The 57671-nt window shown below is 44.8% G+C and carries 52 protein-coding genes, 1 tRNA gene and 1 riboswitch (2 of these 54 cut by a window edge); of the genes, 24 read left to right on the top strand and 29 right to left on the bottom strand.

From position 1 onward, the window contains the following. The 4 genes from AC3RV5_RS01595 to nhaC form a co-directional block, all read left to right on the top strand. Positions 1 to 276, top strand: the end of a protein-coding gene (locus AC3RV5_RS01595) for a pyridoxal phosphate-dependent aminotransferase (protein ID WP_489730257.1). The gene continues 942 nt to the left of window position 1, outside the view; the window shows 276 of its 1218 coding nt (coding positions 943-1218); its start codon lies beyond the left edge, outside the window; the stop codon is at positions 274 to 276. A 13-nt stretch (positions 277 to 289) separates the two neighbouring features. Then, on the top strand, positions 290 to 1795 hold the full coding sequence (locus AC3RV5_RS01600) for an aldehyde dehydrogenase (protein ID WP_489730258.1): 1506 nt from the start codon (positions 290 to 292) through the stop codon (positions 1793 to 1795). Positions 1796 to 1867: 72 nt separating this feature from the next. Beyond that, the gene (locus AC3RV5_RS01605) at positions 1868 to 3208 is read left to right on the top strand and encodes an MmgE/PrpD family protein (protein WP_489730259.1); all 1341 of its coding nucleotides are present in this window, start codon (positions 1868 to 1870) and stop codon (positions 3206 to 3208) included. A 197-nt stretch (positions 3209 to 3405) separates the two neighbouring features. After that, entirely contained in the window at positions 3406 to 4842 is a 1437-nt protein-coding gene (gene nhaC / locus AC3RV5_RS01610; protein ID WP_489730260.1) for a Na+/H+ antiporter NhaC, read from the top strand. Positions 4843 to 5230: 388 nt separating this feature from the next. On the opposite strand, the gene AC3RV5_RS01615 is transcribed toward nhaC, so the two are convergent. The 7 genes from AC3RV5_RS01615 to AC3RV5_RS01645 all read right to left on the bottom strand — a co-directional run bounded on the left by AC3RV5_RS01615 (position 5231) and on the right by AC3RV5_RS01645 (position 13229). Further along, on the bottom strand, positions 5231 to 6127 hold the full coding sequence (locus tag AC3RV5_RS01615; RefSeq protein ID WP_489730261.1) for a LysR substrate-binding domain-containing protein: 897 nt from the start codon (positions 6125 to 6127) through the stop codon (positions 5231 to 5233). Between the two features lie 83 nt (positions 6128 to 6210). Then, positions 6211 to 7437, bottom strand: coding sequence for a 3-oxoadipyl-CoA thiolase (pcaF, locus tag AC3RV5_RS01620; protein WP_489730262.1), 1227 nt, complete (start codon positions 7435 to 7437; stop codon positions 6211 to 6213). Continuing rightward, the gene (locus AC3RV5_RS01625; RefSeq protein WP_489730263.1) at positions 7437 to 9011 is read right to left on the bottom strand and encodes a 3-hydroxyacyl-CoA dehydrogenase; all 1575 of its coding nucleotides are present in this window, start codon (positions 9009 to 9011) and stop codon (positions 7437 to 7439) included. The genes pcaF and AC3RV5_RS01625 overlap by 1 nt, the downstream gene beginning before the upstream one ends. A 12-nt stretch (positions 9012 to 9023) precedes the next feature. Beyond that, on the bottom strand, positions 9024 to 9803 hold the full coding sequence (gene paaF / locus AC3RV5_RS01630) for a 2,3-dehydroadipyl-CoA hydratase PaaF (RefSeq protein WP_489730264.1): 780 nt from the start codon (positions 9801 to 9803) through the stop codon (positions 9024 to 9026). Positions 9804 to 9816: 13 nt separating this feature from the next. Next, positions 9817 to 11463 (bottom strand): electron transfer flavoprotein-ubiquinone oxidoreductase, encoded by a 1647-nt coding sequence (locus AC3RV5_RS01635; RefSeq protein WP_489732066.1) that lies wholly within the window; start codon positions 11461 to 11463, stop codon positions 9817 to 9819. Between the two features lie 87 nt (positions 11464 to 11550). Beyond that, positions 11551 to 12480, bottom strand: coding sequence for an electron transfer flavoprotein subunit alpha/FixB family protein (locus AC3RV5_RS01640; RefSeq protein ID WP_489730265.1), 930 nt, complete (start codon positions 12478 to 12480; stop codon positions 11551 to 11553). Next, entirely contained in the window at positions 12480 to 13229 is a 750-nt protein-coding gene (locus AC3RV5_RS01645; RefSeq protein WP_489730266.1) for an electron transfer flavoprotein subunit beta/FixA family protein, read from the bottom strand. The genes AC3RV5_RS01640 and AC3RV5_RS01645 overlap by 1 nt, the downstream gene beginning before the upstream one ends. 476 nt (positions 13230 to 13705) lie before the next feature. Here AC3RV5_RS01645 and AC3RV5_RS01650 point away from each other — a divergent pair, with 476 nt between their 5' ends. Beyond that, on the top strand, positions 13706 to 16267 hold the full coding sequence (locus tag AC3RV5_RS01650) for a TonB-dependent receptor plug domain-containing protein (RefSeq protein ID WP_489732067.1): 2562 nt from the start codon (positions 13706 to 13708) through the stop codon (positions 16265 to 16267). Positions 16268 to 16746: 479 nt separating this feature from the next. Here AC3RV5_RS01650 and AC3RV5_RS01655 read toward each other — a convergent pair. The 6 genes from AC3RV5_RS01655 to AC3RV5_RS01680 form a co-directional block, all read right to left on the bottom strand. After that, positions 16747 to 18242 (bottom strand): IS3 family transposase gene (locus AC3RV5_RS01655; RefSeq protein WP_489732068.1). Its coding sequence is split into 2 segments (ribosomal slippage): positions 16747 to 17822 and positions 17822 to 18242, totalling 1497 coding nucleotides; the frame shifts between segments, so codons are not numbered across the junction. Positions 18243 to 18434: 192 nt separating this feature from the next. Next, complete coding sequence (locus AC3RV5_RS01660) at positions 18435 to 19742, bottom strand: type II toxin-antitoxin system HipA family toxin (RefSeq protein ID WP_489730267.1); 1308 nt, start codon at positions 19740 to 19742, stop codon at positions 18435 to 18437. Then, a complete protein-coding gene (locus tag AC3RV5_RS01665; RefSeq protein ID WP_489730268.1) occupies positions 19743 to 20033 on the bottom strand; it encodes a helix-turn-helix domain-containing protein in 291 nt (96 codons plus the stop codon). Positions 20034 to 20294: 261 nt separating this feature from the next. Continuing rightward, complete coding sequence (locus AC3RV5_RS01670; RefSeq protein ID WP_489730269.1) at positions 20295 to 20630, bottom strand: hypothetical protein; 336 nt, start codon at positions 20628 to 20630, stop codon at positions 20295 to 20297. Positions 20631 to 21115: 485 nt separating this feature from the next. Beyond that, positions 21116 to 22351, bottom strand: a complete 1236-nt coding sequence (locus AC3RV5_RS01675) for a HipA domain-containing protein (RefSeq protein WP_489730270.1) — start codon at positions 22349 to 22351, stop codon at positions 21116 to 21118. Between the two features lie 55 nt (positions 22352 to 22406). Beyond that, positions 22407 to 22676: a helix-turn-helix domain-containing protein gene (locus AC3RV5_RS01680; RefSeq protein WP_489730271.1), complete on the bottom strand. Its 270-nt coding sequence runs from the start codon at positions 22674 to 22676 to the stop codon at positions 22407 to 22409. A 721-nt stretch (positions 22677 to 23397) separates the two neighbouring features. On the opposite strand from AC3RV5_RS01680, the gene AC3RV5_RS01685 reads away from it, so the two are divergent. The 4 genes from AC3RV5_RS01685 to AC3RV5_RS01700 all read left to right on the top strand — a co-directional run bounded on the left by AC3RV5_RS01685 (position 23398) and on the right by AC3RV5_RS01700 (position 25968). After that, positions 23398 to 23598: a hypothetical protein gene (locus AC3RV5_RS01685; protein ID WP_489730272.1), complete on the top strand. Its 201-nt coding sequence runs from the start codon at positions 23398 to 23400 to the stop codon at positions 23596 to 23598. A gap of 119 nt (positions 23599 to 23717) precedes the next feature. Continuing rightward, the gene (locus tag AC3RV5_RS01690) at positions 23718 to 24551 is read left to right on the top strand and encodes a TIGR04255 family protein (RefSeq protein WP_489730273.1); all 834 of its coding nucleotides are present in this window, start codon (positions 23718 to 23720) and stop codon (positions 24549 to 24551) included. Beyond that, positions 24551 to 25132 carry a hypothetical protein gene (locus tag AC3RV5_RS01695; protein WP_489730274.1) on the top strand — a complete coding sequence of 194 codons (582 nt, stop codon included), beginning with the start codon at positions 24551 to 24553 and terminating at the stop codon, positions 25130 to 25132. The genes AC3RV5_RS01690 and AC3RV5_RS01695 overlap by 1 nt, the downstream gene beginning before the upstream one ends. An 8-nt stretch (positions 25133 to 25140) precedes the next feature. Then, the gene (locus tag AC3RV5_RS01700) at positions 25141 to 25968 is read left to right on the top strand and encodes a hypothetical protein (protein WP_489730275.1); all 828 of its coding nucleotides are present in this window, start codon (positions 25141 to 25143) and stop codon (positions 25966 to 25968) included. Positions 25969 to 26132: 164 nt separating this feature from the next. Here the strand turns inward: AC3RV5_RS01700 and AC3RV5_RS01705 are convergent. The 3 genes from AC3RV5_RS01705 to AC3RV5_RS01715 all read right to left on the bottom strand — a co-directional run bounded on the left by AC3RV5_RS01705 (position 26133) and on the right by AC3RV5_RS01715 (position 28986). After that, positions 26133 to 26209: transfer RNA gene (locus AC3RV5_RS01705), tRNA-Arg, on the bottom strand. 244 nt (positions 26210 to 26453) lie between these two features. Further along, the gene (locus AC3RV5_RS01710) at positions 26454 to 27668 is read right to left on the bottom strand and encodes an AGE family epimerase/isomerase (protein WP_489730276.1); all 1215 of its coding nucleotides are present in this window, start codon (positions 27666 to 27668) and stop codon (positions 26454 to 26456) included. Between the two features lie 19 nt (positions 27669 to 27687). Further along, positions 27688 to 28986, bottom strand: coding sequence for an MGH1-like glycoside hydrolase domain-containing protein (locus tag AC3RV5_RS01715; protein WP_489730277.1), 1299 nt, complete (start codon positions 28984 to 28986; stop codon positions 27688 to 27690). Positions 28987 to 29174: 188 nt separating this feature from the next. Here AC3RV5_RS01715 and AC3RV5_RS01720 point away from each other — a divergent pair, with 188 nt between their 5' ends. From AC3RV5_RS01720 to AC3RV5_RS01735, 4 genes are all read left to right on the top strand, one after another. Continuing rightward, entirely contained in the window at positions 29175 to 31622 is a 2448-nt protein-coding gene (locus AC3RV5_RS01720; protein WP_489730278.1) for a TonB-dependent receptor domain-containing protein, read from the top strand. A 149-nt stretch (positions 31623 to 31771) separates the two neighbouring features. Further along, positions 31772 to 33352: a sodium:solute symporter family protein gene (locus AC3RV5_RS01725; protein ID WP_489730279.1), complete on the top strand. Its 1581-nt coding sequence runs from the start codon at positions 31772 to 31774 to the stop codon at positions 33350 to 33352. 9 nt (positions 33353 to 33361) lie between these two features. Then, on the top strand, positions 33362 to 34600 hold the full coding sequence (locus tag AC3RV5_RS01730; protein WP_489730280.1) for a glycerate kinase type-2 family protein: 1239 nt from the start codon (positions 33362 to 33364) through the stop codon (positions 34598 to 34600). Positions 34601 to 34676: 76 nt separating this feature from the next. Beyond that, positions 34677 to 35834: an ROK family transcriptional regulator gene (locus AC3RV5_RS01735; RefSeq protein WP_489732069.1), complete on the top strand. Its 1158-nt coding sequence runs from the start codon at positions 34677 to 34679 to the stop codon at positions 35832 to 35834. 61 nt (positions 35835 to 35895) lie between these two features. On the opposite strand, the gene AC3RV5_RS01740 is transcribed toward AC3RV5_RS01735, so the two are convergent. From AC3RV5_RS01740 to cyaY, 7 genes are all read right to left on the bottom strand, one after another. Beyond that, complete coding sequence (locus tag AC3RV5_RS01740) at positions 35896 to 37077, bottom strand: heme biosynthesis HemY N-terminal domain-containing protein (RefSeq protein WP_489730281.1); 1182 nt, start codon at positions 37075 to 37077, stop codon at positions 35896 to 35898. After that, on the bottom strand, positions 37074 to 38312 hold the full coding sequence (locus AC3RV5_RS01745) for a uroporphyrinogen-III C-methyltransferase (protein WP_489730282.1): 1239 nt from the start codon (positions 38310 to 38312) through the stop codon (positions 37074 to 37076). The genes AC3RV5_RS01740 and AC3RV5_RS01745 overlap by 4 nt, the downstream gene beginning before the upstream one ends. After that, positions 38313 to 39029, bottom strand: coding sequence for a uroporphyrinogen-III synthase (locus AC3RV5_RS01750; RefSeq protein ID WP_489730283.1), 717 nt, complete (start codon positions 39027 to 39029; stop codon positions 38313 to 38315). It lies immediately after the preceding gene. Positions 39030 to 39032: 3 nt separating this feature from the next. Continuing rightward, positions 39033 to 39962: a hydroxymethylbilane synthase gene (gene hemC, locus AC3RV5_RS01755; RefSeq protein WP_489730284.1), complete on the bottom strand. Its 930-nt coding sequence runs from the start codon at positions 39960 to 39962 to the stop codon at positions 39033 to 39035. Positions 39963 to 40091: 129 nt separating this feature from the next. After that, positions 40092 to 40571 carry a GNAT family N-acetyltransferase gene (locus tag AC3RV5_RS01760; RefSeq protein ID WP_489730285.1) on the bottom strand — a complete coding sequence of 160 codons (480 nt, stop codon included), beginning with the start codon at positions 40569 to 40571 and terminating at the stop codon, positions 40092 to 40094. 42 nt (positions 40572 to 40613) lie between these two features. Then, a complete protein-coding gene (locus AC3RV5_RS01765) occupies positions 40614 to 41288 on the bottom strand; it encodes an alpha/beta hydrolase (protein WP_489730286.1) in 675 nt (224 codons plus the stop codon). A 15-nt stretch (positions 41289 to 41303) separates the two neighbouring features. Beyond that, the gene (gene cyaY / locus AC3RV5_RS01770) at positions 41304 to 41630 is read right to left on the bottom strand and encodes an iron donor protein CyaY (protein WP_489730287.1); all 327 of its coding nucleotides are present in this window, start codon (positions 41628 to 41630) and stop codon (positions 41304 to 41306) included. Positions 41631 to 41750: 120 nt separating this feature from the next. Between cyaY and gmk the strand changes: the two genes are divergently transcribed. Further along, complete coding sequence (gene gmk, locus AC3RV5_RS01775; protein ID WP_489730288.1) at positions 41751 to 42395, top strand: guanylate kinase; 645 nt, start codon at positions 41751 to 41753, stop codon at positions 42393 to 42395. Between the two features lie 32 nt (positions 42396 to 42427). Here gmk and thiH read toward each other — a convergent pair whose 3' ends face one another. From thiH to thiC, 6 genes are read right to left on the bottom strand one after another with little or no spacing between them, the layout of a single operon-like run. Next, positions 42428 to 43537: a 2-iminoacetate synthase ThiH gene (thiH, locus tag AC3RV5_RS01780; protein WP_489730289.1), complete on the bottom strand. Its 1110-nt coding sequence runs from the start codon at positions 43535 to 43537 to the stop codon at positions 42428 to 42430. Beyond that, a complete protein-coding gene (locus tag AC3RV5_RS01785; protein ID WP_489730290.1) occupies positions 43527 to 44315 on the bottom strand; it encodes a thiazole synthase in 789 nt (262 codons plus the stop codon). Before AC3RV5_RS01785 ends, thiH begins: the two co-directional genes overlap by 11 nt. Before the next feature lie 3 nt (positions 44316 to 44318). Next, positions 44319 to 44537 carry a sulfur carrier protein ThiS gene (gene thiS, locus AC3RV5_RS01790; protein ID WP_489730291.1) on the bottom strand — a complete coding sequence of 73 codons (219 nt, stop codon included), beginning with the start codon at positions 44535 to 44537 and terminating at the stop codon, positions 44319 to 44321. Further along, on the bottom strand, positions 44531 to 45382 hold the full coding sequence (locus tag AC3RV5_RS01795) for a HesA/MoeB/ThiF family protein (RefSeq protein ID WP_489730292.1): 852 nt from the start codon (positions 45380 to 45382) through the stop codon (positions 44531 to 44533). The genes thiS and AC3RV5_RS01795 overlap by 7 nt, the downstream gene beginning before the upstream one ends. Then, complete coding sequence (locus tag AC3RV5_RS01800) at positions 45379 to 46974, bottom strand: bifunctional hydroxymethylpyrimidine kinase/phosphomethylpyrimidine kinase (protein WP_489730293.1); 1596 nt, start codon at positions 46972 to 46974, stop codon at positions 45379 to 45381. Before AC3RV5_RS01800 ends, AC3RV5_RS01795 begins: the two co-directional genes overlap by 4 nt. Positions 46975 to 46976: 2 nt before the next feature. After that, positions 46977 to 48932, bottom strand: coding sequence for a phosphomethylpyrimidine synthase ThiC (gene thiC, locus AC3RV5_RS01805; protein ID WP_489730294.1), 1956 nt, complete (start codon positions 48930 to 48932; stop codon positions 46977 to 46979). A gap of 164 nt (positions 48933 to 49096) precedes the next feature. Then, positions 49097 to 49195, bottom strand: a riboswitch (TPP riboswitch). 141 nt (positions 49196 to 49336) lie between these two features. Between thiC and rpoZ the strand changes: the two genes are divergently transcribed. The 10 genes from rpoZ to AC3RV5_RS01855 form a co-directional block, all read left to right on the top strand. Beyond that, entirely contained in the window at positions 49337 to 49609 is a 273-nt protein-coding gene (gene rpoZ / locus AC3RV5_RS01810) for a DNA-directed RNA polymerase subunit omega (protein ID WP_489730295.1), read from the top strand. A 107-nt stretch (positions 49610 to 49716) separates the two neighbouring features. After that, positions 49717 to 51846 (top strand): bifunctional GTP diphosphokinase/guanosine-3',5'-bis pyrophosphate 3'-pyrophosphohydrolase, encoded by a 2130-nt coding sequence (gene spoT, locus AC3RV5_RS01815; protein WP_489730296.1) that lies wholly within the window; start codon positions 49717 to 49719, stop codon positions 51844 to 51846. Positions 51847 to 51861: 15 nt separating this feature from the next. Next, the gene (locus AC3RV5_RS01820; RefSeq protein ID WP_489730297.1) at positions 51862 to 52248 is read left to right on the top strand and encodes a RidA family protein; all 387 of its coding nucleotides are present in this window, start codon (positions 51862 to 51864) and stop codon (positions 52246 to 52248) included. Positions 52249 to 52309: 61 nt separating this feature from the next. Continuing rightward, positions 52310 to 53023 carry a tRNA (guanosine(18)-2'-O)-methyltransferase TrmH gene (gene trmH / locus AC3RV5_RS01825; RefSeq protein WP_489732070.1) on the top strand — a complete coding sequence of 238 codons (714 nt, stop codon included), beginning with the start codon at positions 52310 to 52312 and terminating at the stop codon, positions 53021 to 53023. Between the two features lie 118 nt (positions 53024 to 53141). Next, on the top strand, positions 53142 to 53441 hold the full coding sequence (locus tag AC3RV5_RS01830) for a hypothetical protein (RefSeq protein WP_489730298.1): 300 nt from the start codon (positions 53142 to 53144) through the stop codon (positions 53439 to 53441). Positions 53442 to 53591: 150 nt separating this feature from the next. Next, positions 53592 to 55667, top strand: coding sequence for an ATP-dependent DNA helicase RecG (gene recG / locus AC3RV5_RS01835; protein WP_489732071.1), 2076 nt, complete (start codon positions 53592 to 53594; stop codon positions 55665 to 55667). After that, positions 55654 to 56448 (top strand): class I SAM-dependent methyltransferase, encoded by a 795-nt coding sequence (locus tag AC3RV5_RS01840; protein WP_489730299.1) that lies wholly within the window; start codon positions 55654 to 55656, stop codon positions 56446 to 56448. The genes recG and AC3RV5_RS01840 overlap by 14 nt, the downstream gene beginning before the upstream one ends. A 30-nt stretch (positions 56449 to 56478) precedes the next feature. Continuing rightward, positions 56479 to 56952, top strand: a complete 474-nt coding sequence (locus tag AC3RV5_RS01845; RefSeq protein ID WP_489730300.1) for a peroxiredoxin — start codon at positions 56479 to 56481, stop codon at positions 56950 to 56952. A gap of 150 nt (positions 56953 to 57102) precedes the next feature. Then, complete coding sequence (locus AC3RV5_RS01850; RefSeq protein ID WP_489730301.1) at positions 57103 to 57447, top strand: hypothetical protein; 345 nt, start codon at positions 57103 to 57105, stop codon at positions 57445 to 57447. A gap of 131 nt (positions 57448 to 57578) precedes the next feature. Next, positions 57579 to 57671, top strand: partial view of an alpha/beta hydrolase family protein gene (locus AC3RV5_RS01855; RefSeq protein WP_489730302.1) — the 5' portion only. The gene runs 1209 nt beyond the window's last position; 93 of the gene's 1302 nt are visible here — the first part of the coding sequence; the start codon lies at positions 57579 to 57581; its stop codon lies off the right edge, out of view.

Here is a 57671-nt window from a genome sequence, read left to right on the forward strand (position 1 = left end):
GGGGGTATCGATGGCATTGATTGCAACTCTCCTGAAGGTGCATTTTATTTATACCCTTGTTTTAGCAAACTCATCGGAAGAACTACTCCTCAAGGTAAAGTGATTCAAAACAGTGTTGATTTTGTTTCCTATTTGTTAGAAGAAGCATCCGTTGCCGTAGTACCAGGCAGTGCATTTGAATATGATGAACACTTTCGCTTGTCCTATGCCACATCGGTTTCAGCGCTGGAAAAAGCCTGTGAACGCATTGAACTTGCCATAGCCGCATTAGATTAAGGAATGAGGACAAATGAAAAATTTATTAAAAAAAAGTCATGAATTTTGGCAAAAACAAGCTGAAAATATCCGTATTGAAACCGGTTTATATATTGATGGTGAATATCGCGATGGCGTCGATGGCCATAGTCTCGAAACCGTAAATCCAGTAAATGGGCAAATAATTGCTGAACTTGCTATTGCCACTAAAGCTGACGTAGATGAAGCCGTAGCCTCTGCAAAGCGAGCTTTTGATTCGGGTGTTTGGTCGGAAATTTCACCACGGCAGCGCATGAATGTTCTATTTCGGTTTGCTGAGTTGGTTGAAGAGAATGCAGCACAATTGGCTGTGCTCGAAAGTTTAGATATGGGGAAACCGGTGAGTCGTGTGTTGACCGCAGACTTACCAGAGGTGATCAGTACGATTCGTTACTTTGCAGAATGCATTGATAAAACTGAAGGAGCGGTTACCAATACCGAACAAGGGGCATTCCACTATATTCTAAGAGAGCCACTAGGCGTTGTTGGAGCAATAACACCTTGGAATTTTCCCATGATGTTAGCTATGTGGAAAGCCATACCAGCCTTAGCTGCGGGTAATACAGTGGTATTAAAACCTGCTGAACAGTCGCCCTTAAGTTGTTTGCGTTTGGGGGAATTATTTACCGAGGCCGGCGCGCCGGCGGGGGTGTTTAATATTATCAATGGTCCGGGAGAAATAACAGGCAAAGCATTAGCGCTCCATATGGACGTGTCAAAAATTTGCTTTACTGGTTCTACCGATGTAGGTCGTTTGATGATGGTCTATGCGGGGCAATCTAATCTAAAAAAAGTCGCTCTAGAGTGTGGTGGTAAAAGTCCACAAATTATTTTGGCCGATGTTCCTGATTTAGATGTGGCGGTAGATGCCGCTATTGCGGGCATTTACGCAAACTCAGGGCAAGTATGCAGTGCTGGTTCTCGACTGTTAGTGGAACGTTCTATTCATAAAGAATTTATCAAACGTTTTACCGAAAAAGCTAATCAAGCGTTTGTTCCTGGCGATCCATTAGATCCCTTAACAACAATGGGACCATTGGTGAGTCATGGTCACTGTAAAAATGTTATGGCCTATGTAGATAAAGGCATAAAAGAAGGAGCAACTTTGTTATTTGGTGGAGAAAAACCCGTTGGTTTTGATGATGGTGCTTACCTTAACCCAACGCTATTTGATGATGTCACAGCGGAGATGACGATCGCCAAAGATGAGATTTTTGGTCCAGTTGCTGTAGTTATACCGGTTGATGACGTTGACGAAGCCATTCGTATTGCCAATGACAGCATATACGGTTTAGGCGCGTCAGTATGGTCAAGCAATTTAAGTAAAGTTCATAAAACCGTCAAAAAAATTGAAGCAGGAACAGTTTGGGTGAATTGTTATGGCGATGGTGACGCAACACAACCTTTCGGTGGTTACAAACAATCAGGACATGGACGTGACCGAGGTATGGACTGCCTATTATCGTATACACAAACCAAATCGGTATGGATCAAGTTATAACGATTATACGTACCAGCTACACAGCGCGAAGGCTGCTGATATAGCGAGATAAAACTAATTTTAGGGGTTTCCATGAGTATTTCGGTTTCTGAGTTTGTTGAAAATTTACGTTATGAAGACATACCTAACGATGTCATGCGTGTTATGCGTCGTAGTTTATTAGATACCATTGGTGTTGCAGCAATTGGTAGTACAACCGACCTTTCACGTATTGTAACAAAATTTGCTAAATTACAGATGCCAGCAGGTGTAGACAGTGCTGCATCGCGATTATTCTTTTCTGGCTTATCACTTAGCCCAATGGGTGCAGCAATGGCTGGCGCGTTTACGATAGATTCCATTGATGCGCATGATGGTTATTCAAAGGTCAAAGGCCATGCGGGATCGGGGATTCTGCCAGCCGTAGTGGCAGTGATAGATGATTTATTGCGCCAAGGGGAAAGCGTAACCGACAAAGACTTATTGGTAGCACTTACTATAGGGTATGAAGTGGGTTATCGCTCGGGATTATGTATGCATGCAACTGTGCAAGATTATCATACTTCGGGGGCATGGACTGCCGTTGGTGCAGCAGCAGCAGCGGCGCATTTGTTGAAGCTCAATCAAACACAAATAAGCCACGCGATTGGTATTGCTGAATATCATGGACCGCGCAGTCAAATGATGCGATGTATTGATCATCCAACTATGTTGCGTGATGGTGTAGGTTGGGGGTCTCCTTCTGGGGTGTCAGCTGCTTATATGGCAAAAGAAGGGTTTACCGGCGCTCCAGCAATAACGGCTGAAGGTGAAGATGCGCAACCTTACTGGCATGATTTAACACAACGCTGGGAAGTGAATAATACCCATTATAAAGCCTACCCTGTTTGTCGTTGGGCACATCCTGCTATTGATGCGGTACAAGATTTAATGCGCGATAACAATATTTCAAGTGATGATATTGAACGTGCGCAAATTAAAACATTCCACTATGCAACGCGTTTAGCGGGTCACGAACCGAAAAGTTTAGACGAATTAACTTATGCGCTTGCTTACCCGTTTGCGATTATGGCGGTACATGGCGAAATAGGCCCTAAGCAGTTAAAAGAAAGTATTTTACATGATCGGGAAGTGCAACGAATTAGTTTAGCAACCGAAATTGTTGATGATGAACATTATACAAAAATCAGTATTGATAAACGGTGGGCGGATGTTGCGTTGTTTTTGAAAGATGGCAGAGTATTGCAATCAGATGCGCGCACACCTCGTGGTGATCCTGATAATCCACTGTCAGATCAAGAGATTAGTGCAAAATATCATCTGTTAGCTGATGATATTATTGGTAAAACTCGGGCTAATGCTATTGAAACGTTGATCGAACAAGAAGATTTTGATCTAAAGAAATTGTTAGCTTTGATTACTGAGGCAGTTTAAGTCTTGATAGCTTTTTTGTTACTTTTTTAAGTTATCTTATTAATATGTCTTCATCATTTCTGTGTAACAGAGACATTGGGTGTGTCTATTTTTTGAACTCCAGTTGAAGAAAATTTGATCTTAGGTTTGGTATAAAAGAGTTGCTGTTTTTGTCTTTTAGCTCTTTTATCCACTTAATTTTCTTGAGGAATTATTAAATGTCAGTTCACCCCAGAAACCCTTCGCTATGGGTCTCATCATTTCCTGTGCTTGTGCTAATGTCACTGATGTTTTTGAATTTTTATTTAGGTGATAAGGCGGTTCCAACCCTATATGTTTTAGTGGTCAGTGCTATTGTCGCTGGTGCTATTTCGTTACTCTATTTAAAAATATCTTACAGCCATTTGGAGTCGGGTATTCGCAAAGCCATTGATTCTGCGATGCCGGCAATACTAATTATTTTCGTCGTTGGCTCGCTAATCGCCGCTTGGATCATGTCTGGCATCGTCCCAATGTTTATTTATTATGGCCTGCAAATTATTCATCCGAGTTATTTCTTATTTGTTTGTTGTTTATTATGTTGTGTAGTTTCAGTTGCTATAGGCTCTAGTTGGTCAACCGCAGGTACCGTTGGTTTAGCTTTGATGGGCATAGGCGAAACGTTAGGCATTCCATCTGGAATGACGGCGGGCGCGGTCATCTCAGGTGCTTATTTTGGTGACAAGATGTCGCCAATGTCAGATACGACAAATTTGGCTCCCGCCATGGTAGGGGCTGATGTGATGACGCATATTAAACACATGACTTTCACTTCAGGTCCTGCAATTTTTATTTCATTATGTATTTATTTAGTCCTTGGTTTTGGCTATTCAGACAGCGCGATAGAAAGCGCTGAACTCGAAGGGGTTAAGTCGATTATTCTGGAAAATTTTAATGTTTCCCCGTTGTTATTGATTGTTCCTGGAATGGTCTTGTTTTTGGTGGTTAAAGGTGTTCCATCAATGCCATCGTTAATCGTTGGCTTGTTGTTGGCAGTAGTTGCAATCCCGCTGTTTCAATGGCAGTTACTCACTGCCTATCTTGATGGAGAGGTGACATTAACTGGCACATATTCACTTATTTTATCAGTGTTGTCGAATGGATTTACCATTGAAACTGGCAATGCGACTATAGATCGTTTGTTTTCACGTGGCGGTATGATCAGCATGACACAAGTGAATCTTTTAGCGATAGTTGCGCTGGTGTTTGGTGGCATTATGGAAGCAAGTGGTATGTTGGCTCGACTAACTGAAGTGATTTTAAAGGCTGTCAGTAGTATTGGCAGTTTAGTCACTGCAACCATTGCGACCTGCATATTTACCAATATCACTTCTGCTAATCAAACGATGGCTATTGTCGTGCCCGCCCGGATGTTTATTGATTCATTTAAGAAATTTGGCTTACAGTCAAAAAACTTGTCTCGTTGTATTGAAGATGGTGGCACGGTAACTGCGCCTTTAGTTCCTTGGAATACTAATGCAGTTTATATGTCAGGGGTTTTAGGTGTGAGCACTGGGGAGTATTTCATCTTTGCTTTCTTTTGCTTATTAAGTCCTATATGTTCAATAGTATTAGGTTATACAGGATTTACAATGACTAAAATTAATGTGGATTAAACAATAATTTAAATGTCTGAATGACAGTTGATAAAGTAATTATTTTGGGAAATACTATAAACTAAATTTATAAATGTAAGTGTTACAAAATAGAAAGGGTAGGTTGAAATTTTTTGTAATTTAAAGTAGATATGAGTTAGCTGGGTTCAGAATACTCTAAATTAAATTTTAGCGTGTAAAATACGTCAGTTCAGTATATTGATCGGTTTAATAATAGTTGCAGACTTAAAATCAAACGACGTTTATGACGAAATTGTTCAAAAATAGATGCAATAATTTTTACAATATCATAACTTTTTAGGCGAGGATAATTCTCTTTTTTTATTGCTACTCTACTTTTATCAAATATAAATGTTATCAAATCAACTGATTTCCTTGTACGTAGCAGTTACTCAAAACCACAAAGCTCACATTCTTCTATTAGCCAATCTCGTAAATATACGACATTATCAAAATTGGCATGATGCTCAGGATAAACAAGATAATAACCTTTATCTGTATTAACTCGATTAGTATAGGGTTCAACGAGTCGACCTAATTCAAGATATCCCAAAATATATGGCATTCGCCCTATGGCTACCCCCAGACCAGCAGCTGCAGCTTCAAGAGCTAGACCTCTACTATCCAAATCTAGCCAGTGAGCATTTATTTGTGGATCATTTCCAGTAGATTCTAGCCACCTTTTCCATTCATCAGGCGCTAAACTGCAATGAATTAAGGTGTGTTCTGAAAGTTGATGAATATTTTTCAGAGTAGGCAGGTTTTCGGCAACTTCAGGGCTACAAACAAGACATAATTTGTCTTCAATTAAGAAATCACTACGCAAACCTAACCAGTTACCGTCACCATATCTGATAGCAGCGTCAATATCGCCATTACTAAATTCAACTGATTCGGTTGCACTAAGCAATTTAATATCGAGATCAGGATGGCGACTCTTAAATTTAGGCAGAAGTGTTAAAAACCAACATGAGGCAAGTGAATGTAAAAGGTGAAGCGTAAGTGATGTGCGTTTACTTCGTTGTGCAACAGCATGGGTCGCACATTCAAGAGTATCAAAAAGGTCTTTGATACTTTCAAGGTAGATTGCACCTGTGCTGGTTAAAATTGGCCGACCTTTCTCTCGATGAAATAATTGAACACCTAAATATTCTTCAAGAGATCTCACTTGATGACTAACAGCTGACGCTGACAGGCAAACGTCTTCAGCAGCTAATTTAAAATTGTTGTGTCGTGCAGCTGCTTCAAAGGAACGCAGTGCGGCAAACGGTGGTAATCTACGCATATAAAATGATCTCAATGTTGTATTTATAATAAGTTAGATCGTTCTGATAAAGCAGCATGAACTAACTTTTATGGCTTGGACCTTCATTCGTCATTTTGTTGTGACAACCTTTCTATAATCAATGCGATGCCTTGTCCCACGCCAATACACATACTGCATAAAGCAAAACGTTTGTTTGTTCGCTGTAACTGATGCATCGCAGTGGTAATTAAACGCGCACCACTTGCCCCTAATGGATGCCCCAACGCGATAGCGCCACCGTTAGGATTAACTTTTGCTGAATCATCAGGTAGACCTAAGTCACGCATCACCGCTAAACTTTGTGAAGCAAACGCCTCATTGATTTCAATAACGTCCATTTGTTCTAATGTTAAGTTTGTTTGCTTAAGCAATTTTTTTATTGCCAAAGCAGGGCCAAATCCCATGATCCTAGGGGCAAGTCCTACAGTCGCCATACCAACAATGCGCGCTTTCGGAGTGAGGCCATGTTTTTCAGCCGCAGCTTTTGAGGCAATAAGTAACGCACAAGCGCCGTCGTTAACACCAGATGCGTTTCCCGCGGTGACTGAGCCGTTATCTCTAAATGGTGTTTTTAATTTTGCCAAATCAGCTAATGTAGTAGTTGCACGCGGGTGTTCATCTTTAGCAATGATAAGAGGATCTCCCTTTCGTTGTGGGATAGATACAGGTACTATTTCGACATCAAACAAGCCGTTATCCATGGCTAATTTGGTTTTTTGTTGACTATTAAATGCAAAAATATCTTGATCTTGACGTGTAATATTAAAATCTTCAGCCACGTTTTCTGCCGTTTCGGGCATCGAGTCAACTCCGAATTTAATTCTCATTTTCTTATTAATAAAACGCCAACCTATGGTGGTGTCGTAAAGCCCATTGGGGGTTCTGCTATAGGCAGATTCTGCTTTACCCATCACAAAAGGGGCACGAGACATAGATTCACAGCCTCCAGCGATAATCAGTTCCGCTTCACCCGCTTTAATTGCTCGTGACGCGATACCAACAGCATCCATTCCTGAACCGCATAAACGGTTGATGGTACTACCAGAAACATTGACGGGAAGACCGGCTAATAGGCTCGACATACGCGCAACATTTCGATTGTCTTCGCCTGCTTGATTGGCGTTGCCAAAAACCACATCATCGACTTGACTCCAATCTACTTGGGGGTTGCGATCCATCAACGCTTTTATAGGGATCGCACCTAAATCGTCTGCACGCACCGTTGATAATCCACCAGCGTAGCGGCCAAAAGGGGTGCGAATTGCATCGCAAATATAAGCATCAGCCATTAGTTTTTTCCTTGAATAGTTGACGTTTGAAATAGAGTCTCTAGTTTTTGTTCAGCGACTTTACGCCGCAGCAGAGGTGAAGGTCTGTAGCGATCTTCACCATAAGTGGCAGCTAAGTTTTTCAAAACATCAAGTGTATTGTTCAAACCAATTCTATTGGCCCAATCAAGCGGACCACAGGGGTAATTCACACCCGCTATCATTGCAATATCAACTGCTGATTCACTGCATACTTGTTGATTGACTGTATCAAAACCTTCATTTGCTAACATGCAAATGGTACGCATTAGAACGATGCCCGGAATGTCTGCAATAACGATGGTGTTTTTTTCTATTTTGTGGAATAAAGCCTTAGCGGTATCAATAGCCTGCTCAGAAGTGCTACTTGCAGGCGCTATTACAATATTTGATGTTTGTGTGTAATCAAGTGCTAGATCAAATTGGATTAAGTTTTCACACTCTAGTTGCTGTGCACGTTCAGCAGTAAACTGCCCATTGGTTAACATCAACGTGGTATCGTTAACGATGAGTTTTCCTTGTTGGCATTGCGCTGAGTTTTCAATATGGTTTATTTTGATACCTGCTGACTCGATTAACACGAGTAAATCATTGGCAATGCCTAAATCACCTTCTAACGTTACGGTGTTGATCGCATATTCTTGTCCCGTATCTGAATCGTGTGTTGATGAGTTTTTTTCTTGTTTTTCAGTGGAGTAGTCATAAAATCCACGGCCACTTTTGCGACCTAAGTGGCCTGCATTAACCAACTCTTTTTGTAGTACCGAAGGCAAAAATCTTGGGTCGTGATAAAATGCATTATAAATGGAGCAGGTAACCGCATAGTTCACGTCATGACCAATCAAGTCCATCAACTCAAATGGTCCCATGCGAAATTTCCCACTATCTTTCATTATTGCGTCTATCGTCTCAAAGGATGTTGCGCCTTCTTGCAATATTCGCAAACTCTCTGCATAAAACGAACGTGCGACTCTGTTGACAATAAATCCGGGTGTTGACTTTGCATGTACCGCTAGTTTTCCCCATTGTTGCACTAACGCAAAAACATCATTTGCAATATCAATATCCGTGTCTATTCCCCTGATCACTTCCACAAGTTTCATAATGGGTGCGGGATTAAAAAAATGCATACCAATTAGGTTTTTTGGGCGTTGTAGTGCCGCGCCAATAGCAGTGATGGAAATGGAAGAGGTATTGCTCGCTAAAATGGTATCTTGATGGCAAATATTTTCTAATTGGCGAAAAAGTTTTTGCTTTATTTCCAGTTTTTCAATAATGGCTTCAATCACTATATTGGCTGGCGTAAGATCTGTAATAATGGAAACTGGTTTGATACGACTTATAATGCCATCAGCTTCTTCTTGGCTAATTTTTTGTCTTTTTACCAATTTATTTAAGCTAATTTCCGTGGCTTCTATGCCGTTTTGTGCCGCACCCTTAACGGTATCAAATAAGAGCACTTGATGATTTGCTTTAGCGGCTACCTGAGCAATTCCTGCTCCCATTGTGCCTGCACCAATGACCGCGACTATTGAGTCTTTGTTTAAGCGTACCATGGATACTCCTCTTTATTTTCCGGTAAATTTAGGTTGACGCTTTTCGATAAAGGCAGCGATGCCTTCTTGTCGATCTTCTGTTGCCGCTAATAAATTAAATGCTTTTCTCTCTAGGTTTAGTCCAGTTTCTAGTGAGGTCTCATAAGCTTTAAGGATGCATTCTTTTGCTAAACGTAAGGCAATTGGAGGTTTGCTGGCAATTATTTTTGCAAGTTTTAAAGCACGCTCATAGCTTATTTCAGGTAATGTCACCTCACTGACCAAGCCAAAGTCTTTCGCTTGTTCGGCGTGAATAAATTCACCTGAAAGAACCATTTGCATTGCCATCGATTTACCTACTGTTTTTAATAATCGCTGGGTGCCACCTGCGCCAGGGATAATGCCGAGATTGATTTCTGGCTGTCCTATTTTTGCGTTATTACCTGCAATTACGATGTCGCAATGCATTAACAGTTCACAGCCAGCCCCAAGCGCCATACCGTTTACAGCAGCAATTAGGGGTTTTTGAAAAAGAGCAACACGGTGCCAAAGATTTGGACGTGGGTCATCCATGATGCCAATAACGTCAAGTGCGGCCATTTCTTTTATGTCAGCCCCAGCGGCAAAGACTTTTTCACCACCAGTGATAACAACGGCTTTAATACTCTTATTTTTCTGTGCTTTTTCTAAAACGGTTACAATTTCTTGTAATGTATTATTTCGTAAAGCGTTATGTGCCTTAGGACGATTCAAAGTAATAGTGATGATATTTGAATTAACTTCAGAAACCAAAATGTCTGTGTTTACTTGCATACTATTTTACTCATTACATATTTGGGTAATTAGGACCGCCACCACCTTCGGGTGGTGTCCAGTCAATGTTTTGGGTTGGATCTTTGATGTCGCAAGTTTTGCAATGCAGACAATTTTGCGCATTGATTTGTAATATCATTTCTCCTTGCTGATCCTTAATAATTTCGTAAACACCAGCAGGGCAATACCTGAGAGCAGGCTCTTTATAAACAGGAAAATTTAAAGTAAAAGGAATTTTAGTGTTTTTCAGGGACAGGTGACACGGCTGATCTTCTTCATGGCTGGTATTTGACAAATAAACTGAAGACGATTTATCAAAACTTAATACGCCGTCGGGTTTGGGGTAATTGATTTTCAAACAAGCGCTAGCTGGCTTCAATAAGCTATGGTCCGCTTCAGTGTCATGCAGAGTAAGGGGTATTTTTACAATATTCTGATCAATATAATTAAAAGCACCACCTAACACCATGCCGAACTTATGTAAGGCAGGACCAAAATTCCGGCTGCTATACAATTCTTCATATGCCCATGATTTCTGAAAGTTATCTGCAAAACTGGTTAAATCTAAGTGACATAATTCCGGGTCATCTTGAGCTGAAAAAATAGCATCAAATAAAGTTTCGGCCGCAATCATTCCTGATTTCATCGCTGTGTGTGTGCCTTTTATTTTGGCGAAATTTAATGTACCAGCGTCACAGCCTATCAATAATGCACCAGGCACACTCATTTTAGGGAGTGAGTTAAAACCGCCTTTGGTTATTGCCCTAGCGCCATAGGATATTCGAGTCCCTTCGGATAAGTACTGTGAGATTGTGGGGTGATGTTTTAAACGTTGAAACTCGTCATATGGACTTAAGTGAGGGTTATCATAATTGAGGTCGGTTATAAGGCCAACCACCACCTGATTATCTTCCGCATGATATAGAAAAAAACCACCATTAGTTTTTGATTCACTTAAAGGCCATCCTGTGCCATGTAAGACCAAGCCAAGTTGATGTTTTTCCGGGCTAATATTCCATATTTCTTTTATACCTAACCCATAATGTTGTGGATCTTTGTTTGCCCTAAGATCAAATTTTTTAATCAGTTCTTTACCCAGATGGCCGTGGCATCCTTCACTGAAAACCGTATATTTTGACAATAGGTCCATACCAGGCGTAAAACCTATTTTTGCTTCGCTTTGGGCATTTATTCCCATGTCGCCAGTCCCAATACCAGTGACTTGGCCGTCGTCTCCATACAGTACATGGGAAGCAGGAAAGCCAGGGAATATCTCAACACCAAGTTGTTCAGCTTGTTCCGCAAGCCAACGACAAAGGTTGCCCAAGCTTGCAATGTAATTGCCATGATTTAACATCGGCTTTGGAATGAGGAAGTTAGCCAATTCGTGTGACTTTTGCTGACTGCTCAGTAGCACAACTTTTTCATCGCTAACTTCAACATTTAGTGGTGCGCCTTTTTCCTGCCAGTCAGGAAATAGTTCATTAAGTGCTCGTGGTTCGACAATAGCACCTGATAAAATGTGGGCGCCAACTTCTGAGCCTTTTTCTACAACGCATACAGTTAATACTTGTTGTTGCTCGTTTGCTAGTTGCATCAGCCGGCAAGCGGTTGATAAACCGGCAGGGCCAGCACCAACAATAACAACATCAAATTCCATAGATTCACGCATTTATAGATATCTCTAGGTTAAGTTGAAGGAAGCAATTTTTACTCAACGGTGGGGATTATTGTATTGGCTCTATTTTTATAATTTTTCGGTTAACTCTGGTAATACATCAAATAAATCTGCGACCAGGCCATAATCGGCGACTTGGAAAATAGGTGCATCTTCATCGTTATTGATAGCAACAATTACCTTAGAGTCTTTCATTCCTGCTAAATGTTGTATAGCACCTGATATGCCAACCGCAATATACAGGTCAGGTGCGACAATTTTCCCGGTTTGTCCTATTTGCATATCGTTTGCAACAAAACCAGAGTCAACCGCTGCTCGAGATGCACCTACAGCACCGCCGAGTTTGTCCGCTAGTTTCTCCAATAATGCAAAGTTCTCTCCATTAGCCATGCCGCGTCCTCCAGAGACAATGACACTAGCACTGGTTAGTTCCGGTCGATCGCTATGTCCTAACTCGTCAGCCACAAAGAAACATTCTGTGTTTTCAAATATATTATTTATCGTGACTATTGATGCATTTCCGCCTGTTGTATTTGCGGGATCGAATGCTGTCGCGCGGATCGTCATTACTTTTTTACTATCCAGAGACTTAACCGTTGCAATAGCGTTTCCGGCGTATATTGCACGAGAAAACGTTTCATCGTCTTTGATTTTTATGACTTCAGATAGTTGTGCAACGCCAAGTAATGCCGCAATACGTGGCATCAGATTTTTACCCACTGCTGTTGCGGTACTTATGATATGGCTGTAATTTTTTGCAAGTTCTGCGGCAACTTGGCTGATGTTTTCTGCAAGCTGGTGCTGATAAACCTGATTATCGGCCACGATCACTCTATCTACTCCTGCTATATTCGCGACTTGGTCTGCAATATGCTGACAATTTAAACCAGCGAGAAAAACGTGGATTTCTTGATTTAGTTTTTCAGCTGCACTAACCGAGTGCAGCGTCGCCAAGTTGAGTGTTTTGTTATCATGTTCTGCAATAATGAGCGTTGTCATCAGATCACCTTCGCTTCAATTTTTAATTTTGTTATTAATTCATCTACTGAAGCAACTTTAACTCCCTGGGGTCTTTCGTTGGGGGTTTCCACCGAAAGCAGCTGAGTATGAATTGTTAGCTCCACACCCAATGATTCTGGCGTAACAATTCTCAATGGCTTACGCTTGGCTTTCATTATGTTTGGTAGCGAGGCATAACGCGGTTCATTCAAACGAAGATCGGTGGTTACAACTGCGGGAGTGGTGAGTTTTAGTGTTTGTAGACCACCATCAACTTCGCGAGTAACTATAATCATGCCTTCTTCGACTTTTAGTTGTGAAGCAAAGGTCGCCTGCGGCATATTGTTTAATGCGGCTAACATCTGGCCCGTTTGGTTATTGTCTGAATCTATCGATTGCTTACCAAGAATAATGAGGTCAACCTGTTCTTCCTTTACTATTTTGCTCAATAATTTGGCAATATTTAAGGGTTCAAGTATTCGATTTGTTTCGATTAAAATCCCTCGGTCGGCTCCTAATGCTAGCGCCGTGCGAATTTGTTCTTGGCTCGTCTTGTCACCAATGCTAACGACAATCACTTCCGTCGCAACGGCACGTTCTTTTAACCTAATAGCTTCTTCAACAGCGATTTCACAAAACGGATTCAGTGCCATTTTGGTATTGGTTAAATCAACATTTGACTTGTCAGACTTTACTTTTATTTTGATATTTGCATCTATTGTTCGCTTTACCGCGACCAGAATTTTCATAATATTTCACATGCCGTTTTTATTGCTGAAATGAAGTAAACGCCCCCTAAATTGCACAATCATGCTGCGTGAAATATTAGTATTCGGCAAACGAAACAAATTCAGCGGAGTGTGAAATAATTTGGAATTGATAGTGATGCTGTAAAATGGACAGTAGAGAGCGGAGGGTATTTTTCATTGTAAAGCAGGGGGGGGAAAATAATTCATTGGTCCACAAAATTAATTCGTTTGTAGTGATCTTTTCCAACGGACTAAAGTGGTTGTGAAAGTTGAATTTATGGGTACGGATAAAACAAACATGATATTTGGTTTTGTCAACTAAATGTGAAAGCTACTTTTGTTGTGAACGGATTGATTACATTGATTCTAATGCCATAAGGAATTTCACAAAAAATAGTGAAATAAGTTTCAGGCACAACGTTAGATATAATTACAAAAATAAAACTCTAAATTATAATGGGAAATTGAATATGTCTATGAAATCACACCCCTGCACATTAGCTTTTTCAATAGCTTTTGCTCTAGGTACAACACATTCATACGCTGCTGCAGAAAATGTGGATGACGCAAAAGTTATAGAAAAAATTGCTGTGGTAGGTTCCAGAGGAGCGCCGCGCTCAATTGGGGATTCTCCAGTTCCCGTAGACATAATTGGTGGCGATGAATTAGGAAAAACGGGTTCAAGTGATATGCTTGACCAACTGGTTAGCGCTGTGCCCTCTTTTAGTGTGCGTTCACAACCTATTAGTGATGGAGCAACATTTATTCGACCAGTCAATTTACGAGGATTACCCTCTGACAATACCTTAATATTAGTAAATGGTAAACGTCGTCACCGCGCTGCAGTAATTTCTTTTACTGGTGGTGGTATCAATGACGGCTCTCAAGGCCCTGATATATCCGTGATCCCCAGCATTGCGATCAAACAAGTTGAAGTGCTTCGAGATGGTGCAGCGGCTCAGTATGGTTCAGATGCAATTGCTGGGGTGATGAATTTTGTTCTTAAAGATAGCTCTGATGGTGGTTCGCTTGATGTTAAATATGGTGAATACTACGAAGGTGACGGAGGAACAACCACCATTTCAGGAAATATGGGTATGCCGTTTACCGCTGATGGTTTTGCCAATTTAAGCTTTCAAGTAAAAAATTCAGACGCTACAAGCAGAAGTGTACAATCCCAAGATGGTTTGGATGCTATAGCAACAGGAAACACCGATGTACGCACACCAGCAACGATTATTTGGGGTAACCCTGATATCAATGACGACATCACTGTGTTTGCTAATGTTGGCCTTGATGTGGGTAATGATAAAGAATTCTACATGTTTGGTAACTATTCTGAACGTCAAGTTGAAGGTGGTTATTATTATCGCAGCCCAATAAATAAAGATGGTGTATTTACCAATGGCAATGGCGGTTTATTAGTAGGCGATTTAACGCCAGATCAAAGTGCAAATTGCCCAGCAGTGCCATTACCAGCAAGCGGTAATGTGCTCGATACTGCCGCTTATCAACAAGTTGCTGCCAATCCAAACTGTTTTACGTTCCATGAAATGTTTCCTGGTGGGTATACACCTACTTTTGGAGGAGATATAACCGATACGGCTATGACTTTTGGTACTAAGGGTTCAATCAATAGTGGTTTCCTTGATGATGCATATTATGACATCAGTGCATCTGTTGGCCGCAGTCAAGCTAACTTTACCCTGTCAAATGCGATTAATCCTTCATTAGGGCCAGATACGCCTTTGTCATTTGATGTTGGATCGTATATTCAGCTAGAAAAAATGCTGAATGCTGATATCGTAAAATCAATTGAAATTGGTTTAGATGAGCAAATGAACTTTGCCGCAGGTATTGAGTGGCGAGAAGATAGTTTTGAAGTGATTTCGGGACAAAAAGAATCTTGGGAGTCAGGTTCGTTGGCAAGCCAAGGCTTTGGTATAAGCACATCACCAAGTGGATTTGCGGGCTTTTCTCCTGAAAGTCAAGGTGAAAACAAGCGCCGTAGTGTTGCTTTTTTTGTCGATACAGAAATCTATTTATCTGAAGACTTTATGATTGGTGCCGCTATTCGCTATGAAGATTATTCAACGTTTGGTGATACCACTAACTTCAAACTAACCGGACAGTATTCTCTTAGTGATGAATTTTCAATTCGTGGTTCTTTAGGTACTGGCTTTAGAGCGCCAACGGTAGGCCAGGCTAATGTGGTAAATACCACAACTACGACTGGCTCTGATGGTAATTTAAGTGCAGCAGGATTATTTCCAGCATCAGCACCAATATCTCAGTTTTATGGCGCCCAAGAACTTATGCCAGAAGACTCGAAAAGCTACGCATTTGGTATGGTTTATGAGAATGCTAACTTCTTTTTAACGGCTGATTATTATCATATTGAAGTGACCGATAGGATCACGCAATCGAGTTCATTCATTGTTGAACCAGGTGACTATAATGCACTGGAAGAGATTGGCGTAAACAAACCTGAGCAATTTGGTCAAGTAAAATACTTCAGTAATGACTTTGATACCACTACTCAAGGTATTGACTTAGTTGCTCACTACAGTATGTCGTTATTGGACGGCGATACTCGATTTAATTTAGCCTATAACTGGAATGATACTAATGTCGACAAGTTCAATCCTGATACCACTAACGAGTTAAAGATAAGACGTCTTGAAGATGAAATGCCTCATAATCGCGGCACTTTTACAATCAATCAAACGTGGGACGACTTAAACATGTTTGTTAGAACAAACATGTTTGGTTCATTCTATGCCGTTCATGCTGATGGTTGGGGAGGGAGACGTGAGGCAGATTCTTCATTCACAATAGACGCTCAAGTTAGTTATTTCGTAACTGAAGATTTAATGTTAAGTGTTGGTGCTAACAACTTGTTAGATAATGAACCCGAAAAAGTTGATGGAAACTTTGAAGATTATTGGTCGAAGAATTATGGAGGCAAATATTTTGAGAATAGCCCGTTCGATTTTAATGGCGGATTCTACTATATGAAAGCAACTTATAATTTCTAGCTTTCGATGAATATTCATTATTTGATAAATAGAGTGGTGTGAATTCAGGGGGGCAAACATGAGCTGACTAATGTAAAAAGTTATATTTTACATTACATATTGGGCGCTACTTTTTCGTAAACAGTACAGAACTTCCTTGCTCTGTACTGTTTTTTATTTACTCTATTTAAACTTTAAATCAGCATATATGTTTTCCTGATTACCCATGAAGGTCAGTCACTTTTCGTCCATGGCTCTAGAAGCCCTGAATTTGCCGACGTGGACTTGCGTGAATTATTGAGTGCCTGGTGCATGGCTTTTGAAAATCGCTGAAAGCCTGTAATGTTAAGGCTTTCACATCAATGCCTTTGATCATAGGTAATCAGGTATGTTTTTAACCCACATTCCGCACATTGCCACATAGGCAGGTGGCCTAAACGTTTGTACTTAATAGATCACAAGATGTCGCCATTTTTCAAGGTAGTTGTCGCATTTTGTAATTAAGCAACGCATTTACTTTCAGGATTTAGCGATACTTCATTAATATAATCCCAATTGCGAATATTATTACGCCATCTGGATGGGTTTGCCTGTTGCGCTTTTAAATATATTTTCCTCCTTTTTGCTAATAATTCGTTGTCTAGTCCATTATGACGTTGCTCCGGTGTGACATATTTGATGCCACTGTGTTTATGCACGTTGTTGTACCAATAAGTGAAGTTGCTCACCCATTCACGCGCCTCTGCAATATTCTTAAAGCCATCTTTAGGCCATGAATGATGATACTTCGTGGTTCTAAACAATGATTCAGAATAAGGATTGTCGTTGCTAACTCGTGGTCTTGAGTAAGAGCTGGCAACGCCTAAATCTCTCATCTTTGCTTGCATTGTGAAGCTGCGCATAGGTGCACCATTGTCAGAGTGCAATGTGGTGCCTCGTTTAACACATTTCTCACTCCATACCGCACGCTGAAGAACCGTTGCGGCAAGCTCGCCTAGTTCTTGTTCATAGACTTCGGCACCGACTATTTTACGGCTGAATATATCGACTATCATGTATAAATAGTAATGCTGTCCACGCGTCTGGGTGGCTAAATAGCTAATGTCCCAAGTCCATACTTCATTAGGTTTGGTGGCGATTTGTGCAGTAGGTTTATTGTTTTTCTGACGCAATTTAGCGGTAGTTCGTTCAGTACTTTGTCCAGCTTCTTTCAGTACGCGGTAAAAGGTTGATTCAGAGCCAATGTAACGTCCGTTGTCAGCTAAGGTAGGCACGATGTAACCTGGTGGGTAACTGGCAAACTCACTTAAATTACAAGTCTCCACAATCAGCGCTCGTTCTTTTATAGATAGCTTGTTCGCCGGTGTTGGCCGAATTGCATTGGGTCTCGCATCCTCAAACAATTGACGTTTTTTTTCGTGATACCAACGCTGTATAGTGCGAACTGATATACCGAGGGTGTGGCACGCAATGGCTTTACGAGCACCGCTTAATACTGCCGAATTAATGAGTTTTATAATTTTATGCCGCTCTAGGAGAGGAGTTAGTCGTCCTCGCTGTTGTCCCAAAGGGCATTGTACTTTTCCCGCAATACCAACAATGCAGCGGTTTCAGCCAACGCTTTATCTTTTCTGTTTAACTCTTTTTCTAACAACTTAATTTTCTTCTTGTCGGCGCGCCGAACACTATCTAGTTTATACTGACTCTCTTGAGTCGAGCTATGGACACCAATTGATAGTGCTTTCCATGATTTTACATGCTCAACATACATACCATGCTCACGGCAATAACTGGCTAACTCATGCTCTGACATGACAGCAGTTGCAATAACAGCTGCAAACTTCTGCTCGGCGGAAAAGTTATTACTTTCGAGTTTATCATTTTCAAACTGATGTCCATTATCAACCAACTCCTGTCTCCACTTTTGTACCGTTGTCACTCCTACATCGAGTTCACCAGCGATTTGCCTAAGTGAATATAAATAAGGTGGCAGCAACCACGTTTGTCCTTGTTGTTTGGTTTCTAAGTCTACAGAAGGTAGCGGCATTTGTTATCTCCATTAATAAAAATCTAAGGCGACAACTATCCTGACATAGCGGGATGTATCGGTAAGAGATCACAAAACCAATCGTCAATCGATCAAAGACAAACCGTTTAGGTCGTTGCATACTGTTTCTACACTATTAAATTACGTCGATGGTCGAAGTCTTTTAAGTGCCTTTATAACACCATCGGCGATAGCCTCTCCTACGCGGGTATCAAATAGTTCGTTTTTATCCGCAAAGGCTCGGTCAAGTGCATGCGTTGCCTGTGCATTTACTTGGCTTATAATCTGGTCCATAAACTGCTGGTCAAATCTTAAGTGCTGGGCGTTGGTACGCCAATGGCGAAGCATGATGTTATCCCAGTGGTAATGACTGTTCCTGCTGAGAACTTTCATCGCCATCTTGATTTTTTGGGCCTGTATATTGCCTTGACCAAAGTAGGGGTATGCGCTTATTACGTCATACAACGGCGTCATCTGAAATCCGTCGGCGGTCAAAAATATACTGAAATTTTTTGCGTGGCCATCAATCGCCGCCAGTAACCAAAATATCAGCTGGGCTTTCATAAAGGTATAGCGATTCTCGGTGGGGTGAGTGCTAGTAGCGAGTAAGTTCATGATGGATTGCGCACTTGGGCCGCCCTTGTCTTCATATTTCGCGCCGCTGAAAACACCTAGCGCCTGACACATATCCTCTTGGGGCAATCTAACAATATTATCCGGCACAATTTTGCGGTCAAATCGCTCAACCACCAATACTTTTTGCGAGCCAAATTGCATGATATTTGCCTGTGCAATTTCCATATCCAGATGGTGCAAAAAGCGCATGCAAAACCACTCATTATCAACACTGCTTGATAGGTCTATATTCATTTGTTCGTGATGTAATATGGGCGGCTTGAATATATGTGTTGTCGCGGTTTGGCCTTGAGGTTTGTACCACTGTTCGTCCCATAATGTGAAAGCGGTTTTTTCCTGCGCCCCTGCAAGGCTGATACGAAAGTCCTCGTCCTGTTTCATGCCAAGAGTATGGGTAAAACGGGTATCTTTGATGGTCTGTTCGATGTCAGTCTCACTGACTTCCTCCAGCGACAATGGGGCAATATCACCAGCAGGCGGTTCGGTACCAAGCGATATAGCCCCTACGCAGTCTTTACCAATGGTGCTAAGCAAATCAAACGGCTTGTTGCTGTGGGCGCCAAGATGTTCAACTATAAATTCACGTATCTTGGGGTTGTCAGGTAATAAGTTATCAAAATATGACTCGACCTTTGCACCTTTGATAGGAGCGCTTTGCATGGGTAAACTCAGTGATAAGGCGCGGCTACCTTCAAGTGCCATCCAGTCTGGCGAATATGTAAAGGAGAGTTGGTTGCTTTTACGTGTCAGCGTGCCGACCTCGATGCCGTTCATTGAGCAATACAGCACTTTGCTATGTGATTTACGGCCCACTTAAAAATTCACCTTATTGCCTGATTTAGCACTCCATACTTCTTGTGTCTTCGAGTGGACTTTGGCATCTGATTGTTTGCCAGATAAGTCATTCACCGAAAGCTTTAGATGAAGGGCGGCGCAAATTTTCAGTATCAACCCAAAATTAGCTTTTTTGGGGTCGCGCTCAATATCAGAAAGGTCTGGTTGGTGAATACCCACAAGTGAAGCTAAATAAGCCTGATTCCAGCCCCGCGCCTTTCGCGTACTGCGGATAAGACCGCCTAAATCTGATGGAATATTAATATTCATATCGTCCCCTAGTGGGTTCGTTCAGTCTATCGATAACAATAAAAATATAGTCAATACGGTATAAACTGGAAATATAGCTTATTTACCATAAAGAGTAAATATAGCAAATAGACTATAAGTGCAAGATATAGTCTATAAAGTATAAATTAAGGATATAGCAGATATCCTATAAAGTGTCCGGTTGGAGTTGGCCAGAACATTTACGAGAAATTTAATATTAGTTTTGGGAACGAGTTTTTCCCTTTTTCCCTCCGTCCCCTTTTACCTATTTTTTGACTGAAGGGCTTTAGTTATTTCTGGGACTTGAATGATTCCTTCGTTTTGACCCATAAGCTCAAGCAACTCAAAATCTATTTTTTGTTTTAATGGGCGCAACTCATTGTTAATACGTATTTTATGACCCTTCGTAGGATCTCCTTTTTTTTCCATATTTGCGATAATATCCCTGTAATAATCAATCCTTTGTTGAATGAGGTTTGATGAATGAATTAGGGCACTCATTCTTCCATTTTTAATTGTTTCATTTCGCTGAAGCTTTAATGCCCTTAAGGCAATTATTGCCGCAGCTATACCTACAATAACTTCTAAAAAATCCATTTTATACTCCCTGTCATGGATAAAAGGTTAACGGTTTATTATGGATACGGGTTTAGTAACTACACAGCACTCACACTAGTTTTCAGTAATTTTACGTATAAACAATTAGTTAGATAGTAAGGTTGAAATAACTGTAATATAATCATAAGCCTAATCTGTAATGACCGTTGCCCCCGTTTCTAGCATTAGAACAAATATAATTATATCCCTTACAAGAAAGCCATTACTTTCAAGTAGTTGCCTTATAACTTGTCACAAGAATAATAACTTTAGTATTTTTTGGTCACAGACATTCATATTTTAGAATTATGAACAGGCAATGAGTTTATTGATAATGTGCGATCAGGCCCAGTACAAAAGCCGCTGTTATTTAGGATTAAAGACTTACGGTAGTGAACAATACTCTATATTGGTAGCTCAGGTTTCAGATAATAATATATAGGACCATTGGTAACTTTGCTGACCAAAAATGGAGCGCAAATATTTCATTTAGTAATTTGCTCAATCATCTCTTTGATACACTTATGTTCAATTTCTCCAAGCATTCTCAGGTCTCCAGGCTTTGATACATGACCTTCACCGTAGTCCATCGTTTCAACTTTGCTACGTAGTGATTTCATTGCCTTAAGTATCTTACTGATCATTGTTTTCACGCGCCTAGAGGCTGCCGAAGCGTTAACTCCAATCTCCGAAGCGAATGCTAGGATGTGCTCCATACGTACTTCTCTTACCCTTGTGGCATTTCCCATTGGTTGTGACAGTTCGTCATCTAGGACACCTTTCGCATTTACGTATATCAATGTACTAAGCAGATCATAGTGTGGTGACAATTCATAGCCCGATTGAGTGCAAAGAAAACTAAGATTCTTCAAATGAGCATCGGTATTACCAACCAGCAGATTAAATAGCGCCCAATCAAATATTCGCAGTCTTGTCAGCGCTTTTTTACCTGTCATTTCGATTAGGCTAACCAAGCTTTGCGTATGGCTTGCTTTATATTTGGCTGTTGGATAAAGACCAAGCATCTGACAACCATCAAGAGCATGTATTCTTGTCTGAGTTGGGTTACTGCCGGTTCGGTCGAATCGCTGAATAATATAGACCGGGTCGGGAATGTGGAGCATATGTATTTGTGGTACTTCAAGGCCAACTCTTTTGGCCAGCTGCATAATGACATATTCGTTGCAAACTGTTGCCCAGTATTGCTCAGGGTGTTGATGTAATGGCTTTAAAATATGCGTCGAAATAGCACTACCTTCAGGCTCATATAAACGCCCATTTTGATAAATGACGGCGACTTTATGCTGTGCACCGGCCAAAGACATTTTCTTTTTACTACTGGAGGCAAGAGGTACCATTGGCATGTTTGCAATGCGTTGACTTAACTGGGTATTTGACAGCTCTACAATATTCCCCGTTGTCGGGTGGACGCCTGGCTCAAGTATGGTCAGGGCGCCGGCTGATTCTCCACCATATTCATTGAGCAAGTTGAAAGCATCGTGCTGTTTGCGTGGCATCGATGTATAAAGTGCTGTTCTGGCGTCCTCCTCAGGTAAAAGGTTATCGAAAAACCACTGCACATGCCGATAGGTAGAGCTGTCGACATGTTCTCCACTTTGCAGTGGAATGTGGGGAGAAATTGAAAATGCGTTTGGACTTGCTAGCCATTCTTGAGTGTAAATGAATGACCAAATGCCACTTTGCTCATGCAGCTCTCCCAAATGTTCACCCTCGTACCAAATGCACAAGTGTCTGTTCGGTATTGCTATTAATGGTTTATTCAAAATTCACTCGATTTAGCAATTTTGCTGCGTGCTTTGCATCTATATCAAGTGGTAACTCAAGCACTACTTTTATCCCTAATTCGTTCAGGGCATTAAGAGCGGTTTGTAATGCTACAGTGCCCTTGCCTGACTCAAGTGCTTTAACAGGGTTTACACTCACCCCTAAAATACTGGCCATATCGCGCTGGTCAATACCTTGCGCTTGTCGCACGCTTTTCACTACGGTGCCAAACCCAGTGGCATTCTCGATTTGTACTTTCAAAGTTCAACCCTATAGTACTTATACATTCTATACAATAATCCAGATCGGTAAACTTAGCAATATAGTATTTATAAGTGCTATCTGCTGTTTTAGATATACACTTATACTCCTATAGCACGTATAAGTACCATACAACATCAATTACTTAAAATAGACTGACAATGAGGGTTTAACATCACTAAGATTCGTTTTATAGGTGATATTCAAGATGTTGATTAAAGAGCTTGGTTATTTGGGCTTTATTGAGTCCTGTAATAATCATTGGAATCATCAGAGCAATATGTGCGGCGGGGGGGGGAATTAGCTCAAATCTAAACTGACCGCGCCATTTGAAAAGTGGGTAACAGTCAGATCATATTTGAGCTCCGAAAATTGTACAAGAACAAGAAACTGTAGCCATTAAGACATAAAATGAACTCAATCTAAAATTCCTATTCGTTCCGCTATAAAATTTTGTAAGAGCGATTGAGCAAGCATCATGTAGCATCTATATCCGAATCAGGCCATGCCTTTGAGGTATGATATTTAAATTGAAGCCTGGGCTAGTTGTTGGGGGATACGCCAGTTTCAGCAAATAGGCGGTGCGTCTGTTACCGTTTGGCGCGAATTAAGACGATTACGTAACGTCGTATCTGGTGATGAAACGCTCAGCAGACTGACTCAATCGGCTGACTCAGGAGATTGGGCAACGTATACCAAATTAATGGGCGGCGTGTTTTGTATGCGTAAAAATCAGGTGATCCACCCGTACTACGAAATGGTGGTCAACAAAATCACGGGACTGATTAAAACCAGTTGGTTTGATGGGCTGATTACTTCGAAGCTAAAAGGGATACTTTATAAGGGGAAAGAGATCATTACTCGCGTTCATGAATGGCGTTTAGCGCTTTGCTCTGGGCAAGCAGCCTTGGCGGCTGCTTAGCTTTTACTTGGAGTTCTGTAAATAACTGTACGTACGGTAATAGAAATCATTGAAGAAAAGGTCATTAACCCATATATTAGTGTATAGTTAATAAACTATACACTAGCAGCAGGATTTTTATGGCAAGCTTCAAACCTAACTCAGCATTAAATAATGCTCCAGTTCAGTTCGTATTATGCAAAATTTCTTGTGGTGACCTACCTAGCTTTGATGCTATCCACCTTGCGAATGTTCAAGAAACTTTTCGGCAAAATAACTACCCTCACTATTCCCCTACTGAAATTAGTGATTTTGAAGTGCAACATGGCGCAGGCCTTCAGGTACGTCAACATAAACGTAGTACGCACCACTTCATTAGTAATAATTATTTAGATGGAATAGCCGTTTCTGGTGGAGATCTGTTTATATATACAAGGGATTACGGAAACTTCGAAATTTTCGTAAAAAAAGTAATAGAGGCTCATAATTTATTTGTAAATACGGTAAAAATTGATACTGTCAGAAGTATAGGAATTCGCTATATTGATTTAGTTGAACCTAAAACAGGTATCGATTTAGAAAATTATCTAGAGCAGTTTATTCTTAGCCCTAAATTTGAAAATATCAGTGGTAGCGTTTTTCCTGTTACTTCTTTTAGTCAGCATTCTTATAAAACAGACATCAATTCGTTAGTTGTTCTTAGATCAACTGCAGGCAAGGGGCTAAAAATTGTTCCAGACGACCTTTTTCCGATGATTGAACCAATGTTAGCTAAGGCCGGTGAGCAAAAGCAGCTGGAACAAATTGATGATATTACAGCTTTGATCGATACAGATCATTTCATTACATTTAAGGCATTAGAGAAAGTAGGTAACATTGACTTGCGATCTTTAATAGAAAAAATGCATGAATATACATCATCAATATTTTTTAATTGTGTGACTGACAAAGCACTTACGGAATGGAATTCATAATGTCTAATTATATATCAATACCAGAAACAACAGACTATAACGGTACTCTAAGTACAGCCGTAGCATTGGTTATGGTTGCGACTATGGTGGGTACTGGTGGGGCTTTCGTCGTTCTATCGCCAGCAACTAGTAGCGATTTTTCTTTGCCTGAACTAATTAACTCTCCGAATACTGTTCCCGTTGTTGACAATTCTAATTTAGAATTTCGTAAAACTAGTAAAAAACTTATGGACGATTTCGGACTAACTGTAAAGCAGTATGCAGACCTAATGAAAGTGACGCGACCTGTCGTTTACAAATGGCACGATTTTTCAGTTCCAATGGATAGGATCAGATCTGTTAATAGTGAAAGGCTCTCACTGATATCTAATGTGCTTTATGGAATAAATGAAGATCGTCATAGTGCTTTTGGGCAATGGCTTAAGAATGAAGTTGATGAAGGAGCTATGAGTTTTAGAAGTTTAATACAGGAAGATATTTTAGACATAGCTAGTATTAATAATCGTATTTATGAAGTGAATTCTGCTTTGCGTTCATTAAAGATGAGCAACGAATTGGACGACTTATTGGGCATAGTGTAGGTATAAATATGTTCGATCGAAAAAAAGCAATTAACGCCGGATGGACTCAATGTTCAGTTTTCAATTTTGCCTCAAGCCCTGAATTTTATAAAATTATTCCCGAAACGCTGAGAGACGAGGGTAATTATTATGTTGTGCTATCACATCCATGCTCATTACTGAACTCAGATCTTGAGATCGAGCCAGACATGGAAATAGCGGTCGCAACTCCCATTTCACAAATAAATGGTAACTGCTCCCATGGTAAGAACCCGAGAAGACTTCATATTTATTTAGAAGAGTTAGAGCAGAATTTTGAATTAGAACAGAAAAAAAGGTGCGTAATCTCCAGAGAGCAAATTGATAAATGCAGTCCAGTTATCGGTAAACTTGATCCTACAGTAGCAAGAGCCATTTGTACTTGGGTAATTAATAGGTACATAGGCTCTGCATTTCCCGATAATTTTGAAACCCGCATTAATAAAAGTAAATCTAAGCTTCGTAAATTATTTGGAAAAATAATTGGTCAGAAATGTCGATCCGTTTATGTAGTCTTAAACGAGAATTTACGTGATTTGGATGATGGGGAAGATTACGAGATGAAAGTTTTCTTTACCTTGAGTAGTCTGGATTATCAAAAATATGATAGAGAAATTGAAGAGCCTAAAAATCCTTATGTGGAATTTCTAGAAACATTAACTTCAATTTTTCATTCCATAGAGGGTGTTACTCTTTTAAACGCAGCTTTTGTTGATGATTCTAAATTAACTGTTGCACAAGTCCAAAATCCTGCTTTTATGAAGTGGAACTTTGACTTTATTTCAATTGCTTCCAATACAGAAATAGAGAAATTTTAAGTTAGTGGTCAATCTAATAGAATTCTAAATGCCCAAACTCAGATAGTTGTATTGCGAATATCATGTGATAGGCATATTCCGAAGGTTTTCTGCTACATATTTGCTACACAGATTGAGTTTTTAATGATGTGCTTTTCTTGAAGTGGCTTGCAGGCCTTTAGAAATGGTGCACCCGGCGCGATTCGAACGCGCGACCTTTGCCTCCGGAGGGCAACGCTCTATCCAGCTGAGCTACGGGTGCTTCATTTTTAAGAGCGCTGATTCTAAAGAAACTGAGCAGTATTTCCAGTCTTATTTTGTTATTCCTGCTAAATCGGTGCTTTCTCGACGGAGTTTCTGGTTATGCGGGTTATTCTGTGGTTTCTGGCTTGGTTTGTTAGCGCTGCAAGTAACGTGAATATTTCGCCTAAAAGCAGCTGAAAATAGGTGAGCAAACATGGCTTAAAGGGGCGCCATATTTGCTCGTACTGCGTTTTTCTCGCGCTTTAAGACATTGGGTGGCGTTTGATTAGTGCGAGTACGTCGAAACAGGCGCCCATGGTGTGGTAGTCGGTTTTGCCGATGGGGCTTTTCAGCTGGTCGATTTTTTGGTTGTCATGGGTGAGTATTCTAAACCACGCGCCGTACTGATGATCAACCATGTGTTGCCAGGCATATTGCCAAATTTTGTTGTACCACTGTAGGTAAACCGCATCGCCGGTATGGTGATGTAGATAAGCTGCGCAACACAGGGATTCTGCCTGCACCCAAAAGTATTTTTCGTTATCGCAGATACTCATGTCGGGTGCGAAACCGTAAAATATGCCGCCGTGTTTTTCATCCCAGGCCACCGCTAATGATTTGTCAAATAGGGTTTTAGCTCGCTCAATCAACCACGGCTGGGGGTCGTGTTTGGCGATAAATAACAATAATTTGGCCCATTCGGTTTGATGACCGGGTTGAAACCCCCAGGGGCGGAACAGGTTTTTCGGGTCGTCTTTATTGTATTCGAGATCCACCTGCCAGTTGAGATCGTAATGTTCCCAGATCAGGCCCCCCATTAAGGCTGCTTGCTGGTTGGTCATCGTGTCGGCCAATGCTATTGCGCGTTCAAGGAAGCGCCTTTCGCCACTGGCTTCATAGGCGGCAATCAAGGCTTCACAGGTGTGCATGTTAGCGTTTTGGCCGCGGTAGCTATCACATACGCTAAAATCGGCATTACATTGGTCTTTATACAAACCGGCTTGTGCATCCCAGAAGTGGGTTTCCATGGTTTGCCAGGTGTCATTTAAATACTCACGGGCTTCTTCAACGCCCGCGCGCAGTGCCCAGCTGTACGCTAGGATCACAAACGCGAAGCCATAACAGTGATTGGTTTGGTCTTTTACGGTGATGTGACCATCTTGCACGTCAATCAACCAGTTGTAGCCGCCTGTTGCCGGAATATAGTGGGCGCGGCGAATAAATTCGATGCCAGACTTTACGCGCTCAAGGTATTTGGCGTCACCAAATTCTTGGTAGGCGCGGGCGTAGTTAAATACAAACCGTGTTGAGCTCACTAAGTGACGCGTGCCTTTATCGTACACGTCGCCGTTGTCTAAAAAGTTTTGGTAGAAGCCGCCGTGGGGATCATCTACGTTGGCTTCATAAAACTTAAGCGTGTCGCTTATATGATCAAGCAGAAATTTGGGGCTGGCAAATTGGGGGGCGCCGTTTGTCATATCTGTCTCCTGACGTTAGTTACAGTAACCAGTGCAAAGCGATAGCAGCAGTCCACGAGAAGTCTTTACCGCCACAACCCGCGCCCGTTTCTGGGTTGAAGTACTCGTAATAGCCAGATAAATCGACTAACGCACGACTGTCACTTTGCAACTTGTCTGCGGTGGCTTGATGACCAGCACTTTCAAAGCCAAGGGCGATCATCCAGTTGATATGCAACCAGATAGGCCCGCGCCAGTAGCGTTGTGGTTCGTAACAGCTTTCTTGTGGGTGAGTAGAGGCAATGCAATATTGGCTGGCTTGGCTCCACTGTTGGGCCGTTGTGTTTAAGGTTTTAACCTGCTGGGGATCCGCAAGGCCTGCAAATACCGTTAACAAACCGGCTGAAGTGCGCACTTTACATAAGGAGTCAGTTAACACATTGCGGCAATAGAAATATTCTGACTCTGGGCACCACAAGGTCGAAATGGCGCTTTGGGTTAAGGCAACACGTTGTGCTATGTAGTCTACGCGTTCATCTTTAATGCCTAATGTTTCACTCAATGCGAGTATATCTTTGCTGCCTTTATGCAAAATGGCGATGATCCCGATGTCGTTTACTTTATAAGGGCATGCGTTAAAGATCACTTCACTGTCAAATTTATTCTTTTTAAAGAAGTCGACCAAAAACAGAAAACGGTCGTATTCACTTTTATGCGGGCGCTGCGATGAATCAACATGGCCTAAGTCGCGACGTTCGTATTCCCAGTCAACACAAGGTACGGCCTCTAAGGCTTCATCCCAGGCAGGGCTGTTGTCCATGCCTGATTCCCAGGGGTGGTAACTCACCACTAGGCCTGTGTTGAGTGGGTCGCGCTCTTTATACCACCATAGATGATAGTCAACTAAGCTTGAAAATAATGACTCTGCTTTATTGCGCGCTAGTACTTTATCGTCAGCGGTTTCAAGCATTTCCTTTATAACCGTCGCCACCACTGGCGGCTGGGAAATAGAGGTACTTTTCACGCGTTTGTCTGAGCCCCATACATCTGGCCCTGGGAAGTAGGTAGTGGAGTCTTGATGAAATAAAATATGTGGAACCATGCCGTTATCCCACTGGCCATCAAATAACACTTCTAATTCCTGCCAGGCACGGGGTTCGTCAAAGTGTTTCCAGCCTAGCGCCGTGATAGCTGAGTCCCAATTCCACTGAAAAGGATATAAACCATGGGTTGGCACAGTGTAGCCACCAAGATCATTGGCGACCAGCGTCTCTTTTGCTTTCTGGATTAATGCAGCAGTCTTAGATGAAGTGTTTTCTTTATTAACGTGATCAGTCATAACGGGTGCTCTTTTCAAGTTATTCGACAGTAAATGAATCTTAAAGCACTCATTATGGGTTGTAAATGTTTTTTTTGTGTGTTTAAATCCAATTCGAGGTAACAAATTAATAACATTACATTAAACGTTCGCTTCATTTTTTTTAAACGAACACACCCTTGACCATCTTAAAATGATTGGAGAGCACCATGAAAATGACACCCATTGCTTGCGCAGTTTCAATACTCTTTGCTGCCCCGTTGTTCGCGCAAGAACAAGATAGCGAGAACAAGAAGGCTGACGAATACGAAAACATCATTGTGACCGGCTCTAGTGTCGCGCGTACTGAAGCAGACACGCCGGGAAAAACAACGTTGATCGGTCAGGAAGATATAGCCAGAACCGGCTTCACGAGTCAGGCCGATATACTGATGAGCGTTCCTGGCATTAAAGTCGAAGGGGGTGGTGGTGAAGTGGCTACTAACGCATTTGTGCGTGGTTTGCCTTCAGGCGGCCAATTCCAATTTACGCCACTAAATTACGATGGTATGCCTGCGTTCCAGTCTGGCATGTCTTCTTCAGCACAAGATGTTTATTACCGCCCCGATATTGGTATAGAAAGAGTTGAGTACGTCAGTGGTGGTGTATCAAACCTGTTTGGCCCGGGCTCAGTGGCTGGCATCATTAACTATATTTCGCGCAAAGGAAGCGATGATCCAGAAAGTACTATTCAGGTAGAAGTTGCCGAAGGCGGACGTATCAGAACCGACTTCTTTAATAGTGGCGCGTTGTCCAGTGATGATGGGTTGTATTATGCACTATCTGGCTTTTATCGTTACGATGAAGGCCCACTAGACACTGGTTTGCCTACAAAAGGTTATCAACTCAAAGGTAATATAGTTAAAGAGTTTAATGATGGCAGCATTACCTTTTATGCTCAGGCGATAAATGACAAAGTACAATTCTTCTTACCGTTACCGTTAGATGGTAATTCTCGCGACAGGCTAACAGGTAATGATGGCGAAACGGTTTATGTTGCTCAGACCGTATCGGCTGCAGAGTTAAGTTATCCGACTGCGTCAGGCACTTACGAATCTCCTATTCGTGACGGCGTAAGTGTAGAAGGTGGTTCTTTTGGGGTTGATTTTGAAAAAGAGTTGACGGATTCATGGACAATCAACGGTAAAGCGAAAGCCGCGGATTATGAACATCAGTTTAACTTGTTTTTGGACGGAGATGGCATATCGAATACGCCCGAGACACTTTCTGAGTACATTAATAACCCAGATAGAACGGTAAGTGGCGAACTATTAAGCTCGCTGGGCACGGAAAACTACACCTGGTCAGAAACAGGAAACCCTGTGCCAAGCGATTATTTACTTTTTGGCAATCGACTTTTGGATCGTCAACGTGATGGTGACTTCTTCAGTACCGAATTTAACTTAACGGGTGTAATGGAAGGGGGTGGCTTTGACCACACTGTAAACATAGGCACGTTTTTCATTCATGCCCAACAAATGGATTTCAATATTATTTCCAGTTACCTGGCTGATTTTAGCAATGGTGACAATGCGCGTTTAGTCGACCTTTCTTTTACGGGCACAGATGGAAATGATGTGCAGTATTCTCGAAACGGTGTGGTGGGGCCAGGTATCAGCTATACCAACAAAAATCTCACTAGTAGACGAACCGCTTTCTATGTCACAGATCAAATGGAAAACGACACTTGGGCATTTGACGTCGGTATGCGTATAGAGCGTGCTGAAGGTACTTCCAAAGCAGAAGGTAGTGAGAGTGTCACGGTATCTGACGATCCGTCATTGGCGCCAAACTTACAAGTCAATACCAGCGGAAACGGCAGCTTTACCTACGGTAAAGTGGCAACAACTGAAGCGGCTTTTTCAGGTGCTGTGTTATATAAAATGGATGATAACGATTTAAATTTATATGCCAATGCTTCCCAAGGATATTTCTTTCCACAAATAAGGAGTATCAGATTTAACGAAAACGGCGAGCCGCAAAGTTATGAGGGTGAAGACATTACGCTTGGAGCCATAGGCGTGAAGTATTTCCCAGATGACTTTTACATTGATGCTTCTTTGTTCATGGCGAATTTGGATAACAGACGTACAGTTGACTTCGAAAATGATGGCTCAGGTGGTTTGATTGAAGTCGTTAAGAACCAATCAACTGAAACAACGGGTGCTGAGGTTATCGCGCGTTGGAATGTGTCTGATGAAATCGCCTTAGAGGGGAATGTCACCTATCAAGATGCTGAATTTAGTGAAGGCGATAGTGTTGGTAAACAACCAAGCAGACAACCTGAACTGACAGGTAATTTTGCTGTTTCATATAATGACGGCTTTGTCGACGCTCGATTAGCCGTTAGTTACTTCGGTGATGCGTTTGCCAATGATGCCAACACCGTTGAATTAGATAGCCATAGCATCGCCAATCTTTCTGCGGGCTACACGTGGGAGCTAAATAACGAACAGCGTATTAGGGTCGGTGTCAGCGTATGGAACCTATTTGATAATGAAGGCATTACTGAAGGGTCACCCCGTCAAGCAAACAGCCAGTCATCTGGTGGTGAGTTTTTCGTAGGACGCCCAGTATTACCTCGTCGTGTAAGCCTTACGGCAAGGTATGATTTCTAAGCTTACTTAGTGTGTCGGTGCTAGCTTGCACCATTTGGTTGAATAGCTTACCTGCAGGAAAATACCCCTGGGGGTAACTATTCACCGTTTTTTAACCGAGCAGCGCGAACGGAATATTTTTTTGTTCGCACACACATGTGAATAATATTATGAATATACTAGATTTTTTGATTGTTGCATTGTATTTGGTGGCCTTGCTGGCCATGGGATTTATGCTTCGAGAACAGACAAATAAAAGTGACTATTTTCTGGGTGGAAAAAGTCTAGGATGGAAACCCTTGGCGTTGTCGGTCATGGCCACCCAGCTCTCTGCAATTAGTTTTATTTCTGCGCCTGCCTTTGTGGGGTTACGTGAAGGTGGCGGCATGCAATGGCTGTCTTACGAATTAGGTGTGCCATTGGCCATGATCCTAATTTTGGCCACCATTTTACCTAAATTATACCGTGCCGGTATTGTCAGTATTTATGATTATCTTGAAACCCGTTTTGGCCGGTCCACACGGGTATTGCTCAGCATCGTATTTCAATTTAGCCGCGCTTTTGCGACCGGGATCATGATTTACGCTGTGTCGTTAATTTTACAAGGCACCATGGGTATCGAAGCATGGCAAGCTATCTTGCTAACCGGTGTTATTACGGTGCTCTACTCGTTACAAGGTGGTATGAAAGCCGTGGTATACGGCGATGCCATTCAAATGATTATCATCGTGTTAGGCACGGTGGCGTGCATAGGATACGGCCTGCATTACTTAGGTGGTGTGGATGCCTTCGTAGCCAATGTCGATACGGATCGCCTGCAAGCAATTAAGTTCGACTCATACGGTTTTAGCGGAGACGGCTTCGGCTTTTGGCCTATGATTTTTGGTGGTGTTGTCTTGTACGCATCTTATTATGGCTGTGACCAAACACAGGCCCAGCGTGCGTTATCCGCTAAAGATCCAAAAAACCTGCGTTATATGATCTTAGCCAACGGCGTTATCCGTTTCCCTATCACCATTTTGTACTGCTTCTCGGGTTTGATTGTCGGTACGCTTGCCATGACCGAACCGAGCTTTATGGCAAAAATCCCAACGGATAATCCAGATTGGATGATGCCGATGTTCATTCTGAATTACTTGCCTCATGGCTTAATAGGCTTGTTGGTTGTGGCGATATTAGCGGCGGCCATGTCGTCATTAAGTTCGGCAATTAACTCCCTTTCGGCGGTGACTATCGAAGACTACTGCCGTATTACCAACAAAGAACTCAGTCAGGCGGGTTATTTGAAACTAGCCAAATACATGGGGTTGGGCTGGGGCGCTGTAACCTTAGTCTTATCGCTGTATGCAGGCAATATTGCCCCGACCATCATTGAGGCGATTAATAAAGTGGGTTCGCTGTTTTATGGGCCTATTCTGGCGGTATTTTTACTCGCTGTACTGACGAAAAGCACGTCTGGTTTGCACGTCAATATCGGGCTTATTAGCGGCGTTTTGTTTAACTTATTGATATCGTTTATCGCACCAGAGATTTTTTGGTTCTGGTGGAACTTCATTGGTTTTGTTGTGACTATTATCATGGCGATGTTAATGAGTAAAATTAAGCCTTATACCTATCAACCTAAGGATACAGAATTAGCGGCGGGTCAAAACTCCCTGTCCATTTTAACGACTAAGGATGTCGTTTTGTTACTGGGCATGTTCGCTGCGATGATCGCTTTTTGTTTATATATTCCAACGGCATTTGTTTAAGGTTTTTTCATGAAATATCACGCTTTTTTACGCGATTTATTTAACACGGCCGTGGCTGCCTGCCAGCCCAGTGCTTGTATGGCGCAGCAGTTGAGTAAACTGGATACAAGCAACGGCATATGTGTAGTCGGGGCAGGCAAAGCTGCGGCTGAAATGGCCGCCGAGGTTCATAAAACCCTGGGTGATAAATGTTATGGCGCTGTGGTTACCCGCTACGGATATGAAAGCGCGGGTGACACCGGCAAAATAGAGGTACTGACGGCCAGTCACCCCACACCGGACAACAACAGTTTAATCGCCGGTAAGAAGCTGCTTGAGTTGGTGCAAAATACGCCTGCCACTACCCCCATTTTGTTTTTGATTTCAGGTGGGGGCTCATCGCTTATGTGTTTACCGGTTGACGATGTGCCCTTTGCTGATAAACAGCAGTTAAATCAGTTTTTGCTCAGAAGCGGTGCCAGCATCGATGAAATCAATACGGTGCGTAAACAGTTGTCTCTGGTCAAAGGAGGTAGATTGGCCCAGGCCGCTAAGTCGAAACATGTGACCTTGATGATTTCAGATGTGGTGGGCGATAACGCCGCCGATATTGCCTCTGGGCCCACTATTGCCGACTCGTCAACCAAAGCTCAGGCTTTGGCTATTTTGCAAAAATACAATTGGTCCCCTGTGGGCAGTATTGCCAACTATTTAGCAAAACCAGAAGCCGCGCCTAAACACTGCGCACCAAGTGAATATCATATTGTGGCCAATGCCCAGCATGCCATTGATGCCGCCATCGAGGTGGCCAAAAAGCAAGGCTGGCAGACCCAAGTGATAGGTTATGACATTCAAGGCGAAGCTAGAGATGTCGCGAAATTACACGCTAAACAAGCACTGGCATGTAAGGCTCAAGGTCAACGTCTTATGTTGTTCTCAGGCGGTGAACTGACGGTCACTGTGGGCCAAAAATACGGTGACGGTGGGCCAAACCAAGAATACTTAATGGCCCTCGCGCTTGAACTAAACGGTGTTCACGGAATATCTGCGCTTGCGTGTGATACTGATGGGGTAGATGGCAGTAAAGATGTGGCGGGTGCTTATATCGACGAAACCACGTTGACCCGAGCAGCATCAGCCGGTGTGAGCGTTAATGAATTATTGAATACTCACAATAGCCATGAGTTTTTTGGCGCCATAAATGATCTTGTGATCACCGGGCCGACCAATACCAACGTTAACGATTTCAGGGTGATTTTGATTGAATAGTCCTGGGTGTTATCGTTACTTGTTCTTTTCCAATGATTCCAATAGGCTATAGCGTTTTAAGGATGATGTATTGCACATGTTTTCAACAGACAACAGTCGGTTTTTACGCTCAGGGTTTGATTTAGGCAAGGGCGGAAAGCTCTTTCAAGATATTGAGCGTGATATTATTAAGATTGTGTTCTGGGAGCAGCGTGTAACGCAAAGCCAAATTGTCTCTGCCACCAAAATTCCTCAACAAACCGTATCTCGTTTGTTAAAAGGCCTCACCCAAGACAAGGTGTTGCGCCAAACCCAACAAATGATCCCCAATCCCAAGGGCAAACCTGGCTTTGGCATTGAGTTAAACCCCGATTATGCTTACACCTTTGGTGTTTCCATATTGCTCGATGCCATTGGCGTGGCCGTGATGGACTTTGCCGGTAATGTGATGGCTACCAAGTTACGGGAAATGGACGACATGAGCATTGCTCATGTGCTTGAAGCCGCCGAGACGCTTGTGGGCGAGCTAAGTGAAGAATGTAAATTGGATCAAACCCGGGTGCTTGGAATGGGCGTGGGGATCTCGGGCTTTTTTAGCTCCATGGATGGCAAGATGAACACCCACCATATGTTAGAGGAATGGTCACAAGTAGACATAGTACAAATAGTGTCAAGTCATTTTCAGTTGCCCACCTGGGTGGTCAATGACGGCACAGGTGCTGCGGCAGGTGAAGGTGTTGCGGGTGTGGGTCGTAAATATAAAAACTTCGTGTATTTGTTTGTCTCTTCCGCTTTTGGTGGCGGTGTGGTGAACAATTCAGATGTATTGCGTGGAACCTACGGTAACGCTGGGGAGCTGGGCGACATGTTACCTACCAAGATTTATGCCCATCCGAATTTGGAATTACTTAAACGCATATTAAAAAAGAATGGCGTGAACTTCAGTTCTATCTATAACTTGCACGAAGAGTTCGACCCTAACTGGCCAGGTGTTGAAGAGTGGATATTTAAAGTGCAGGACTCGTTTGATCTGGTCGCCACCTGCTGTTCGGCCTTGCTTGACGCTGAAGCCATTATTTTAGGGGGGCATATGCCCAAAGCACTTTCTGAAAAGGTTATTCCGCGGATTGAAGTATACGCACAGTTTCGACGTGGAGCGAAACGCCCCATGCCGAAAATTGTAGTGTCAGGGGTTGAGAAACACCCCGTGTCTATTGGTGCAGCCACTATTCCGCTGCGGGAGTTGTGCCTGTAGTGGCGGATTGATTCCGCCAAATTGTTATAAACTACCCACAGTGATGCCTGCCGGGCACAGGTTAATCGGTTTTTGCCACTTTGTTAGGTTGTGCCAAGCTTTGTTTATATAACTGCAAGGCTTGATGTTCGTCCAGCTGATCTTCTTTGATGCTGGCCATCAGGCGTAAGTCTTCCTGGCGGTTACCCAGTTTGATGGCTTTAGACAAGGCTTTTTCTGCCAGGCTGTAATCCTTGGCGTGGTAAGCCAGGTGTCCTAACGTTGAAAGCAGCTCCACATTCATGTCGTCATGTTTAAGCCAGCTTTCCAGCTTTCTGATCGCTGGCGCCGGGTTAGGCAAAGTCAAGCGCCTGAATAACGGCAATAATAATGGGTGTGGTCCGTCTTTTTGGTATTCCACCAACGCTTGTTCGGCGTCCTGGTGCATGCCTTGGTCCAGCAATTGCTGGACATAAGCGGCTTGCTGGGCGGGATCTTTGCGGGTTGAGCGGGGCAGTGATTGCCAGTTTTCTTTAAGTTGCTGTGCACCCTGTTTACTGGCAATTTCGGCAAAACTGCCTTTTGAGGCGGCTTGCATAAAGTGTTCGTAATCCGCTCCAAGGGGCTTTTTCCAGATTTTCAGGCGGTCTTTAAGTTCTTGCCATTTACCGGCCTGCGACAATGCTTGAGCCCATAATCGTAATACCCTAGGTTGATTTTGTTGTTTGTCATTCATCTGGGCGATAATTTCTAGGGCGTCAACGGGTTGCTCGTGCTGCAAATGATCCCGGATCAAACACATATTGGCGGCCAGAGCTGATTTGGGGAAAGTGGCTGCCAGGCGCCAGTTTTCTCGGGCGCGTTGAGGCTCGGCTAATTGTAGCTCGGCTTCTGCTGCAGCCAATAAATTTAACCCGTCAAAATCTTCCTCCTCAATGCCAGCTAACTGTTTGCGGGCTTCCAGGTAATTATTTTCTGCCAGGGCAATCAGGCCGTTGGTAAAAGCGTTTTGCTTGCGCCGTGAACCCCAGTTGCCAAGCCAGTTCTTCGAGCCCGAAAATAGCATGAAGAGTTTTTTGAGCAGCCATGAGGCAAGCAACAGACCCACTAAAGTCAAAATCGCCATGATTGCCATGGAGAACACGTTCATCTCGATGATCCAGTCGCTGAATTCGATAAACACATAACCCTTGTCATCGAAGATCAACGAACCTACTAATACAGCGATCAACAGGGCGACAAATAGCATTAAAATTCTGATCATGGCGTGGCGTTCCCATTGCTAAATACATTATCCAGGCGCTGCTGAATTAGATCTTCCAATGCCGGGGCGACGGAAAACTGACCCGGGTACATCCGTTCAATATCAGTATCGATCAGGTTTTGCAGGCTATGGGTAAACTGGCTTACGGCTGATGCCTGGGTGTCAAAATCTTCTATCAGTACGGCCAAGGCGTTTTGCAAGGCTTGTTGATAAAGTGTCACGTCTTCTTTCATAACCGCGCCCTGGGCCTGTAATAATGCCAGTTTAAGCTGCTCTTTGGCCAGCCACTGCTGTTGCTGAGATAAATAGGGCTGAATGTCGGTTTCTTTTTTGCGAAAACTGAAAAAATCTTCGGTGAAGGCTTTCCAGTTCCGGGCCAAATTACTGCGCCAGTCATCCACCGAGCCCGAGACGTCGGCATCTTCTATGGCTTTTTCCGGGCGCTCAAACGTCACCAGGGGTAAGGTATTGACCTGTTGTAACAAGGCACCCAAGGATAACGCCAGCGACGATAACGACACCGGGTTGAGCTGTTGCAGGCCTTGTAAATCCTGGGCCAGGCGCTCACGAATAGGCAGTAAGCTTGGGTCATCCAGGTCCTGTAGGCGGCTATCCGCTGACTGGAGCATTAAGATGGCGGTTTTGACATCGTGTTCTAACCATAATTTACGCCCGGCCATGCGGATTAAAAAGTCAGCTTCGGCTAATAACCAGTCGGCCGGTCTGCGCCCGGCAACAGCAGCGATAGCCTGCTGGTTAGCTGCACTTTGTTCGTTAGCCTGTTGCGCTTGGCGGGTAGCATTTTGCAGTTGCCCTGCAAATTGTTTAACCTCGCCCTGCAAACCGCGATTTTGTTGTTCAATACTGTCGGTGAGCGCCAAATTGCTTTTAGCTTGCTGGTCGAGTTTGTTTTGTTGGCTTTCTAAGTACTGTGTCTGGGTATTTTGCAGCTGTTGCCATTGCAACCAGCCCCAATAACCTGCGACTAATACCAGAATTAATAGAATGAAATTCAGCACCACCACCAACCACAAAAAGCCGGTCTTGGCGGGTTTGTGGTTAGCTTGCACTTTGGGGCTGGCTGTTTTATTGCCAGCGGGCACCTTAGCCGCATTGCCAGAGCTATCGGCAGTAGATGTTTTGGGGCTCACTACCGCAGGTTTAGGTTTCGCGGACGGATCCTTAGGGCTACCTGTGGGAGTTGAAGATGTTGGTTTATCTGAATTATCTGCCATTTATTGCTCCAAAAATTCCTTGGCACAGTGGATAAGTGCCTGGTCGCTAGCGTCTTCGCTCAGCAATATTTTGTTTATACCTAGTTTAGCCGCGATCTGTTGGGTACGTTGGCTGACAACGATCCAGGGCACGGATTGCAGCCACTTTACCTCAAATTGCTCAAAGGCGGCTGTTATTAACTCACCGCTGGTTGCAATGATGCATTGAATTTGAGCCGGGTGCCAGACTTGTGTTGCCTTTGGCGCTGGCAGTTTAACCCGGTGATAAATATTGGCCTCGTTTACCTGTGCGCCCCGGGCGCGCAATTGCGCGGCTAAGTCAGGGCGACCGCCATGGCCTTTTATTATTAACACCTGGCTTCCTTGAACTGCTTGTAGTTGGGCCAGGGCAAGCAGGCCTTCGGTATTGGATACCTCAGGCACTATGGGTTTCAGACCTGCACTTTGTAGGCTGTAAGCAGTTGCTTGGCCCACTGCAAGTACGCCAGTGGGCCAATGAATAGCTTGCTTACAAGCCAGCTCTGCCGCCGTGGTGCTGATAAAAATGACCCGATCGCTGGGCCCCAGCGCCGCTATTTGCCCGGGTAAGGCGGCCAGAGCAGGTTTATCTTCAATCGCGTCCATTAGCCCCAGCCCTACGCCAAGCAAGTTCGCCAAGGCAAAACGCTCGGCGCTGGTGCGGTATTTGGCTACCGGGCGCAAGATCAGAAAAGCCATGGGTTAGTCCTGGTATAAGGCGCGCAAGATTTTGCCAGCGCCCTGGGCCAGTAATTTATCGGCAACCTCTATACCCAATTGTTGGGCGGTATTGCTGTAACCATAGGCCTCAGCATAAAGCAGCTGCTTGCCATCTGGCGAACCCACTAAACCGCGCAGATGCAAATTCTCGCCGCTTAGCTCGGCGTAGCTACCTATGGGCACTTGGCAGCCGCCATTGAGTTTAGCATTCAGTGCCCGCTCGGCGCTCACTCGCAGCGCCGTATCTTGGTGATGTAGTGGCTGGAGCAAAGCGATAAGCTCGCTATCATCATTGCGACACTCTATACCTACTGCGCCTTGGCCTACCGCAGGTAAAGACACCTCAGGAGATAAGTAGGCCCGGATACGCTGGGGCATGTTCAAACGAATGAGCCCCGCAGCGGCCAGAATAATGGCGTCATATTGTCCTTCGTCCAGTTTTGCCAAGCGGGTATTTACATTGCCGCGCAGATCGCGAATTTGCAGATCAGGCCGGGCGCCGCGTAATTGACATTGGCGGCGCAAGCTGGAGGTACCCACTATCGCGCCTTGAGGCAGCTCGTCTATGCTGGCATAACGATTGGATACCAGGGCGTCGAGGGGGTTTTCGCGCTCACAAATGGCGTGCAAACCAAAACCCTCTGGAAAATGCACCGGCACATCTTTGAGAGAATGCACGGCTATATCGGCCCGACCTTCGCTCATGGCGACTTCTAATTCTTTGATAAACAAACCCTTGCCGCCAATTTTGGCCAGGGGGGTGTCGAGGATCCTATCACCCTGGGTACTCATAGGCAGCAGTTCTATGCGGATATGTTTGTGGGCTTCGAGCAACTTGGCTTGCACATATTCTGCCTGCCACATTGCCAAGGCACTTTTACGGGTGGCGATACGAATAATGCGGTCTGACATGGTGTTTCCAAAATAAAAGTTAAACCTAAGATTGGCCGATATTAGCAGAAAATTACAGCTTTTTGCCCCCCCCCCCAGATGTTTGCCCGGCAAAAAATGATAAATACAGATCAGCTCGAGGCTAGGGTATTACGCCACAGGGTAGCTAAATAGCGGTAACATTCGCCCGGGGATACTTGTGGACGGCTGTTCGCCAATTTTTTGCGCCCCTAAGGCCTGATAAAAGGGCGCCGCGTTGGGGTCAGCTTGAATTAACAGTTTTTTTGCGCCTTGTTGCCGAACGTAATTAACTGCGTGCCCAAACAGGGCTTTACCTATACCTTGGCCAGTAAGCGCAGGCTCAACAAATAATGCATCCAGTTCAATTTGTTGTAGGTCAGCCAAAAACAAGGCGTAAAAACCGACTATGTTTTTATGTTGTTTTCCAACTTGATAAGCAATAGCAAAAAACCACTCTATGTTAGATACTTGCTCGGGGCGGTAAGTAAGCTCAGGCGTGCATTGCTGCATAAATTCATCTGAGTAACCCCACATGGCTTTAGACCGAATTGCCAGCGCGCTTAGCTCTGCACCTTGAGTTACCTGGGCCTGAAGAATGAGTAGTGGCATAGCCTGCTCTGACCAATAACCCCGATAATACCTGGGGGCAAACTACTCGGGCAAACACTGTTGTAACCAGGCGGAGATGTCTTGTAATTCCTGGTAACACACGTTGTGCTGCATCACGTAATCCCGCCACTGCACCTGATAACCATTTTCTTCAAGTACCTTCAATGCGGCATTGCCCATATAAATAGGCACCACGTCATCTTGTTGACCATGGGCCATCAGGATAGGGGTGCCTTTGTTGGTCCCATTGGCCTGGGTGCTCAAGGTTTCGGGCTCACTCATATAGGTCGATAAGGCCAGTATGCCGGCGAGTTTTTTATTTATGCGGGTACCCAGGTGCAGGGCAATCACCCCACCTTGAGAAAAGCCAGCCAGCACGATACGCTCGGCTGGAATGCCGCTGGCGATTTCGGTCTCAATTAACTGTTCAATCATGGCTGCAGATTCATGCACACCCTGACTGTCGGCCCGGTTGTTAAAATCCATGCTGGTGATGTTATACCAGGCGCGCATTTCCATATTATTATTAATGGTTACCTTGCGAAAAGGCGCGTGGGGGAAAACAAAACGGATCCCCAGGGAAGCGGGCAGATTAAGCTCTGGCACTATGGGTGAAAAACCGTTGCCTGAGTCACCTAAGCCATGCAGCCAGATTACGGTGGCCTTGGGCGAATGAGCGGGATTGACTTCAACGTAGCTTAATTTAGTGTCGTGCATGATTCATTTATTCTCTTATTTGCTTGGGCGTTCAAAGGATACCGGCTGACCTGCCTGTCTGGTGGCGGCCTCATTCATAAATTGCCAAAATTCCGAGCCCCCGCGCTCGTCTATCCACTGGCCATTTTGAAAGTTAAAATGGTGTCCATTAAATTTGGTAGCTACCCAAATTTGATGTAGGGGGGGTTGTTTATTGATGATGATTTTAGTGCCGTTTTCAAAAATCAGAGTCAAAATGCTGCTGGCGGATTCGTAGTCAATGTCTACTTCGCAGTCGTCCAGTAATTCTTCCAGGCTAATTAATAACTCGTCTACCATTTGATGATATTGGCTGTCGTTCATTTTTGCCTTACCTGTTTTAGTGGTTTGTGGTGCATTAGCACCATTGGGGAAATGAATATGCTAACATCGCACACAATTCGCAACACCCACTTTATCCACTAACTTGATTGAAAATCACCTATGCCACAGACACTCGGAAATTTATTTATACTCGCTGCCCCCTCGGGAGCAGGTAAATCCAGCTTAATTAAAGCTTTGCTCGAGAAACATCATTCGACCGATACTCATAGCAACGCCATGCAGGTTTCTGTCTCCCATACCACTCGAGCCCCAAGGCCAGGTGAAAAACAGGGGGTGGATTACCATTTTGTCAGCCGTAAAGAGTTTCAGGGTCTGATCGAGCAAGATGCTTTTTTTGAGTGGGCCGAAGTGTTTGGAAATTATTATGGCACCTCCAAAATCGTGATTGAACAAACCTTACGTAAAGGCATAGACGTATTTTTGGATATCGATTGGCAGGGCGCCAGGCAGGTTAAAGCCCAGATCCCGGATACGGCGACGATCTTTGTGGCACCACCGTCCAAAGACGAACTGCACAGGCGGTTAACCGAACGTGGACAAGATAGCCCAGAGATTATTGCTAAACGCATGGCCAAGGCCGTGGCGGAAATATCCCACTATCATGAATTCGATTTTATCGTGGTCAACGACGATTTTGCCGCTGCATTGGCCGAACTCGACGCCATAGTGTCCAGCCGGCGCTTGCGCAAAGAAAAACAGGTAGTACGACATCAAACCTTGTTTGATAACTTGTTGTCAGACTAACGTCGCTTCATGTTGTTGTTCGCTGGCGGACACTAACGCCAGCCCGCTTCCCAGTCTTTAAAAACCGCCTGGTAACCTTTGTTGCTCAACATGTTAACCACCTGTGCGATGTTGCGATCATCACTTATCTCAAATTGGTCGAGCTGACTTGCGGGTGCGGCATACCCCCCAGGCTGAGTCGAACTGCCGGCACTCATATGCGTAATACCCAGGGGAATGAGGTTATCTCTCAATGTTGGGTTTTCTCGGGTAGATAAGCTAATTTCAAGTTGCTGGCTAAATAGTCTAAAGGCACAAATTACCTGCACCAAACCAATATCAGAGATCGGATATTGCGGGGTGATCCCGCCCGTACAGGGGCGTAAACGAGGTAAGGAAATACTGTATTTACTGCGCCAGTAACGCTTTTCCAGATATTGCAGATGATACCCCATCAAAAGGGCATCTAGGCGCCAGTCGTCTAATCCCAGCAATACCCCTAAACCAATCTTGTCGACTCCTGCCTGACCGAGCCTGTCCGGACTATTTAAGCGATAGTTAAAATCGCGTTTTTTACCCCGGGTATGATGTTTAGCGTAGGTCGCCGTTTGATAGGTTTCCTGATAAAGCATGACAGCATCCAGACCCAGGCTGCGCAATGTCTGATATTCACGGACCGTTAAAGGCTGTACTTCCATTGCCACCTGGCTGAAATGCTGTTTAACCAGGGGCAACATCTGGGCAAAATAGTCAATACCCACCTTGTTTTCATGCTCGCCGGAAACGAGCAATACGGAATCAAATCCACGCCCTTTAATGATCTCAATTTCTTGGGTTATTTCTAGGGCATTGAGGGTTTTACGTTTGATTTTATTGCTCATGGTAAAACCGCAATAATCACATTCGTTGGCACACAGATTAGATAAATACAGGGGAATAAACAGGCTGACATTGTGCCCAAATCGCTGCTGAGTGAGGAACATGGCTTGTTGCGCCATTTGCTCAATATAAGGTTGCGCAGCCGGTGACAGCAAAGCCATCAAAGCCTGAATGTCACCGGCCGGTTGCTGTAACGCTTGTTCTACATCCGCCGCCGTCGAGGTATACATAGACAGGCGTAAATGGTCTCGGTCAATGCCAGCAAAAACCTGCTCAAAGCTCATGGGCGAGCCCCTTATCGTTGGATAAAAATCCCGTTAAGGGGCTGGTGTGTTTTGCCTGTAAACTCACCTTGCCTAAACCGGCCTGATAAGCCAAGCGACCGGTTTTAACCGCATCTTTGAAACATCTGGCCATCACCACAGGCTCAGCGCTCGACGCGATGGCGGTATTGACCAATACTGCGTCGGCGCCCAGTTCCATGGCCGCGGTAGCGTCAGAAGGGCAACCAATGCCTGCATCGATAATCACAGGCACATTGGCTTGTTCAATAATAATGCGTAAAAACTCCCGAGTTAGTAATCCCTGGTTACTGCCTATGGGGCTGGCAAGAGGCATGACAGCGCTGCACCCCACTTCTTCTAAACGGTGACATAAAACGGGGTCGGCATGAACATAGGGTAAAACCACAAAGCCCTGTTTAACCAACGCTTCAGCGGCGAGCAAGGTTTCCACCGCATCGGGCATGAGGTATTTAGGATCCGGGTGAATTTCAAGTTTAATCCAGTTGGTGGCAAACATTTCTTGGGCTAACTGAGCTGCAAATATGGCCTCTTTTGCATTGCGTGCCCCTGAGGTGTTAGGTAGCAATTTCACCCCAAGCTGGGCCAGTGGTTCGATTAGATTATCCGTACCTTGTTTAACATCTATGCGTTTAATCGCCAGGGTGACAAGCTCTGAACCGGAAGCCTGCAGTGCAGCTAACATGACGTGTTTACTGGTAAATTTACCGGTACCACTAAACAGACGAGAACTAAATGTATGGTTGGCAATGGTTAACATGGTTTAGCCTCCCGCGACTGGGTTAAATAGCTCGATGTGGTCGTTGTGTTGGCATATATGCCGTTGCCATTGGCTTTTGGGAATAATGTGCTGATTGACTACCGCAGCGATATTGGCCAAATCGACTTGGGGTTCAAGAGCCATATTGGCTAAGAGCGCCTGATGCAAATTAGTGCCTGGGCTAACAGGCTGGGGGTGATTATTAATGAAAATAACTAACATAACTGGGCGCCTTCATGGCAAGGTGAAATAGACGTTTGCTGGGGCCAATGTTGGCATATGGGGCAACTTGGATCCCGTTTACGGTTTAGCTGACGCCAACCTAAACTGAGGCCGTCGAATATATAAAGACAAGTCTCAGTGGAGGGGATTTGCAAAATAGATTTAATGGCGAGCAGGGCCTGCATACTTGCCACCACCGCGACGGAGGGGCCGAGCACCCCCATGCTGGCACAGTCTTGGGTGACCTGTGTTTGACTGAAAATACAGTGATAACAGCCAGCTTGGGGCAGGCGTTTGGCATCTATTAACAACAATTGGCCGTCAAAGGCGCTAATGGCGGCACTCACCAAAGGCAGTTGTTGTCCCACACACCAGCGATTAACACCCTGGCGTGTGTGCATATTGTCGGAGCAATCTAGCACCAGTAATTTATTTTGGTTTATGGCCTCTTGCAACACAGCGTGATTTTTTACGTAGATGTCGGCAAATTCAGGGCTAAATTTTTGCTTGCAAGCACTGACAACCGCATTTTCGCAATGTCGTTCAATCCATTCTTTGGCTATCTGTACTTTGTCTTGTCCAAGGTCTTTTGGACCAAAGAGAACTTGCCTGGGCAGGTTAGAGATTTCAACCCTATCATCATCCATTAAATGAATATGACCGACCCCAGCCGCAGCTAATTGTTGTGCGACGTGATTACCCAGGCCACCGACTCCAACAATTAACACATGGTGTTGCAACACAAGGGTTTGACCTGATTCTTGCACCTGAGGCAACAAAATTTGCCGGTAATATCGGATCAATTGCGCGTCAGTCAGGTCTTTATTTATATCAGCAACAGTCATGCAAAATTCTGCCATTGGTGCTGTAATTTTTGCCAGCTTAACCCTGGATCCTCGGCCTGCTCTATGGCCCGAACAATGGCGACAGTATCCACTTGGGTAGCATGAAGTTGGGCTAAGTTGTCTTCATTGATCCCACCGATTGCCACTAAGGGGATGTGGCTTTTTAATAAGGCGCAGTAGCGACTGAGTTTTGTCAAACCTTGGGGTTGAGAAGGCATGGTTTTGGTCGGGGTAACAAAGATGTGGCCAATAGCTAAATAACTCGGATGAAGTTGTTGGGCTAACAATAGCTCAAAATAACCATGGGATGACAGCCCTAGGGCTAAGCCAGCCTGTGCTATGTGTTTAAGGTTGGCTTGCAGCATATCTTCCTGGCCCAAATGCACGCCAAAGGCCCCGTGTTTAATGGCCAGTTGCCAGTGGTCGTTGATAAATACTTGCCCTTGGTAGCGCCTTCCTAGGACAATGGCCTGTTGGATTTGTTGCTCTAGCTCCTCGATATTGCTTGGATCTTTCATTCTAAACTGTGCAGTACGCGTACCGGCTTTTAACACTGCCTCCAAAACCCACAGTGATTGGGTCACAGGGTAAACTTGCAGGGGGGTCTCAATCATTGCAAAAGACAAATTTTGGTCCGCTGCCAGGCTCGGGTAATCACATAAAATAATTTTGGGGAAATACATCAGGGCGTTTGGCCAGCCGCAACGTGCCAGTACTCCCGCGCCTTTTCCAGGTGCATAACCCTGGCGTAATCCTTGGCTCACATAGGCTTTGGCGACAGTAATGGCATCCAACAATGGGTAACCTAAAGCCATGGAGGTGGCGATAGCAGATGAAAAGGTGCAACCGCTACCGTGGTTGTGAAGGGTGATGATTTTGCTGTGACAAAATCCAATTAACTGGTGCTGATGCTGCATAGAGGTATCGGCGATTTTATGGGCGACCAACCAGTCGGTGGCAAGTGACGGATGGTTATCACCGCCTGTGAGTAATACCTGGGTATTGATCGCCTGGGCCAATATTTCACTTAGATATTGCCATGATTTTTGTGTCTCAGGTTTGACTGTTGTCCCGGTTAAATACATTAATTCTTGGCCATTAGGGGTCACCAAACTAACCTTTTTAGCCAATAACAGATAGTCATCCTGTGTGGGTGAATCGTTATGTGCCGTCAGCTCTTGGCCTGTGCTGGCTAACATCACGGGATCCCAAATAACGGGAATGTTAATGTCGTATTTTTGCTGATAAAGCGCCAACGTTCCAGCTAACCAGTTTGCCAACAGGCGTACTTGTGCACCATTGGCTAATACCCCGACCTTGATGGCTTGGGGTGGCATATCGGTTAACAAACAGCTGAGTTGATGGGTCAGCATATCAACAGCGGTGGCGGTGATAGCGGTGACCTCTACTGAATTTTGCGCGGTGATCGCCGTGACAATATTACAGGCATGCCCACCCAAATCTTGAATTGTTAAGGTGTCAGCTTGAATACCGGCGCCGCCGCCGCTGTCTGAAGCGGCAATGCTCCAAACAATAGGACGGGCAGGGGCGGACTGACTTTTTCTGTCAGTCGGTGAATTGAAGGTCCTCATGTTTAGTCAGCCTCAGTGGTGACTTTGATTGGGGTGTAAATCTGCGCCCCTTGCGCCTTAAATTCTGCTGACTTGGTTGCCATGGCTTGTTGGATGTCTTGTTCGCTCAACATGCGACTTTCCACCAAACGAGAGGCATCATTTTCTACTTCAAGTTCTTGTTTAGCGGCGTAGTCCCGTACTTCTTGGGTGATTTTCATCGAGCAAAATTTAGGTCCACACATGGAACAAAAATGCGCTACTTTGGCTGATTCTTGTGGCAAAGACTCATCATGATAGGCACGGGCTGTATCGGGATCCAAACCTAGGTTGTATTGATCTTCCCAGCGAAATTCAAAACGGGCTTTAGATAAGGCATTATCCCGAATTTGTGCCCCAGGGTGGCCTTTGGCTACATCTGCTGCATGGGCTGCAATTTTATAGGCTATCAATCCTTGTTTAACATCGTCTTTGTTGGGCAAGCCTAAGTGTTCCTTGGGGGTGACATAACACAACATTGCACAGCCAAACCAACCTATCATGGCAGCGCCTATGCCAGAGGTGAAATGATCATAACCGGGGGCAATGTCGGTGGTTTGAGGACCCAGGGTATAAAAAGGCGCTTCGTCGCAGATGGCCAACTGTTTATCCATGTTCTCTTTAATCAGTTGCATGGGTATGTGGCCCGGACCTTCTATGATGGTTTGCACGTCGTATTCCCAGGCGATTTTGACCAATTCCCCCAAGGTTTCTAATTCGGCGAACTGAGCCTGATCATTGGCATCGGCAATACAACCGGGACGCATGCCGTCACCTAATGACAAGGACACATCATAAGCCGCACATATCTGACAGATTTCCCGGAAGTGCTGGTATAAAAAGCTTTCTTTATGATGGAACAGACACCATTTGGCCATGATTGAGCCACCTCGGGAAACAATGCCCGTCAGCCGTTTTGCCGTCATTGGCACATAGCGCAGTAACACGCCGGCATGAATAGTAAAATAATCGACTCCCTGTTCCGCTTGTTCCAGCAACGTATCGCGGAAGGCTTCCCATGTCAGATCTTCGGCCACACCGTTTACTTTTTCCAGGGCTTGATAAATAGGCACAGTGCCAATTGGCACGGGAGAATTGCGTATTATCCATTCCCGGGTTTCATGAATGTAACGACCTGTGGACAAGTCCATCACCGTGTCGGCACCCCAACGCGTTGACCATACCAGCTTCTCTACTTCCTCTTCGATGGAAGAGGTCACGGCTGAGTTACCGATATTAGCGTTTACTTTGACCAGAAAGTTGCGGCCAATAATCATGGGCTCAGATTCAGGGTGGTTAATATTTACCGGGATGATGGCGCGACCCCGGGCCACTTCCGTACGCACAAATTCTGCGCTAATAAGTTGACCGATATTGGCACCAAAGGCATGGCCTTGCGCTTTTTGGGTCAGTACTTTATCGCTTACTAGCTCACGAGCCATGTTCTCGCGAATGGCAATGTATTCCATTTCTGGTGTGATGATGCCCGCTTTGGCGTAATGCATTTGGGTTACACAGTGACCAGGTTTGGCTTTTAAGGGGGTATGCAGGGCATCAAAACGCAGATCATCTAGCCCGTCTTCCGCCATGCGCTGCTGGGTGTAACGAGAACTTGCGTGGGGTAATTGTTCAACGTCACCCCGGGCCACAATCCAATCACGACGTAATTTGGCTAAGCCCTGATGCACAGTGATCTTCGCCTCGGGATCAGAGTAAGCCCCCGCGCAGTCATAGACCATAATATCGGGGTTGCAGGTGGTTAACGGTGTTTCTTGTGTGTCATTTAAAATGGTATCAGTTTGCCTGATTGCGCGCATTCCAACTCGTATAGGGTGCAAAGTCCCGGGCAAATAAACTTTGCTTGAATTAGGATGTAATAAGGGTTTTAAGTTATCTAAAAATTGTTGTGCCTGGGCACGGGTTTGGCGACGGTTCGACATTAGCAATCTCTCATATACTGTTGTAAAGGAAGTTGCTTGTCTGGAGGGGGGTTGTTGAAAAGCACTATCAATTGATAACTAATACACAGCTAAGCGATGTAAAAAACACAATTATTAGTAAAATGATGACAACCAGGTATTGCAGATAAAAACTGTAATACTTAGCATAAATCACGCTTGTTTCCTTCGCGAGTACTAACTCGATCAGGTTCAACGGATCCCGAATTAACGGTCTCAGCACTAAGGCACTCCGACAAGAGCAAACAGTATAAACCCAAGTTGAAAATACCTTCAAGATCTTTATTGCAGTGGATCTTACGCATACTTGATCAAATAGCTTTTAAAGCGGGGCGTAAATCAGTACACTATGCGACCTTTTTTCATACTACTCGACGGAGATCCAAATGGCTCGCGTAACAGTTGAAGATGCCGTAAACAAAATTGGCAACCGGTTTGATTTGGTTTTAGTCGCAGCACGTCGTGCACGACAGCTTGCTATCGAAGGCAAAGTTTCTCATGTGCCCGTGGGTACAGATAAACCTACCGTGGTCGCTTTACGTGAAATCGAACAAGGTTTTGTGACTGCTGCAACCTTGGAAGCGGAAGATATGCGTGACCAACACGCCCAGGATCATGCTGAATTTGCAACCGCAGCCAATATTCTGCAAGAACAGTAAAAAAGAGCCTAATTTTTAGCGGCTACCCATCAGAGCGATGTTTAGCCGTTGGCTTCCTGCCTAAATCACCGTATTCTTAAACATTCATTAGTCGAGACACGTAGCACTTGTATCTATTTGAAGGTTTAAAACAAAAATTAGAGGCCTATCTGCCACCTGATAAGGTAGCGGAGACTCAGCGTGCCTTTGTGGTTGCCCGCGATGCCCACGACGGGCAAATGCGTTCAAGTGGCGATCCCTATATTACTCATCCCGTGGCCGTGACCGGGATCTTGGCCGACATGCGCCTGGATCACGAAACCCTGATGGCTGCTTTGTTGCACGATGTAATCGAAGATACACACCACAACAAAGAAAGCCTAAGCGCCCAATTTGGTGAAGCTGTGGGTGAGCTGGTGGAAGGCGTCAGTAAACTCGAAAAGATCCATTTTAGTAACAAACAAGAAGCCCAGGCGGAAAATTTTCGCAAGATGATGATGGCCATGGTGCAGGATATCCGGGTGATCTTGATCAAGCTGGCGGATCGCACCCACAATATGCGCACCCTGGGGTCGTTGCGCCCTGACAAGCGTCGGCGTATTGCCCGGGAGACTCTGGAAATTTACGCCCCCATCGCCCATCGCTTGGGTATTCACGATATAAAAAATGAGTTGGAAGACCTGGGGTTCCAAGCCATGTATCCCATGCGCCACCGGGCATTACTAGCTGCGGTCAAACAGGCAAGGGGCAACCGTAAAGAAGTTATCGAAAACACCCGTAAAGAGGTGGAAACCCGGTTAGCGTCATACGGCATTAACGCGGTTACCAGTGGCCGTGAAAAACATCTGTATTCCATTTACCGCAAAATGAAAAACAAAGAACTGATGTTCAATGAAGTGATGGACATCTATGCTTTTCGGGTAGTGGTGGATAGCGTGGATAACTGTTACCGGGCTTTGGGCGCCATGCACGGTCTGTATAAACCTATCGAAAGCCGTTTCAAGGATTATGTGGCCATTCCCCGCACTAACGGTTATCAGTCTTTGCATACGTCGCTTATCGGCCCCCACGGTATTCCGGTGGAAATTCAGATCCGCACCACCGAAATGGATAAAATGGCTGACATAGGCGTGGCCGCCCACTGGTTATACAAAGACGATGACGACAGCAGCGATACTACGGCCCAGGTACGTGCCCGTAAATGGATGCAGTCTTTGATCGAGCTCCAGCAAAGCGCCAGTTCGTCGTTTGAATTTATCGAAAATGTGAAAACGGATCTCTTCCCGGATGAAATCTATGTATTTACTCGGGACGGACGCATCATTGAATTACCTATGGGCGCCACAGCGGTAGATTTTGCTTATGCGGTGCATACCGACATCGGCAATACCTGCGTAGGGGTCAAAGTCGAAAGACGTCCCTATTCCCTGAGTAAACCTCTGGATAATGGTCAGACCATAGAAATTATTACCTCGCCCAGAGCCAAACCCAATGCCAGCTGGCTGAACTTTGTGGTCAGTGCCAAAGCGCGCTCACATATTCGTCATTATTTGAAAAATCAGCGCTCGGAAGAAGCCTTTACCATGGGCAACCGTTTGCTACGCCATGCTTTGGGTAAAACCAAACTGGATGAGATCCCCCAAGCGGACATCGATCGGGTTTTGCAAGAAACCAAACATGAAGATTTCGCCGCTTTGGTGGCTGACATTGGCCTGGGTAATGAATTGAGCGCCATAGTCGCCCGGCGTTTGCTCGGTGAAGCGGCGGTACTGCCAGAAAAAGGCCGCAAGGTAGCCATCAAAGGCACCGAAGGTTTACTGGTGGCGTTTTCCCGTTGTTGCCACCCCATCCCCGGGGATGAAATCGTCGCGGTACTCAGTCCGGGACGGGGCATGATGATCCACCAGGCGGGTTGCAGTAATATTCGCAAACTTAGCCGGGAAGAACCGCAACGGATATTGGTGATGAAGTGGGACGAAAATCCCCATGGGGAGTTCAAGGCGGCACTGCGCATTGAACTGATCAATCATCAGGGTACCCTGGCCACTCTGACCAATACCGTGGCATCCTGTGGCTCAAACATAGTCGGTTTACAAACTGAAGAAAAAGAAAGCGGCATCTATTATATTGATATAGAGCTGACCACCAAAAATCGCATCCAACTGGCGGACGTCATGCGTAAAATACGCACTATGCCCGAAGTACAACGGGTATCGAGACACAGCCAGTCAAAACAAAATAAATCTCATAACATATAACAAGGGAAGAACATTATGTCTAAGTCTGTTATTCATACCGACCAGGCCCCACAAGCTATTGGCACTTACAGTCAGGCGATTAAGTCAGGCACGACCGTATATCTATCCGGGCAGATCCCATTAGTGGCTGCAACCATGGAAATGGTCTCCGAAGATTTTGCCGAGCAAGCCAAGCAGGTATTTAAAAATGTGCAGGCGGTATGTGAAGCTGCCGGTGGTAGCACTAATGATCTAGCCAAGGTCAATATCTATTTAACGGACCTGTCGAATTTTGCCAAGGTCAACGAAATCATGAGCCAGTATTTCAAACAACCTTACCCGGCACGCGCCGCAATAGGGGTGAGAGCCTTGCCCAAAGGGGCTCAAATTGAAATCGACGGTGTCATGGAATTACCAGAATAAGGGCTCAGCCTCTTTATCAGCAGCGTTTACAAGTGAATAGATTATGACTGTTTTGGCAACTATGTCACCGGAACGCTATGCGCGTATTCGTAAATTACTCCGCACTCGTCAGCCCAGCTTGACTGTGTGTATGGAACAAGTGCACAAGCCGCATAATGTGTCTGCCGTAGTGCGTAGCTGCGATGCCGTAGGCGTGCACCGGGTGCATGCGGTGTGGGATAAAAAAGCCAAGCTGCGTAAAAGCACAGCTATGGGCAGCCAGAATTGGGTTTATACCGACATTCATAGCAGCATAGATGAAGCGGTTTGCCACTTGAAACAGCAAAAGATGCAAGTGCTGGTGACCCATTTATCCCCGGACGCAGTGGATTTTCGTGACATAGATTACACCTTGCCCACGGCTATTATTCTTGGTCAGGAAAAACACGGTGCCACTGAACAAGCCATCGCCTTAGCGGATAAAAATATTCTGGTGCCTATGGTTGGCATGGTGCAATCCTTGAATGTGTCCGTAGCGGCGGCAGTGGTATTGTACGAAGCCCAGCGCCAGCGCCAGTTGGCCGGTATGTATGAGCAAATCCACTTAAGTGAACAAGAATGTCAACGCATGTTATTCGAAGGGGGCTTTCCCGTATTACACAAGGTGTGTGAGCGCAAGGGCATAGCCTATCCCTATATTGACGAAAACGGCATGATAGTCGCGGATGCCAACTGGTGGCAACAGATGCAAATGACCAAAAAAGGTATGCGTAATATCGAGCAACTGGCTGAATAATACATCTTTAATGGGCCAATGGTTATTCCGGCAGCTTGGCGCGAAATGATTGCGCAGATTGACAAGTCATATTTGGCTAGTCATAGTCATAGTCATATTTTCATAACTGGAATACTTCATGCCCGATGCAGCGTTTATGGTTCTTTTACTGAGTTGTTTATCTTTTGGGTCCCACGCTTTAAATCGTAGTCAAATAGCTGATTCAGATACTGATATCACGCCTCTGCTGGTTGGCCAAGCTACCCCCAATATCGACTTAAATCACCAGGATGTCACCGGCAAAGCCGTGTCACTGGCCCCGGGGGTGTTAATTGTTGATCAAAATGGCCTGGTCAAATTCAGCTACATTAACCCTGACTATCAGACTCGCCTGTCTCCCGAATTGCTGTATCAAGCGGCTAAATATTCCATCGAATAGGGCTTGTTATAGTATTCAGTGACTTAGGGAGTATTTTGTTGCCACCTTAGGCTGTTTCGTCGCGTATAATGGCTGGTATCATTTGGCATGCCAGCTTCTGTATTGGGATCTGCTGCCAGCTTTAATATTCAAGGACCGGTATTTAATACGATGCGCGGATTAGCTCATATGCCCATCACTGGGCTCAAAGGCGTTGGCAGCAAGGTGGCTGAAAAGCTGGCCAAACTGAATTTGCTCAGCGTGCAGGATTTGCTGTTTCATCTGCCCCATCGCTACGAGGATCGCACCCGGGTTTACCCCATTGGCGATTTGATGCCCCACCTGCATACCAGTGTTCAAGGGGAAGTGATGTCCTGCGATGTGCAGTTTGGTCGCAAACGTATGTTGGTGGCACGTATCAGTGACGGCAGCGGTACGCTGACGTTACGTTTTTTCCACTTTTCGGCGGCGCAAAAAAACAGCCTGGAAATCGGTACGCATATTCGCTGTTTTGGAGAGGTGCGCAGCGGTAAGTATGGCCTGGAGATCATGCACCCGGAATACAAAGTCATCGACCCCGAGTCTCCGGCCAACCTGACTGAATCATTGACTCCGGTGTACCCAGCCACCGAAGGGATCAAACAAATTTCCCTGCGTAAGCTAACCGAACAAGCCCTGGGATTGTTGACCAAAGGCGGTCTGGCTGAACTGTTACCCGATGGTTTGTATCAGCAACAAATTGGTTTGGTTGCAGCGTTGCAACTAGTGCACCGCCCCCCACCTGATGTCACTATGGGGTTGCTCGAACAAGGTAAACATCCTGCCCAGCGGCGCTTGGCCCTGGAAGAACTGCTGGCCCACCATTTGAGTGTGCTCAAGGTGCGCCAGCAAAACCGCCAACAGCCTGGCCTGAAGATCATGCCCAATGCTGAATTATTGCAGCGTTTGCTGGACAGTTTGCCCTTTCAACTTACCGCAGCCCAGCAACGGGTGTGTAAAGACATCCAACAGGATATGCAACAAGCCACCCCCATGATGCGTTTAGTACAAGGGGATGTGGGCTCAGGTAAAACCCTGGTGGCGGCTATGGCAGCACTGTCTGCCATAGGCGCTGGCTATCAGGTGGTGTTGATGGCTCCCACCGAATTACTGGCTGAGCAGCATATGCTGAATTTTCAGGGCTGGTTTACGCCGCTGGGCATTGAAGTGGGTTGGTTAGCGGGCAAACTTAAGGGCAAAGTCAGGACCCAGACCTTAAGTCAATTGGCCACTGGTGAGTTGCAGTTGTTGGTGGGCACCCATGCGGTATTTCAAGAGGCGGTGAATTACCAGGCCTTAGGGCTGGTGATCGTCGATGAGCAACACAGATTTGGGGTGCATCAGCGACTGGCCCTGCGGGAAAAAGGTCTGTTACAGGGGGCGTTTCCCCATCAGTTGATCATGACTGCCACTCCCATTCCGCGCACTTTAGCGATGACCGCCTACGCGGATCTGGATACCTCAGTGATTGACGAGTTACCCCCCGGGCGCAGACCTATTACCACCGTTGTATTGCCGGATACGCGCCGCTCAGAAGTGATTGAACGGGTGCGCAAAGCCACTGTTGAACAGGGGCGGCAAACCTATTGGGTATGCACCTTGATTGAAGAGTCAGAAGTATTGCAATCCCAGGCAGCCCAAGATACTGCTATTGTTCTGACCACAATCTTGCCTGAACTTAAGGTTGGCCTGGTGCATGGGCGCTTAAAATCCGTCGAAAAGCAGCAGTTAATGCTGGATTTCAAGGAGGGGCGACTCGATTTGCTGGTGGCCACCACGGTGATAGAAGTGGGGGTAGATGTGCCTAATGCCAGTTTAATGATCATAGAAAATCCGGAACGTCTGGGGTTAGCCCAGTTGCATCAATTGCGTGGCCGGGTAGGGCGGGGCTCAGTGGAAAGCCACTGCGTATTGATGTATCAAAGCCCGCTATCGAAAACCGCCAGCAAACGTTTATCGGTCTTGCGTGAATCACACGATGGGTTTTACATCGCCCAACAAGACCTGGAGATCCGCGGACCAGGTGAATTATTAGGAACCAAACAAACCGGCTTGGCTGATCTTAAAATAGCCGATCTGGTGCGTGATGCTGACCTTATCCCTCAGGTTCAGCAGATGGCCGAACATTTGTGGCAAGCCCATCCCGCTAACGCCCAAGGGATCATCAACCGCTGGTTAGGCAGCCGGGAGCATTATGGCCATGCCTGACGTTGTTGAGTTAAACCAAGTTATAGTCGTCACCACTGTCCCAGATGCCCAGCTTGAGTGTATTGCCAAGGCCAAACAGATGGCACAAAAATGGCAACTGCTTTATGTCGCCGCGGTAAGCTCGGGCCTGGCCTTAGTACAGCAGGCTACCCATCTGGAACTGAAACAGCTGGATGAACCCAAAGTAGGGGCGGTGCTGGTGGATTTTACTTCAGATGCCCTGACTTACCGGCGCTTACATGGCGGCAAAAAAGAAGCCATCATCAAGGCGGTGGGCCTAAAAGGTAACGGGCCGCTGCGGGTATTGGATGCCACCGCCGGTTTAGGCCGGGATGCTTTTGTATTGGCCAATTCCGGTTGCACGGTAGACATGATCGAGCGCTCCCCAGTGGTGGCAGCCTTGTTAAGTGACGGATTGCAACGGGCGGCCCTCGATGGTGAGTTAGGCCGCTGGTTGCCACACCGCATGACGCTTTATCACGGGGTGAGCTACGAGCTGCTGGCGAATTGGCCGGGTAGTCAGCCTGAGGTGATTTATCTGGACCCTATGTTTCCCCATCGTAAAAAAGCCGCTCTAGTCAAAAAAGAAATGCGTATTTTTCAGCAGCTATTAGGCTCTGATCAGGATGCGGATAAACTGTTAGCCCCCGCCTTGGCCTTGGCCAGCAAACGGGTAGTAGTAAAACGCCCGGACAGTGCTCCTTTTTTGGATGGCATGGCCCCAACCATGTCGATTAGCAGCAAGAAACATCGTTTTGATGTATACCTGCGTAACCCGTAATTTTGTTACCCCTAACTTATTGGAATCAATATGCTTAACGTTAATGATAGCCTACCCGATGTAACTTTTAGCTTGCGCCAAGATGGCCAGGCCAGTAACCCTACTACCCATGATTTGTTTGCGGGTAAAAAAGTCTTGTTATTTGCCGTACCTGGGGCCTTTACCCCGACCTGTTCCAATACCCATTTACCCGGTTATATTGCCTTGGCCGATAAGCTGCAGGCCAAGGGTATAGACAAGATTATTTGTGTGTCGGTTAATGATGCTTTTGTGATGGAGGCTTGGGCTAAAAGTCAAAATGCAGAACACATTATGATGCTGGCCGACGGCGGCGGCGAGTTTACCCAAGCCATTAGCTTGGCCGTAGATACCGCTACCTTTGGTGGTCTGCGCTCCAAACGTTATGCCATGATGGTGGACAACGGGGTCGTTAAAATTCTTAATGTGGAAGCCCCAGGAAAATTTGAGGTAAGTGACGCCCAAACTATGCTCGATGCACTTTAAGCTGTAAAAAACCTTAAAAATGTGCCGCTGCTCAGCTATTAGCAATATAAGCAGTCAGTGGCAGGTTTCATTGAATGACCTTTGGGACTGATGTTGTTGCCCTGCGACTTGCATAATAAGCTTGAACTTATTACTTAAGTGGATACAAAGGTGTCAGTCGAAACAGTACCTAATATTGGCTTTCCGCCAAATAATATCCTACCCATTGATGTCGCTCCCGGAGCGGCGGCTCCCGAAGCGGCGGCTCCTGAAGCGCCAGCACCTATTGTGCGCCCGCGCGGAGTAAACAAGTCATACCCCGGGTTTGCTGACCCGGCGGCGTATCTGGCGGATCGGGTCGTGCTGTTAAAAAACGCTAAAATCCATAAACAAGGTACCAGCGCCGAGATTAAGGTCAGCGTCAGCGATATTAACATCGCTTTGTACGGCGAAATTCGTGTCCCCCGAACTCTTTCATTTTCGTTTGTTTTTGTTTATGTTGCTTGCGTTACATGAATTTCACTCACCCTTAGCAAAATTTACCGGTATAGCCTATGACCAGGGCTATTGTGAAGCTGGCGGATAGTGGTTTGTTAAATTATATAGTGGGATGGGCCGACTGAGGCATACCTAGTTAAAGGCAAAAAATGACAAAAATAATTACAAAAAGCATGGGGTGGCTACTGAGTATTGGTTTGTGCCTGTGTGCAAGTGCATCGGCTGATTCGGTGCTCACGCCA

This window comes from Paraglaciecola sp. IT1134, from assembly GCF_058068185.1.

Excerpts from the sequence above, each read along its gene's own strand:
- AC3RV5_RS01635 (WP_489732066.1), bottom strand. The coding sequence starts at position 11,463 with ATGGAATTTGATGTTGTTATTGTTGGTGCTGGCCCTGCCGGTTTATCA.
- AC3RV5_RS01735 (WP_489732069.1), top strand. The coding sequence starts at position 34,677 with ATGTTTTCAACAGACAACAGTCGGTTTTTACGCTCAGGGTTTGATTTA.
- AC3RV5_RS01650 (WP_489732067.1), top strand. The coding sequence starts at position 13,706 with ATGAAATCACACCCCTGCACATTAGCTTTTTCAATAGCTTTTGCTCTA.
- AC3RV5_RS01605 (WP_489730259.1), top strand. The coding sequence starts at position 1,868 with ATGAGTATTTCGGTTTCTGAGTTTGTTGAAAATTTACGTTATGAAGAC.
- AC3RV5_RS01740 (WP_489730281.1), bottom strand. The coding sequence starts at position 37,077 with ATGATCAGAATTTTAATGCTATTTGTCGCCCTGTTGATCGCTGTATTA.
- thiH (WP_489730289.1), bottom strand. The coding sequence starts at position 43,537 with ATGAGCTTTGAGCAGGTTTTTGCTGGCATTGACCGAGACCATTTACGC.
- AC3RV5_RS01845 (WP_489730300.1), top strand. The coding sequence starts at position 56,479 with ATGCTTAACGTTAATGATAGCCTACCCGATGTAACTTTTAGCTTGCGC.
- AC3RV5_RS01645 (WP_489730266.1), bottom strand. The coding sequence starts at position 13,229 with ATGAAAATTCTGGTCGCGGTAAAGCGAACAATAGATGCAAATATCAAA.
- AC3RV5_RS01725 (WP_489730279.1), top strand. The coding sequence starts at position 31,772 with ATGAATATACTAGATTTTTTGATTGTTGCATTGTATTTGGTGGCCTTG.
- AC3RV5_RS01720 (WP_489730278.1), top strand. The coding sequence starts at position 29,175 with ATGAAAATGACACCCATTGCTTGCGCAGTTTCAATACTCTTTGCTGCC.
- thiS (WP_489730291.1), bottom strand. The coding sequence starts at position 44,537 with ATGTTAGTTATTTTCATTAATAATCACCCCCAGCCTGTTAGCCCAGGC.
- thiC (WP_489730294.1), bottom strand. The coding sequence starts at position 48,932 with ATGTCGAACCGTCGCCAAACCCGTGCCCAGGCACAACAATTTTTAGAT.
- gmk (WP_489730288.1), top strand. The coding sequence starts at position 41,751 with ATGCCACAGACACTCGGAAATTTATTTATACTCGCTGCCCCCTCGGGA.
- recG (WP_489732071.1), top strand. The coding sequence starts at position 53,592 with ATGCGCGGATTAGCTCATATGCCCATCACTGGGCTCAAAGGCGTTGGC.
- AC3RV5_RS01750 (WP_489730283.1), bottom strand. The coding sequence starts at position 39,029 with ATGGCTTTTCTGATCTTGCGCCCGGTAGCCAAATACCGCACCAGCGCC.
- AC3RV5_RS01800 (WP_489730293.1), bottom strand. The coding sequence starts at position 46,974 with ATGAGGACCTTCAATTCACCGACTGACAGAAAAAGTCAGTCCGCCCCT.
- cyaY (WP_489730287.1), bottom strand. The coding sequence starts at position 41,630 with ATGAACGACAGCCAATATCATCAAATGGTAGACGAGTTATTAATTAGC.
- AC3RV5_RS01665 (WP_489730268.1), bottom strand. The coding sequence starts at position 20,033 with ATGAATATTAATATTCCATCAGATTTAGGCGGTCTTATCCGCAGTACG.
- AC3RV5_RS01760 (WP_489730285.1), bottom strand. The coding sequence starts at position 40,571 with ATGCCACTACTCATTCTTCAGGCCCAGGTAACTCAAGGTGCAGAGCTA.
- AC3RV5_RS01625 (WP_489730263.1), bottom strand. The coding sequence starts at position 9,011 with ATGGTACGCTTAAACAAAGACTCAATAGTCGCGGTCATTGGTGCAGGC.
- AC3RV5_RS01600 (WP_489730258.1), top strand. The coding sequence starts at position 290 with ATGAAAAATTTATTAAAAAAAAGTCATGAATTTTGGCAAAAACAAGCT.
- AC3RV5_RS01670 (WP_489730269.1), bottom strand. The coding sequence starts at position 20,630 with ATGGATTTTTTAGAAGTTATTGTAGGTATAGCTGCGGCAATAATTGCC.
- rpoZ (WP_489730295.1), top strand. The coding sequence starts at position 49,337 with ATGGCTCGCGTAACAGTTGAAGATGCCGTAAACAAAATTGGCAACCGG.
- AC3RV5_RS01685 (WP_489730272.1), top strand. The coding sequence starts at position 23,398 with ATGCGTAAAAATCAGGTGATCCACCCGTACTACGAAATGGTGGTCAAC.
- AC3RV5_RS01765 (WP_489730286.1), bottom strand. The coding sequence starts at position 41,288 with ATGCACGACACTAAATTAAGCTACGTTGAAGTCAATCCCGCTCATTCG.
- AC3RV5_RS01695 (WP_489730274.1), top strand. The coding sequence starts at position 24,551 with ATGTCTAATTATATATCAATACCAGAAACAACAGACTATAACGGTACT.
- AC3RV5_RS01840 (WP_489730299.1), top strand. The coding sequence starts at position 55,654 with ATGGCCATGCCTGACGTTGTTGAGTTAAACCAAGTTATAGTCGTCACC.
- trmH (WP_489732070.1), top strand. The coding sequence starts at position 52,310 with ATGTCACCGGAACGCTATGCGCGTATTCGTAAATTACTCCGCACTCGT.
- AC3RV5_RS01820 (WP_489730297.1), top strand. The coding sequence starts at position 51,862 with ATGTCTAAGTCTGTTATTCATACCGACCAGGCCCCACAAGCTATTGGC.
- AC3RV5_RS01730 (WP_489730280.1), top strand. The coding sequence starts at position 33,362 with ATGAAATATCACGCTTTTTTACGCGATTTATTTAACACGGCCGTGGCT.
- AC3RV5_RS01640 (WP_489730265.1), bottom strand. The coding sequence starts at position 12,480 with ATGACAACGCTCATTATTGCAGAACATGATAACAAAACACTCAACTTG.
- pcaF (WP_489730262.1), bottom strand. The coding sequence starts at position 7,437 with ATGGCTGATGCTTATATTTGCGATGCAATTCGCACCCCTTTTGGCCGC.
- AC3RV5_RS01710 (WP_489730276.1), bottom strand. The coding sequence starts at position 27,668 with ATGACAAACGGCGCCCCCCAATTTGCCAGCCCCAAATTTCTGCTTGAT.
- AC3RV5_RS01715 (WP_489730277.1), bottom strand. The coding sequence starts at position 28,986 with ATGACTGATCACGTTAATAAAGAAAACACTTCATCTAAGACTGCTGCA.
- paaF (WP_489730264.1), bottom strand. The coding sequence starts at position 9,803 with ATGCAAGTAAACACAGACATTTTGGTTTCTGAAGTTAATTCAAATATC.
- AC3RV5_RS01795 (WP_489730292.1), bottom strand. The coding sequence starts at position 45,382 with ATGACTGTTGCTGATATAAATAAAGACCTGACTGACGCGCAATTGATC.
- hemC (WP_489730284.1), bottom strand. The coding sequence starts at position 39,962 with ATGTCAGACCGCATTATTCGTATCGCCACCCGTAAAAGTGCCTTGGCA.
- AC3RV5_RS01690 (WP_489730273.1), top strand. The coding sequence starts at position 23,718 with ATGGCAAGCTTCAAACCTAACTCAGCATTAAATAATGCTCCAGTTCAG.
- AC3RV5_RS01615 (WP_489730261.1), bottom strand. The coding sequence starts at position 6,127 with ATGCGTAGATTACCACCGTTTGCCGCACTGCGTTCCTTTGAAGCAGCT.
- nhaC (WP_489730260.1), top strand. The coding sequence starts at position 3,406 with ATGTCAGTTCACCCCAGAAACCCTTCGCTATGGGTCTCATCATTTCCT.
- AC3RV5_RS01830 (WP_489730298.1), top strand. The coding sequence starts at position 53,142 with ATGCCCGATGCAGCGTTTATGGTTCTTTTACTGAGTTGTTTATCTTTT.
- AC3RV5_RS01700 (WP_489730275.1), top strand. The coding sequence starts at position 25,141 with ATGTTCGATCGAAAAAAAGCAATTAACGCCGGATGGACTCAATGTTCA.
- AC3RV5_RS01785 (WP_489730290.1), bottom strand. The coding sequence starts at position 44,315 with ATGTTAACCATTGCCAACCATACATTTAGTTCTCGTCTGTTTAGTGGT.
- AC3RV5_RS01745 (WP_489730282.1), bottom strand. The coding sequence starts at position 38,312 with ATGGCAGATAATTCAGATAAACCAACATCTTCAACTCCCACAGGTAGC.